At 49.8% G+C, this 56,007-nt stretch carries 63 protein-coding genes, 1 tRNA gene and 1 pseudogene (1 of these 65 only partly in view); 20 read left to right on the forward strand and 45 right to left on the reverse strand.

Annotated features, from left to right (window positions below; translation table 11 throughout):
* From H9I36_RS07835 to H9I36_RS07860, 6 genes are all read left to right on the forward strand, one after another.
* Positions 1-416: lipid II flippase MurJ (locus tag H9I36_RS07835; RefSeq protein WP_222864667.1), on the forward strand; the 416-nt coding region annotated here is incomplete at its 5' end.
* 31 nt (positions 417-447) lie between these two features.
* Positions 448-921 carry a COG2426 family protein gene (locus tag H9I36_RS07840; RefSeq protein WP_187384812.1) on the forward strand — a complete coding sequence of 158 codons (474 nt, stop codon included), beginning with the start codon at positions 448-450 and terminating at the stop codon, positions 919-921.
* A gap of 151 nt (positions 922-1,072) precedes the next feature.
* On the forward strand, positions 1,073-4,993 hold the full coding sequence (locus tag H9I36_RS07845; protein WP_187384813.1) for a fibronectin type III domain-containing protein: 3,921 nt from the start codon (positions 1,073-1,075) through the stop codon (positions 4,991-4,993).
* A gap of 4 nt (positions 4,994-4,997) precedes the next feature.
* The gene (locus tag H9I36_RS07850) at positions 4,998-7,259 is read left to right on the forward strand and encodes a fibronectin type III domain-containing protein (RefSeq protein ID WP_187384814.1); all 2,262 of its coding nucleotides are present in this window, start codon (positions 4,998-5,000) and stop codon (positions 7,257-7,259) included.
* A gap of 19 nt (positions 7,260-7,278) precedes the next feature.
* The gene (locus tag H9I36_RS07855; RefSeq protein WP_187384815.1) at positions 7,279-7,629 is read left to right on the forward strand and encodes a hypothetical protein; all 351 of its coding nucleotides are present in this window, start codon (positions 7,279-7,281) and stop codon (positions 7,627-7,629) included.
* A gap of 7 nt (positions 7,630-7,636) precedes the next feature.
* Positions 7,637-8,560, forward strand: a complete 924-nt coding sequence (locus H9I36_RS07860; protein ID WP_187384816.1) for a hypothetical protein — start codon at positions 7,637-7,639, stop codon at positions 8,558-8,560.
* A gap of 329 nt (positions 8,561-8,889) precedes the next feature.
* Here the strand turns inward: H9I36_RS07860 and H9I36_RS07865 are convergent, their stop codons facing one another.
* The 33 genes from H9I36_RS07865 to H9I36_RS08025 all read right to left on the reverse strand — a co-directional run bounded on the left by H9I36_RS07865 (position 8,890) and on the right by H9I36_RS08025 (position 29,574).
* Positions 8,890-9,141 (reverse strand): hypothetical protein, encoded by a 252-nt coding sequence (locus tag H9I36_RS07865; RefSeq protein ID WP_187384817.1) that lies wholly within the window; start codon positions 9,139-9,141, stop codon positions 8,890-8,892.
* Between the two features lie 284 nt (positions 9,142-9,425).
* Positions 9,426-9,932 carry a 50S ribosomal protein L17 gene (rplQ, locus tag H9I36_RS07870; RefSeq protein WP_187384818.1) on the reverse strand — a complete coding sequence of 169 codons (507 nt, stop codon included), beginning with the start codon at positions 9,930-9,932 and terminating at the stop codon, positions 9,426-9,428.
* Positions 9,922-10,971: a DNA-directed RNA polymerase subunit alpha gene (locus tag H9I36_RS07875; RefSeq protein WP_187384819.1), complete on the reverse strand. Its 1,050-nt coding sequence runs from the start codon at positions 10,969-10,971 to the stop codon at positions 9,922-9,924. The genes rplQ and H9I36_RS07875 overlap by 11 nt, the downstream gene beginning before the upstream one ends.
* Positions 10,972-10,980: 9 nt before the next feature.
* Positions 10,981-11,361: a 30S ribosomal protein S11 gene (gene rpsK / locus H9I36_RS07880; protein ID WP_187384820.1), complete on the reverse strand. Its 381-nt coding sequence runs from the start codon at positions 11,359-11,361 to the stop codon at positions 10,981-10,983.
* 110 nt (positions 11,362-11,471) lie between these two features.
* On the reverse strand, positions 11,472-11,840 hold the full coding sequence (gene rpsM, locus H9I36_RS07885) for a 30S ribosomal protein S13 (RefSeq protein WP_016520667.1): 369 nt from the start codon (positions 11,838-11,840) through the stop codon (positions 11,472-11,474).
* A gap of 11 nt (positions 11,841-11,851) precedes the next feature.
* The gene (rpmJ, locus tag H9I36_RS07890) at positions 11,852-11,965 is read right to left on the reverse strand and encodes a 50S ribosomal protein L36 (RefSeq protein WP_021331253.1); all 114 of its coding nucleotides are present in this window, start codon (positions 11,963-11,965) and stop codon (positions 11,852-11,854) included.
* A gap of 38 nt (positions 11,966-12,003) precedes the next feature.
* Positions 12,004-13,338 (reverse strand): preprotein translocase subunit SecY, encoded by a 1,335-nt coding sequence (secY, locus tag H9I36_RS07895; RefSeq protein ID WP_187384821.1) that lies wholly within the window; start codon positions 13,336-13,338, stop codon positions 12,004-12,006.
* Positions 13,339-13,353: 15 nt separating this feature from the next.
* Positions 13,354-13,908 (reverse strand): 50S ribosomal protein L15, encoded by a 555-nt coding sequence (gene rplO / locus H9I36_RS07900; protein ID WP_187384822.1) that lies wholly within the window; start codon positions 13,906-13,908, stop codon positions 13,354-13,356.
* A complete protein-coding gene (rpmD, locus tag H9I36_RS07905) occupies positions 13,908-14,093 on the reverse strand; it encodes a 50S ribosomal protein L30 (protein WP_180486846.1) in 186 nt (61 codons plus the stop codon). The genes rplO and rpmD overlap by 1 nt, the downstream gene beginning before the upstream one ends.
* Positions 14,094-14,096: 3 nt before the next feature.
* Positions 14,097-14,732, reverse strand: a complete 636-nt coding sequence (gene rpsE / locus H9I36_RS07910; RefSeq protein ID WP_187384823.1) for a 30S ribosomal protein S5 — start codon at positions 14,730-14,732, stop codon at positions 14,097-14,099.
* Positions 14,733-14,742: 10 nt separating this feature from the next.
* A complete protein-coding gene (gene rplR / locus H9I36_RS07915) occupies positions 14,743-15,105 on the reverse strand; it encodes a 50S ribosomal protein L18 (RefSeq protein WP_187384824.1) in 363 nt (120 codons plus the stop codon).
* 11 nt (positions 15,106-15,116) lie between these two features.
* Complete coding sequence (gene rplF, locus H9I36_RS07920) at positions 15,117-15,656, reverse strand: 50S ribosomal protein L6 (RefSeq protein ID WP_187384825.1); 540 nt, start codon at positions 15,654-15,656, stop codon at positions 15,117-15,119.
* A gap of 12 nt (positions 15,657-15,668) precedes the next feature.
* The gene (rpsH, locus tag H9I36_RS07925) at positions 15,669-16,067 is read right to left on the reverse strand and encodes a 30S ribosomal protein S8 (RefSeq protein WP_187384826.1); all 399 of its coding nucleotides are present in this window, start codon (positions 16,065-16,067) and stop codon (positions 15,669-15,671) included.
* Positions 16,068-16,082: 15 nt separating this feature from the next.
* Complete coding sequence (locus H9I36_RS07930; RefSeq protein WP_021331277.1) at positions 16,083-16,268, reverse strand: type Z 30S ribosomal protein S14; 186 nt, start codon at positions 16,266-16,268, stop codon at positions 16,083-16,085.
* Between the two features lie 10 nt (positions 16,269-16,278).
* Positions 16,279-16,830 carry a 50S ribosomal protein L5 gene (gene rplE, locus H9I36_RS07935; protein ID WP_180486850.1) on the reverse strand — a complete coding sequence of 184 codons (552 nt, stop codon included), beginning with the start codon at positions 16,828-16,830 and terminating at the stop codon, positions 16,279-16,281.
* Positions 16,830-17,147, reverse strand: a complete 318-nt coding sequence (rplX, locus tag H9I36_RS07940; RefSeq protein WP_180486851.1) for a 50S ribosomal protein L24 — start codon at positions 17,145-17,147, stop codon at positions 16,830-16,832. The genes rplE and rplX overlap by 1 nt, the downstream gene beginning before the upstream one ends.
* 12 nt (positions 17,148-17,159) lie before the next feature.
* Positions 17,160-17,528 (reverse strand): 50S ribosomal protein L14, encoded by a 369-nt coding sequence (gene rplN / locus H9I36_RS07945; RefSeq protein WP_016520678.1) that lies wholly within the window; start codon positions 17,526-17,528, stop codon positions 17,160-17,162.
* Positions 17,529-17,543: 15 nt separating this feature from the next.
* Complete coding sequence (gene rpsQ, locus H9I36_RS07950; protein ID WP_021331239.1) at positions 17,544-17,819, reverse strand: 30S ribosomal protein S17; 276 nt, start codon at positions 17,817-17,819, stop codon at positions 17,544-17,546.
* A 10-nt stretch (positions 17,820-17,829) separates the two neighbouring features.
* On the reverse strand, positions 17,830-18,054 hold the full coding sequence (gene rpmC / locus H9I36_RS07955; protein ID WP_187384827.1) for a 50S ribosomal protein L29: 225 nt from the start codon (positions 18,052-18,054) through the stop codon (positions 17,830-17,832).
* A 12-nt stretch (positions 18,055-18,066) separates the two neighbouring features.
* Positions 18,067-18,486 carry a 50S ribosomal protein L16 gene (rplP, locus tag H9I36_RS07960; protein ID WP_187384828.1) on the reverse strand — a complete coding sequence of 140 codons (420 nt, stop codon included), beginning with the start codon at positions 18,484-18,486 and terminating at the stop codon, positions 18,067-18,069.
* Between the two features lie 3 nt (positions 18,487-18,489).
* A complete protein-coding gene (rpsC, locus tag H9I36_RS07965; RefSeq protein ID WP_187384829.1) occupies positions 18,490-19,215 on the reverse strand; it encodes a 30S ribosomal protein S3 in 726 nt (241 codons plus the stop codon).
* Between the two features lies 1 nt (position 19,216).
* Positions 19,217-19,573, reverse strand: coding sequence for a 50S ribosomal protein L22 (gene rplV / locus H9I36_RS07970; RefSeq protein ID WP_187384830.1), 357 nt, complete (start codon positions 19,571-19,573; stop codon positions 19,217-19,219).
* Between the two features lie 11 nt (positions 19,574-19,584).
* Positions 19,585-19,902, reverse strand: a complete 318-nt coding sequence (gene rpsS / locus H9I36_RS07975) for a 30S ribosomal protein S19 (RefSeq protein ID WP_187384831.1) — start codon at positions 19,900-19,902, stop codon at positions 19,585-19,587.
* A gap of 17 nt (positions 19,903-19,919) precedes the next feature.
* Complete coding sequence (gene rplB / locus H9I36_RS07980; RefSeq protein ID WP_187384832.1) at positions 19,920-20,744, reverse strand: 50S ribosomal protein L2; 825 nt, start codon at positions 20,742-20,744, stop codon at positions 19,920-19,922.
* A 27-nt stretch (positions 20,745-20,771) separates the two neighbouring features.
* On the reverse strand, positions 20,772-21,056 hold the full coding sequence (locus H9I36_RS07985) for a 50S ribosomal protein L23 (RefSeq protein WP_187384833.1): 285 nt from the start codon (positions 21,054-21,056) through the stop codon (positions 20,772-20,774).
* A complete protein-coding gene (gene rplD, locus H9I36_RS07990) occupies positions 21,056-21,697 on the reverse strand; it encodes a 50S ribosomal protein L4 (RefSeq protein ID WP_187384834.1) in 642 nt (213 codons plus the stop codon). Before rplD ends, H9I36_RS07985 begins: the two co-directional genes overlap by 1 nt.
* Positions 21,698-21,716: 19 nt before the next feature.
* A complete protein-coding gene (rplC, locus tag H9I36_RS07995; protein WP_187384835.1) occupies positions 21,717-22,337 on the reverse strand; it encodes a 50S ribosomal protein L3 in 621 nt (206 codons plus the stop codon).
* 150 nt (positions 22,338-22,487) lie between these two features.
* Complete coding sequence (gene rpsJ / locus H9I36_RS08000; protein ID WP_021331258.1) at positions 22,488-22,796, reverse strand: 30S ribosomal protein S10; 309 nt, start codon at positions 22,794-22,796, stop codon at positions 22,488-22,490.
* A 54-nt stretch (positions 22,797-22,850) separates the two neighbouring features.
* A complete protein-coding gene (gene tuf / locus H9I36_RS08005) occupies positions 22,851-24,047 on the reverse strand; it encodes an elongation factor Tu (RefSeq protein WP_187384836.1) in 1,197 nt (398 codons plus the stop codon).
* A gap of 554 nt (positions 24,048-24,601) precedes the next feature.
* Positions 24,602-25,207: a hypothetical protein gene (locus tag H9I36_RS08010; protein ID WP_187384909.1), complete on the reverse strand. Its 606-nt coding sequence runs from the start codon at positions 25,205-25,207 to the stop codon at positions 24,602-24,604.
* Positions 25,208-25,240: 33 nt separating this feature from the next.
* A complete protein-coding gene (locus H9I36_RS08015) occupies positions 25,241-28,006 on the reverse strand; it encodes a valine--tRNA ligase (protein ID WP_187384837.1) in 2,766 nt (921 codons plus the stop codon).
* Between the two features lie 181 nt (positions 28,007-28,187).
* Entirely contained in the window at positions 28,188-28,502 is a 315-nt protein-coding gene (locus H9I36_RS08020) for a BrnA antitoxin family protein (protein ID WP_021330037.1), read from the reverse strand.
* A gap of 253 nt (positions 28,503-28,755) precedes the next feature.
* The gene (locus H9I36_RS08025; protein WP_255422705.1) at positions 28,756-29,574 is read right to left on the reverse strand and encodes a glucosaminidase domain-containing protein; all 819 of its coding nucleotides are present in this window, start codon (positions 29,572-29,574) and stop codon (positions 28,756-28,758) included.
* Positions 29,575-29,612: 38 nt separating this feature from the next.
* Between H9I36_RS08025 and radC the strand changes: the two genes are divergently transcribed.
* Complete coding sequence (radC, locus tag H9I36_RS08030) at positions 29,613-30,281, forward strand: RadC family protein (RefSeq protein WP_187384838.1); 669 nt, start codon at positions 29,613-29,615, stop codon at positions 30,279-30,281.
* A 127-nt stretch (positions 30,282-30,408) separates the two neighbouring features.
* Complete coding sequence (locus tag H9I36_RS08035) at positions 30,409-31,656, forward strand: S1C family serine protease (RefSeq protein ID WP_187384839.1); 1,248 nt, start codon at positions 30,409-30,411, stop codon at positions 31,654-31,656.
* 90 nt (positions 31,657-31,746) lie between these two features.
* On the opposite strand, the gene H9I36_RS08040 is transcribed toward H9I36_RS08035, so the two are convergent.
* Both H9I36_RS08040 and H9I36_RS08045 read right to left on the reverse strand, forming a co-directional pair.
* The gene (locus H9I36_RS08040) at positions 31,747-32,172 is read right to left on the reverse strand and encodes a type II toxin-antitoxin system VapC family toxin (RefSeq protein WP_187384840.1); all 426 of its coding nucleotides are present in this window, start codon (positions 32,170-32,172) and stop codon (positions 31,747-31,749) included.
* Entirely contained in the window at positions 32,169-32,447 is a 279-nt protein-coding gene (locus tag H9I36_RS08045; RefSeq protein WP_187384841.1) for a type II toxin-antitoxin system Phd/YefM family antitoxin, read from the reverse strand. Before H9I36_RS08045 ends, H9I36_RS08040 begins: the two co-directional genes overlap by 4 nt.
* Positions 32,448-32,615: 168 nt before the next feature.
* On the opposite strand from H9I36_RS08045, the gene uvrB reads away from it, so the two are divergent.
* Entirely contained in the window at positions 32,616-34,613 is a 1,998-nt protein-coding gene (uvrB, locus tag H9I36_RS08050) for an excinuclease ABC subunit UvrB (protein WP_187384842.1), read from the forward strand.
* A gap of 153 nt (positions 34,614-34,766) precedes the next feature.
* Here uvrB and H9I36_RS08055 read toward each other — a convergent pair whose 3' ends face one another.
* Both H9I36_RS08055 and H9I36_RS08060 read right to left on the reverse strand, forming a co-directional pair.
* Positions 34,767-35,189 (reverse strand): bacteriohemerythrin, encoded by a 423-nt coding sequence (locus tag H9I36_RS08055; RefSeq protein ID WP_187384843.1) that lies wholly within the window; start codon positions 35,187-35,189, stop codon positions 34,767-34,769.
* A gap of 203 nt (positions 35,190-35,392) precedes the next feature.
* Complete coding sequence (locus H9I36_RS08060; protein ID WP_187384844.1) at positions 35,393-36,304, reverse strand: fructosamine kinase family protein; 912 nt, start codon at positions 36,302-36,304, stop codon at positions 35,393-35,395.
* A 182-nt stretch (positions 36,305-36,486) separates the two neighbouring features.
* Between H9I36_RS08060 and nrdD the strand changes: the two genes are divergently transcribed.
* The 4 genes from nrdD to H9I36_RS08080 all read left to right on the forward strand — a co-directional run bounded on the left by nrdD (position 36,487) and on the right by H9I36_RS08080 (position 40,568).
* Positions 36,487-38,649, forward strand: a complete 2,163-nt coding sequence (gene nrdD / locus H9I36_RS08065; RefSeq protein ID WP_187384845.1) for an anaerobic ribonucleoside-triphosphate reductase — start codon at positions 36,487-36,489, stop codon at positions 38,647-38,649.
* Positions 38,649-39,143, forward strand: a complete 495-nt coding sequence (gene nrdG, locus H9I36_RS08070) for an anaerobic ribonucleoside-triphosphate reductase activating protein (RefSeq protein WP_187384846.1) — start codon at positions 38,649-38,651, stop codon at positions 39,141-39,143. Before nrdD ends, nrdG begins: the two co-directional genes overlap by 1 nt.
* 173 nt (positions 39,144-39,316) lie before the next feature.
* The gene (locus H9I36_RS08075) at positions 39,317-40,144 is read left to right on the forward strand and encodes an ATP-binding protein (protein WP_187384847.1); all 828 of its coding nucleotides are present in this window, start codon (positions 39,317-39,319) and stop codon (positions 40,142-40,144) included.
* 55 nt (positions 40,145-40,199) lie between these two features.
* Positions 40,200-40,568 (forward strand): DUF488 domain-containing protein, encoded by a 369-nt coding sequence (locus H9I36_RS08080; RefSeq protein ID WP_187384848.1) that lies wholly within the window; start codon positions 40,200-40,202, stop codon positions 40,566-40,568.
* A gap of 108 nt (positions 40,569-40,676) precedes the next feature.
* On the opposite strand, the gene H9I36_RS08085 is transcribed toward H9I36_RS08080, so the two are convergent.
* Together H9I36_RS08085 and H9I36_RS08090 are read right to left on the reverse strand one after the other, a co-directional pair.
* Entirely contained in the window at positions 40,677-42,068 is a 1,392-nt protein-coding gene (locus H9I36_RS08085) for a GntP family permease (protein WP_187384849.1), read from the reverse strand.
* 463 nt (positions 42,069-42,531) lie between these two features.
* Positions 42,532-42,605, reverse strand: a tRNA-Arg gene (locus H9I36_RS08090).
* 112 nt (positions 42,606-42,717) lie between these two features.
* On the opposite strand from H9I36_RS08090, the gene H9I36_RS08095 reads away from it, so the two are divergent.
* The 3 genes and pseudogenes from H9I36_RS08095 to H9I36_RS12930 all read left to right on the forward strand — a co-directional run bounded on the left by H9I36_RS08095 (position 42,718) and on the right by H9I36_RS12930 (position 44,266).
* The gene (locus tag H9I36_RS08095) at positions 42,718-43,503 is read left to right on the forward strand and encodes a protein-ADP-ribose hydrolase (protein WP_187384850.1); all 786 of its coding nucleotides are present in this window, start codon (positions 42,718-42,720) and stop codon (positions 43,501-43,503) included.
* Positions 43,504-43,518: 15 nt separating this feature from the next.
* A pseudogene (locus tag H9I36_RS08100) lies at positions 43,519-43,770 on the forward strand (2-thiouracil desulfurase family protein); the annotation flags it as partial.
* Positions 43,771-43,855: 85 nt separating this feature from the next.
* On the forward strand, positions 43,856-44,266 hold the full coding sequence (locus H9I36_RS12930; protein ID WP_255422706.1) for a hypothetical protein: 411 nt from the start codon (positions 43,856-43,858) through the stop codon (positions 44,264-44,266).
* Positions 44,267-44,500: 234 nt separating this feature from the next.
* On the opposite strand, the gene H9I36_RS08110 is transcribed toward H9I36_RS12930, so the two are convergent.
* Both H9I36_RS08110 and H9I36_RS08115 read right to left on the reverse strand, forming a co-directional pair.
* Positions 44,501-44,866, reverse strand: coding sequence for a TIGR02328 family protein (locus tag H9I36_RS08110; protein WP_187384851.1), 366 nt, complete (start codon positions 44,864-44,866; stop codon positions 44,501-44,503).
* Complete coding sequence (locus H9I36_RS08115; RefSeq protein ID WP_187384852.1) at positions 44,802-45,254, reverse strand: YbgA family protein; 453 nt, start codon at positions 45,252-45,254, stop codon at positions 44,802-44,804. Before H9I36_RS08115 ends, H9I36_RS08110 begins: the two co-directional genes overlap by 65 nt.
* A 599-nt stretch (positions 45,255-45,853) precedes the next feature.
* On the opposite strand from H9I36_RS08115, the gene H9I36_RS08120 reads away from it, so the two are divergent.
* Positions 45,854-46,414, forward strand: a complete 561-nt coding sequence (locus tag H9I36_RS08120) for a GNAT family N-acetyltransferase (RefSeq protein ID WP_187384853.1) — start codon at positions 45,854-45,856, stop codon at positions 46,412-46,414.
* Positions 46,408-46,845: a GNAT family N-acetyltransferase gene (locus tag H9I36_RS08125; protein WP_187384854.1), complete on the forward strand. Its 438-nt coding sequence runs from the start codon at positions 46,408-46,410 to the stop codon at positions 46,843-46,845. The genes H9I36_RS08120 and H9I36_RS08125 overlap by 7 nt, the downstream gene beginning before the upstream one ends.
* Before the next feature lie 619 nt (positions 46,846-47,464).
* On the opposite strand, the gene tsaD is transcribed toward H9I36_RS08125, so the two are convergent.
* The 3 genes from tsaD to H9I36_RS08140 form a co-directional block, all read right to left on the reverse strand.
* Positions 47,465-48,493 carry a tRNA (adenosine(37)-N6)-threonylcarbamoyltransferase complex transferase subunit TsaD gene (gene tsaD / locus H9I36_RS08130; protein WP_187384855.1) on the reverse strand — a complete coding sequence of 343 codons (1,029 nt, stop codon included), beginning with the start codon at positions 48,491-48,493 and terminating at the stop codon, positions 47,465-47,467.
* A gap of 149 nt (positions 48,494-48,642) precedes the next feature.
* Positions 48,643-49,998: a divergent polysaccharide deacetylase family protein gene (locus H9I36_RS08135; RefSeq protein WP_187384856.1), complete on the reverse strand. Its 1,356-nt coding sequence runs from the start codon at positions 49,996-49,998 to the stop codon at positions 48,643-48,645.
* 261 nt (positions 49,999-50,259) lie between these two features.
* A complete protein-coding gene (locus tag H9I36_RS08140) occupies positions 50,260-51,102 on the reverse strand; it encodes a sigma-70 family RNA polymerase sigma factor (protein ID WP_187384911.1) in 843 nt (280 codons plus the stop codon).
* A 374-nt stretch (positions 51,103-51,476) separates the two neighbouring features.
* Between H9I36_RS08140 and thrH the strand changes: the two genes are divergently transcribed.
* Positions 51,477-52,082, forward strand: a complete 606-nt coding sequence (thrH, locus tag H9I36_RS08145; RefSeq protein ID WP_187384857.1) for a bifunctional phosphoserine phosphatase/homoserine phosphotransferase ThrH — start codon at positions 51,477-51,479, stop codon at positions 52,080-52,082.
* Positions 52,083-52,087: 5 nt separating this feature from the next.
* On the opposite strand, the gene H9I36_RS08150 is transcribed toward thrH, so the two are convergent.
* A complete protein-coding gene (locus tag H9I36_RS08150) occupies positions 52,088-54,193 on the reverse strand; it encodes a DUF4954 family protein (protein WP_187384858.1) in 2,106 nt (701 codons plus the stop codon).
* A gap of 104 nt (positions 54,194-54,297) precedes the next feature.
* Between H9I36_RS08150 and H9I36_RS08155 the strand changes: the two genes are divergently transcribed.
* Positions 54,298-56,007, forward strand: the 5' portion of a protein-coding gene (locus H9I36_RS08155) for an insulinase family protein (RefSeq protein WP_187384859.1). The gene runs 1,155 nt beyond the window's last position; only the first 1,710 of its 2,865 coding nucleotides appear in the window; the start codon lies at positions 54,298-54,300; its stop codon lies beyond the right edge, outside the window.

Below are 56,007 nucleotides of genomic sequence, written 5' to 3' on the forward strand. Positions count from 1 at the left end.
CGGGTATTTTCAACTTCGCCGTCAATATAGCGCTCGCTTCTCTTTTCGTCGCTCGCATGAAAGGAGCGGGCATCGCGCTCGCCCTTTCGATCGCAAGTTTTGCGAATACCGTTTTTTTATGCGCCGCTCTTCCGCGCTTGCGCTCCGTCGATACCAAAAAGATTATTAAATCGTCGGTATTATATGAATTGAAAATAATAATTTTTTCACTCGTCGCCGCTCTTCCCGTCTATATCGTGCGTCCGCGCCTCGTATCTTTTTTTGCAGGACACGGTCGCATCATTTCCGACGGAGGCGTCGTCGCCGTTTCTACGCTCCTCTTCGCCGCCGTCGGCGTCGTCCTCCTTTTTTTCACGCGGGATGAAATCGCAAAACTCTGTGCGGAAAAATTCTTAAAGCGACGGCCGCCGCTTTAAGCGAGCGGCAAAATACGCTATACTTACGCCTATGATTTCGCATTACCTGTGGATTTTTTTTATTGCAATGGTGCCGCTCATCGAACTGCGCGGCGCGATCCCCGTTTCGCAGGCATTTACGCCGCCCTTGCCGCTTTTGCAGTCATATATCGTCTGTATCGCAGGCAATATGCTCCCCGTGCCGGTCATCTATCTCTTTGCGAGAAAATTTCTCGAGTGGGGTGCGGACAAAAAAATCATCGGAAATATCTGTACGTTTTTTCTTATAAAAGGAGAAAAGGCGGGTAAAAAGCTTGAGGCAAAAGCGGGTCGGGGACTTTTTGTCGCGCTCATGCTCTTCGTCGGCATACCGCTTCCCGGCACCGGCGCATGGACGGGTACGCTCGCTGCGAGCGTCCTCGATATGGATTTTAAAGAAACCGTACTCGCCGTTACGCTCGGAGTACTAATAGCGGGGCTCATCATGGCGCTCGTAAGCTTCGGCGTGTTCGGCGTTATTCGGTAAGCGCATATCGATACCCGAAAACATACATTTTCGATATTTGCCCTAAAAACACTTGAAAAAAACAACTTGAAGAAACTTGAAGAAACTTGAAAAAACAATTGGAAAATATAATAAAATATGTTATCATATATAGATTTAGAAGAGAATCTATATGGCAATACAATTTAAGTCTTATTTGAAAATTTTGCTACTTGTTGCTTCGACCGGTATTTTTTTATCATGTACAGAACTCGTCACCGCACCGACAATGCAGGCAGACGGTTTGCTGCGCAGTGGAACAAACGATACGATCGCAGCTCCGCAAAATCTTTCTGCAACACAGGGCGAAAAGCGCACCATCACACTGAGCTGGACGGAAGTACATAAAGCCGTGCGTTACTATGTGTATGCCTCTCCGACGCCATTCGGTACTTTTCCGAAAGTCGGAGAAACATCCACACGTTTGTATACCTATGACGCTATGCCCGGCGTGACGCGGTATTTTAAAGTAACGGCCGTATCCTACGCAGGTACGGAATCGAAACCGAGCTTAACTGTTTCCGGAACAACGCTCGCACAACCCGTCATCAACGATATACAGCAAACCGAAAATACTGACAGCGTAACGATCTCTTGGTATATGGAAAATACCGATGCCTATTGCGACGCACTGCAATATACGATTACGTGCCGAGGCAATTCCGATGTTATACGGACGGAAACGATTGCGGGCGGAGCAAACGGAATATCCGCACCGACGTCGTATACGTTTACAAATCTGAAGCAAAATACAAAATACAAATACACGGTCGAAGCGTTTTTAAAAACCGCACAGGAAGCCGTTGAAACAAGCGATGCGGTCGATGCGGAAACGGCTGCTTCGTTAAAACCGAGCGCACCGGATAATATGCATGCGACGGGCGGCGTTCTTACAAATATGATTTCGCTGTCGTTTACGCTTCCTGAAAAAGCGAATGTCAAACAGACGACGGATATGGGTACGGGCGGTCAACAGGCAATCTACAGCAAATATCCGCTGTATTTCAAAATCGCACGGCGTATCGCAGCCGGTGATACCGGCACGGAATATTCATGGATGCCGCTGGAAGAAAAAATTTATTATTCTCCGTCAGAGACAGATAAATGGACAAACACGGAACCGACTTCCCTTGAAGCATATAATGCGGCATATACGGAAGGTGCTACCGTCACGTATATCGATACATCGGATCTTGTGCGCGGCATAAAATACGAATATAAAATCCAATCGTATATCTATAAAAAAAATACGACGGCATCTTCATCATCTTCATTTGCGGTAGGTTGGGAAGCTGCCGTTCCGCTGTTCGAATTATCGAATATTACGTCCGTTCCCGATAACGAACCGCATCCGACAAAGAACATCAAAACATCGGTGCGATTTAAAGCGGCTTGGACGTCGCACGATAAAGAAAGCGATTACGTATTTATCGTCAAAGAAGATCACAACGATATTGCCGATAATTACAGCGGCTCAAAATATATGCTGTATGAATCCCTCGCAAGCCTAAACGACGCCGTGCTTACGTATGACACCCAAGATGCGGCAAGCACAAACTGCGGGTACTATACGTATACGATGTATATCGTTTCAAAAACTTTTCCTCACGGCGCCGATGAACTTGAAACCGCGGTACACAATGCGCTCGATTCCGCTCCGGCGCAAAGAAGCGCTCTTGTTACATCGGAAATCGATTTACCGAAAGCGTCTATCACAGTCGATGACGGATACAGGGACAAAGCGGTAATTTCATGGAATTACGACAGCCAAACGGACTATACGCTTAAGCGCTATACCGCCGACAAAAACGGATACAAAATCGAAGGCACGCTCAAAGAAACCGATAACGCGGCACTCGGTACAACGGGCAGCTACATCGATACCACGCTTGAAAACGGAAAAGCATATATCTATGTGCTGTGTGCAAAATACAAGACGGGCACGATTACCATTCTATCCGATCCCACGACTGCGTATACGCTCGGCGTTCCCTTCGTAACGTTCGATGCCGATTCTCCGGCATACAGTGCGATCACGATTTCATGGAAACCGGTACAAAAAGCGGATATCTATACCGTCACGTTGACCTGCGGCAGTATAACGGTAACGGGCACGCTCGAAAAAAATACGACGGGGTCTTCATATACGGCGTCCGAACACACTTCGTATACGATAGGCGAAACCGGTCAAATCATCTACACGATCGGTAAACCTGCAGGATATGACGACGCACAGATTTCGGGAAAACCTTTTACCTGTACGGTATCGGCTTCAAACAGTAAAGCCGCAGCAGCGTCGGCTCCGATACAAGTGCGTACGCTTGGGCCTGCCGAAACGAATGTAACGGCAACCCTTGCACAATCCGCCGATCGAATCACAGCAACATGGAATACGGTGCAAGGTGCGGCAGGCTATTTCGTACTGCGCGACCGATGCGATATTTTAAATGACAAGATTCTTTCAAGCGACGTATATTTCGTACCGGCAACTCCGACCGGCAGTACAAATGAAATACAAGCGAATAAAGAAATCATCTCCGGTGCAAGCGCCGTCATAACCGGCAATACAATCACGCTGACCGACACCTATACGGCATCTCCGGCAACGGGTATGACCGTTTGGCAAGACAATCAGGATAAACTCGCGTGGGGATACCCGTATCGCTATACCGTATTCCCCGCGAAAAGCGCAAACGATGCCTACGACGTTTCAGCCGTTTCGGAAAACGGAAAGCGTACACAGGTAACAATACGCGATGTCGTCTATCAAAACGTCGATAAGATTTTTGCTGCCGGTTCCACGCTCGGCTGCGGCTTTGCAGTCACCGCGACAAAATCCGAAAGCCCCGATTCCGTTACGATTGTATGGCAAAAGCCGTACGGAATAACGACGCAGGAACCGAAACTGTGGCGAAAACGCATGACGGGAAGCGGGGCGCAATGGGAAAAAACGACGGAACTTGTCGATGCGCACGGCAACTTTGTCGTCGCTCCGACGGGAAACGAACGTACCGTTCCGTACGGCTATGCCGTCGTCTACAGCGACGAAGCGCCGCACGCCACATACCTCACATCTCTTTCCGTTTCCGATCCGAAAAGTCCGTCGGAACCGCTCAACAAGGGCTATGCATTTGCGATCACGTGTACCGCGAATAACATAAAAAACGGTGCCGCAGCGGGATTCGGAGAACGGATCGGGTGGACGCTGTGGAATTACGACGAACGCGCTGTCGGACCCGATCAGGGAAAAACGTATGAGCTGTACATCAAAAACAGCGACTATAATGCGAACTGGAATAAAATCGCAACGGTTTCGCAAGACGGAAGCGTTACCCTGAACAATAAATCGGAGTACGCGGTGACGATCACGCCGTCAAACGAAAGTTTGAGCATTATCCCCGTACTGACAAACGACACGCATTCGGGCTTGCTGCAAGTGCTGCGTGACTATAAGCATTATGCAAAGATGGAAATAACGCGGACTCTTTCGGACGGAACACACATCATCGCATCGTATTCGGACGGAGACCCGTTCGCATACCGTGAAATCACACCGAAAGAATTCGCCCTCGTTTCGGCGCTGTCGCTCGCTACGGCGATGTACCGCGACATGGAAAATGAAACGACGCAGTTTCTCGAATACAGCAAAGAAGGCAAGTGGGGGACGAGAAGGATCTTTTATTTTAATAAAAATAAGGGGCCGTTTTTCCAAACGATATCGGGAACGCTGCGCTGTTATGCCAGCACTACCGGTCCCAAAATGCCGAAAAAATACGGACACTACGACACAAATGATATGGGTGATATGCCAAGTTGGCTCGGCGGCAAAGTAGATCCCGACCCCTGTACGCTGACGCTCGCATCGCAGAGCATATACACGGGCTCGGCGACGATTACGTCTATGGAGAACGAAGGCGGAAGCTATACCGTTAAATACCGTTCGGAAGAAAACGGTAAAAATTTCAGAGAATTCGTTTCGTCGATATTCAGCTACGGCAACCTTACGTCTCCGGAAAACTATGATTGGTCTGCAACGGAAAATAAATGGAAATAATACTATGAAACATACGGTACCTGTTCGATTATATATTGTACTGGCCGCGCTTGCGTTCGGCTTTACGTCGTGTCATCAGTTTTTTCAAGGCAAAATAGACATGACGCAAAAGGACAGGAGCGCAGCGTTGACGGATATTTTATCGGATACCGAACCGATTACGCAGCTCGATAAACCGGCGCAGATTTTCGTTTCGCACGGCAAAAACGCGGATGCGGTAAAGATTCACATAGCATGGAGCGCGGTAACGGGAGCGGCATCGTATCGGCTTGAACGAGCCGTTGTACAAGCAAAAGAAAACGGTACTTTTCCACTCCCTGATGAAAGCGAATTTGAAATCATCAAAGCGTCCGGAACGAACCCGATAACATCGAGTTATATAACGGGAACATCCTATACCGATGTCATTCTCAATTCCGAAAGTGCAAAATATTCGGATAAAGAATATACCTACGGCTTCTTTTACCGTGTAAGCGCGGAAAATGCGTACAAAAAATACGATCCGAGCGCGTTTACCCAGTCTGCACAAGCCGGAACCTTGCTTGCACCGCCCCGCTCCCCTCGTGCGAGTCTCGGCGATTCGGAAAATTACATCATGTTGACATGGGAAAAAAGCGAGAGCATCTCATATTACAAGATCTACCGGAGCGAAAACCGAGACGGAACAAACAGTTTGTATCTCGATAGGGTTGCGGCAAATCAAAACCAATACAAAGATATGATTCCCCCTCCCCAACAGGGAAAAGAATATTTTTATACCGTTTACGCACAAAACGCAGCCGGAAATATAAGTGTGGCAAGCGCACCGGCACTCGGCTTTACACTCATGGCGGGTGCACCTTCGAAAATTCAAAACGTGCGCGTTACGGACGGTCGGGGCACTGCCGTAGATCACATCACCGTTACATGGGATCCCTCAAGCGGTACCGATATCTCATACGCGGTATACCGCACGAGTTCCGTCGACAGCGCGTACTTACTGTGCAGCAACACCGTAACGCAGACATCCTATACCGATACCCAATCGTTGAAGCCGAACGTGTACTACTATTATCAAGTGCAGGCTGTCAAAACGGTTGTCAACAGCGACGGAACGACGACTGTTACAAAAGGGCCGTTTTCGGCATCGTCGCCGACGGATGCACAGCCCGCAGAAGCGTATCTGCTCAGTCCTCCTGCATCGCTCGAAGTGGCGAAAGTGCGCGGATCGAATCCTGCAAAAGTACTGTTTAAATTTCCGGCAGCGCTCGGCTCGTCCGAGTGTCTTACCAATTCGCACATATATAACGATTACAATACCTATACGTATCGCTTGTTCGGCGGCACGACGCCCGATACCGTCAGCACGGAAATATCGGTATCTATGCCGGCGGCGATAAACGGCTATTACGAAGTGGAAGCGGCTCCCGGCAGTCATAAATTCTTTACGGTCGTAACGGTAAACGGAACGCAACAAAGCGCAGCGAGCACGGTAGCGGCTCCCGCCCCTTACGAAGCAAAAGACGTAACGGCGACACAGCATAAAGCCATACCGGGTCTTACCGACAGTGCCGCCGACGCAAACTCTTCCGGTGTCTATCCCGTACGGATCACGTGGAGTGCATCCGATGAAGGAGCCGACGGCGGTTATTATATATATCGTTCGACACAAAAGACAAACGGCTTCAGGAGGATTACGGAAACGCCGGTAACGGAATTGTCTTATATCGATAAAAACGATACGGCAAAGACGGGAACCTATTACTATTATAAAGTGCTCTCGCTCAACAGTCTGCTGCAAGGGATAAATTTTACGGAGGCGGCATGCGGATACGGTGCGCTCACCTATGATCAATATTTTAGGGAATACAACAAAACGATAAAACGTTCACACCAAAAGCTTACATTGATGCACAAATCAGGAACGAGCGCGCTCGGAAGTGAAACGGTACAGGGCGATATCGGAGGCGAAGTGCGATATAAGGCGGAAATGAGCGGTTTCGGTGCGCGCATAACGATGTACTACAACGGCTACTGCGACTATTACATAAGCGGCAGTGTACAACTCGGCATTTATTTTACACTTACCGGAAATACGAACACAAGCGCAAACATGAGCGCCAACGGAAGCATGGACGGAACGGTCACCTGTACGGGTATGTATCCCGGTACGATCGTATACGACAATATCCAAATAAAAGGCGGCAATGCCGCCGGGGGCAATTACCTTGTAAAGCCTGAAGGGTTCCCTGCTGCAAACGTAAGCTATGCGATCGGCCTTGAATAATCACAAAGAGGTATAAAAAATGAAACATTACAAAAAATTATTATTTTTTTCGATTATCTGCTGCATCCTGTTTGTCATACTGTCGTGCTATACGCCTTCGCCGTTGTATGGAACATGGGCGGATAACAAAGGAAACAGAATAACTTTTGTAAACGACGGATCGTATTCCGCATCGATTATCGACCAGACGGGACAAAAAACGCTGTATGAGGGGTCGTGGACGGTTCTCGATAACGTACTTATTTTGACAAAAAATTCCGGCGGAACGATTGATACCGAATGGGATATTCGCGGCTCAATGTTGTATCTCAACTGGGTAGATAACAATAATGAAACCCAGGCATTGACGCTCTTTCATATTTCAAAATAGGAAAGCTATGAAAAAATATTTATTTCTAATGATGATTATTCCGCTTTTATCGCTGTCTCCGCTTTTCTCTGCAGAACAAGCGGAGATACAGCAGGAGGATTCGGTCGAATTAAACCCGAAAACGAAATTTCCTGCGATCAAAGAAAAGCCGTTTATCGTTTTTAACGAAGGCGTAACGGTATCGCAGATAACGCGCCTCATAAAACAGGACAAGTACAACAGAAGCAATTTCGTATGGCAAAATTATCTTGTCGGATTGTATTGTGAAATGCAAACCGAAAATATAAAACCCGTTGACAGTCTGCTCCGTATAGCCGTGTATTACCCGTTCAAGCATACTTTCAACGGCATGGATCAAAAAGCGACTCAGCCGATTTTGTATGCATTCGATGTATACTACGGACCGTTTTTTCAAACGGATATGTGGAAATACGTCTATATCAATTTTTCATTCGGCCCGCATTTTTTATATGAGCTGTCGGATGAATATCATCATATACAGCTCGGAGGCGCCGTCCTTCTCGGCTTGGAATTGCCTCTCTTAAAACGATGGACTGTCATCAATAACGGACTCTTCGCCGTCGATTACGGTAATATCGGTTCAAACCGTGTAATCGCACCCTATGATTTTGTTTGGCAATATCAGCTTGAACTCGGCTGCAGGTACAGTAAACGAAAACAAAATAAATATACGTACATTCACAAACTCGATAAAAAAGCGGCAAGCACAGAAAAAGTGCAAGATCAGCAGGCGGAAAACGACGGCTCCCTCATGCAAAAAACGGATCAAGGGACATCGGAGCAAACAGAAAACGCATCGGAAAAAGATCCGAAACCCGAAAACGACGCGGTGCACTCAAATGATAACCTACGGAAATCGGAAAATGTTGAAGCGCCGCATCCAGAAAGCTCCGAGCCTGCAATAGAATAACGTGACAGACGTATTATCAATTTTCCGTTGAATAATTATATTTTGAAAGTAATTTCCAAATAAGAGTATGCTTTCGGCGAGAACTTCGTTAGTTGCAATCAGATCGTTCGGTTTCGCATTACTGATAAGTTTGCCCTGCAAACTTACAGTTAAAAACGCCGCAGCCTTTCAGCGGCGCTTTTAAATCTTCCTTAAAATATGGCATTGCAGAAAATATCAATTTTCGAAAATGCCGCATTCGTGCGCAAAAGCGCACACGTACATCCGCGAGTTTTCTTTTGAAAACTCGAAGTTAAAAGCACCGCGCCATCTGTGCGGTGCTTTTACTTTCAACTTTCCGCAGGCGTTTCTGCAGGAGCAGCTTCCGCTGCAGGAGCGGCTGCAACCGGCTCTTTTGCCGGAGCTTCTCTGCGCGCTTTGTTTTTCATCGCCGCATTGCAGAATTTGCACACTTTCACTTTTTGTCCGTCGATTTCAACTTCATACAGAACTTTGATACCGGTTTTATGACAGACGGGGCACTCGTCTCTGCCGCGCGACGGCAAAGAGCGCAAACCCGTTCCTCGATGATTTTTAGACATACATACTCCCATAAAAACTTTTGCAGGATGTTTCAACATCCGAAAAAGTTTTTAGTCGTGCGCGCGCCTCGCAACGAGCGCGTAGGCGCGAAGTTTCGAGCGGCGCACATGTCGAATAGTCGAGTTTGCAACGCAAACTCGAAATACGAAACAACGGCGATATTTTAGACGGCGTTTCGTATCATCTCCCATAACGTTTACGGAAAACGTCGGTTTTCATAAACGCTTTAAGGCACTGTCCGAAAAGTAAGCGGCTTTTAAGACAGTCCCCCTTTTTATCGATATTATTTTTTCGAGTCGGCTTTATCGGTTTTTGCCGATTTTTTTGTGCCGTCCGATTTCTTTTCCGTGCTCTTTTTTTCGCCCGCGTTCTTTTTCTCCGCCGACTTCGCCGCTTTTTTTTCGGCTTTTTCCTCTTCGCTCGACGTATCGAGTTTATAATCGACGAGTTCGAGTATGACGACATCGGCGGCATCGCCGCAGCGGAAACCGAGTTTTAAAATACGCGTATAACCGCCGGCGCGTTCTTTCATGCGCGGTCCGATCTCCGTAAAAAGCTTATTCAAGATTTTTTCATCGGAAATAAACTTTGCCGCCTCTCGGCGATTGTGCACGGAATCCTCTTTTGCGCGCGTAATCAGTTTTTCCGCAGATCTGCGCACTTCTTTCGCTTTCGACTGCGTCGTCGTAATGCGTTCGAATCGAAAAAGAGACGTTACCATATTCCGCGACATAGCTCTGCGATGTGCAGGCGTTCGTGAAAGCGGATTAAATCCCATCTTATGATTCATCTGTTTCTTCCTTCTTAGTGATATTCAAATTCTTCAGATGACTGTAATCGGTCATGCCGAGCGACAAACCCCATTCCTGAAGCTTTTCTACAATTTCCGTGAGACTCTTTTTGCCGAAGTTGCGCGTCTTCGTAATATCGTCTTCCGTCTTTTTCGTCAGCTCGCCGATCGTGCGGATATTCGCATTTTTCAAGCAGTTCGACGAACGCACCGAAAGCTCAAGCTCGTCGACGGGAGTGTTGAGGATTTCGCGGATCCGCTTATCGCCCTCATCGCCGTCATCCCCTCCGGAAAGCGCAGTATCGTCAAAATTGATAAAAATTCTAAAATGCTCTTCGGCGATTTTAGCCGCTTCGGCGAGCGCGTCTTCGGGAGAAATCGTTCCGTCCGTCCAGATTTCGAGCACGAGCTTGTCGTAATCGTTTCTCTGTCCGACGCGGCACGGTTCGATCGCATATTTTACTTTGACGATCGGCGTAAAGATCGCATCCATCGGGATCGTACCGACGATTTCGATATAATGTTCGTTTACTTCGGCAGGAACATAGCCTCTGCCCAAATCGACTTGGATTTCGATATCGACTCGCGCGCCGTCCGTCATCGTAAAGATGAGCGCGTCTTTCGTCATGATTTCAAGTTCGCCCTCTTTGGCAAAGTCGTCGCTTTTGACCGTGCCGGGCCCTTTGAACTCATACAAAATCGTATCTTGCTCCGTATCGCCGGGCAATCGCAAACGCATCTGTTTTAAGCTGTTGATAACTTCCAACGTGTCTTCCGCGATATTCGGAATCGCTTCGAATTCGCTTGAAATGACATGAGGAACACCTTCGGCATCGTACGACGTAATCCTAACGGAAGTAACCGCATAGCCCTGAATCGAAGAGAGCAGGACGCGCCGGAGCGTATTGCCGATCGTCGTCCCGAATCCCGTTTCAAACGGGTACGCCGTAAACTTTCCGTAATTCGGATTCGTTTCGAGCGGGGTGTAAGTAATGCCTTTCGGTTTTTTAAAACCTTTGAGCAGATTTTTGCGAGCCATCTGAACTCCTTACATACTGCGTGTTTTGCGCGGGCGGCATCCGTTATGGGGAATCGGCGTAACGTCGGAAATCGATTTTACTTTAAGTCCCATGTTGCCGATGGAGCGGATCGCGTTTTCACGTCCCATTCCCGGTCCCTTGACATACACGTGGACTTCGCGCAAGCCGTAGCTCGCGGCTTTTTGAATAGCGGATTCCGCAACCGACTGCGCGGCAAACGGAGTCGATTTTTTCGCTCCGCGGAAGCCGAGCCCGCCGGAAGACGCCCATGCAATCGTATTGCCCTGCAAGTCGGTAATCGTAACGATCGTATTATTGAATGTAGCTTGAATGTATACGTTGCCTTCGTATACGCTCTTTTTTTCTTTTCGCTTTTTAACCGTAGCCATTGTATCTCCCAAAAACGCCGCATCGGACGGCGCCGTATCTTTTGCCGCAAAACGCATCCGCTCCTTTTACGCCGCAAATACACGGACGGAGCGGGTATGCACAAAACCGCTTACGCCTTTTTCTTGTTGGCGACCGTCTTCTTTTTACCTTTGCGCGTGCGCGCATTCGTGCGCGTGCGCTGTCCGCGTACCGGAAGACCGCGTCTGTGGCGCAGCCCGCGATAGCAGCCGATATCCATAAGGCGCTTTAAGTTCAAACCGATTTCCGTGCGGAGGCGGCCTTCGACTTTGTAATTTTTGTCGATCGCTTCGCGCACGCGGGCAAGCTCTTCTTCCGTAAGGTCGTTTGCCAATTTTTGCGGATCTACTTTAGCTTTTTCGCAGATATCGCGCGCCGCGGGGCGGCCGATACCGTAAATATACGTCAACGCAATGCTTATGTGTTTGTTCGGGATATCCACACCCTCAATTCGAGCCATACAGTTTCTCCTTAGCCCTGTCTCTGCTTATGCTTCGGGTTCGTGCAAATGATGCGGATGATGCCGCCCCGTTTGATAACCTTGCAATTTGCACAGATCGGTTTTACACTGGTTCGTACTTTCATACTGTTCTCCCATGCAATGTTTCCGCTATACGCAAAGCCTAGAGGCTCCGCGACCTGATTCTGCCCTTCGTCGTCAATCCGTCGTGATGGTGCATTTTGAGAAGGGCTTCAACCTGACTCATCGTATCCAAATCAACACCGACCATAATGATCAACGACGTTCCGCCCATCAACATTGCGATGGACTGCGGAAATTTGAAAATCGTTTGAATAAAGGTCGGCAATATCGCGATAACGCACAAAAAGATCGCGCCGGGCAATATGAGCCGATTCAATATCCGCTGCAGATATTCTTCCGTTTTATCCGTCCGCACGCCGGGAATGGAGCCTCCGTTTTCCCTGATGTTTTTTGCAATTTCCGTGGGGTTCAGCGTTACCTGAGTGTAGAAGTATGCAAAAAAGACGATGAGGATGACGAGCAGAATATTATACGATACTCCGTTCGGCGTGAGGAACGACGCGAGGCGCGCCACCCACCGTGCGGAATTCTGATTGCTTCCGAACATTTGAATAAGCTGGATCGGGAACGTCAAAAGCGAAGACGCGAAAATGAGCGGGATGACGTTCGACGGATTGATCTTAAACGGGATATACGTGTTTTGTCCGCCGTACATTTTCCGTCCGACGACGCGCTTGGCATAGTGTACGGGTATTTTCCGTTCGCCCGACTCTTCGTATACGACGAGCGCGATGATACCGATAAACATGACAAGCACGATGATCGCAAACACAAACTGTACGTCGCCTGCAACGATTTTCCGGCCGAGTTCCACGACCGCGCTCGGAAGACGCGCAACGATACCCGCAAAGATCATCATCGAAATGCCGTTGCCGATACCGCGCGACGTAATTTGGTCTCCGAGCCAAATCGTCACCATGGAGCCTGTCGTAACCGTTATCATCGCAAGCATACGGAACGCGATCCTGTTTTCAATAACGATTGAATTCGGAATGCTCGACGCGTAAACCGTCACCGCATAAGACTGGAGCAGGCACACGAAAATCGTGCCGACCCGCGTCCACATCGCGATTTTACGCTGACCGCCGTCTTCTTCGGCGACGCGCTTCAACGACGGAAAGATGATCACCGCAAGCTGCATGATGATCTGCGTCGAAATATACGGCATAACGCCGAGCATGAAAATAGAAAAATTCGAAAAAGCGCCGCCGACGAAAAAGTCCATATAACTCGCAAACGCGTTTTTGTTTTGGCGTGCGAGCTCATCAAAGTAGGACAGGAGCACGTTCGCGTCGATACCCGGTATCGTCAGGACGCTTCCCATGCGGAAAACGGCCAAAATCAACAGGGTAAAGAGCAGACGGCTGCGGAGCTCTTTGATTTTAAACATATTCACGATAGAATTGCCTGCCATGACGTAAACTCCGCGTTATTTTTTCTTGTCGCCGGCAGGTTTTGCCGCCGCTTCTTTTTTCGCGTCTCGCACTTTCGCGTACGCCGCATTCCGCTCTTTTCTGTTTTGTCCGACGGCTGCCTGAACTGTCCCACCCGCCTTTTCGATCTTCTCTTTTGCGGACGCGGAAATCTTATCGACCGTTACCGAAAGCTTTTTCGTTACGTCTCCGTCGCCGAGAATTTTGATCTTCGCATTGCGCTTCGACGGAATGAGTCCCTTCGCAACGAGGGAAGCGCGGTCGACGGTTTCTCCGTCTGCGAACTTCGCTTCGAGATCCGAAACGTTGAAATAGAGCACGTCTTCTTTAAAACGCGCGTTCGAAAATCCGCGCTGCGCGACACGGCGGAAAAGCGGCATCTGACCGCCTTCGAATCCGATGTAGGGATTACCGCCACCCGAACGCGATTGCTGACCTTTATTGCCTTTTCCCGCCGTCGTTCCGAGTCCCGATGAGGAACCGCGTCCGACGCGCTTGGGCTTTTTATTTGCGCCTTCCGGTGCGTGAAGTACGGGATTGTAATCCGACATTATTTCGCCTCCTCGACTGCAAGAAGGTGAGAACATCTTGCAATCATTCCGCGAATTGAAGCGTTATCGTCGTGCACGACCGACGAATTGAGTTTCCCCAGACCGAGCGAGCGCACGGTCGCTTTTACATCCGACTTCTGTCTGATCGTGCTTTTTTTAAGCGTAATCTTGAGTTTACCTGCCATAGATTAACCCCACAACTCGTCGAGCGTTTTGCCCCTGCCCGCAGCGATGGCCTTTGCATTGAACAAGTGTTCGATCGCATTGAACGTCGCGCGCACGACATTGACGGAAGCGCTCGCGCCGAGCGATTTTGAAATGATATCCGTCGCTCCCGCCGCGTCCATAATCGCGCGAACCGCCCCTCCGGCAATGATGCCGGTACCCGGACAGGCCGGTTTGATAAGCACTTCGGAGCTTTTATATTTGCCGATCATCTCATGCGGAATCGTTCCGTTTTTTACCGGCACGACGATGAGATTCCGCTTTGCGCGGTCGATACTCTTTTTGATGGCTTCGGTTACGTCGTTCGCCTTTCCGAACCCGTAGCCGACGCGTCCTTTTTTATCGCCGACGACCGTGAGCGCCGCAAATGAAAAGCGGCGACCGCCCTTTACGACTTTTGCCGTACGATTCAGCATGACGAGCTTTTCGACGAATTCTTTGTCTTCTTCGCTTCTGCGCTCGCCGCGGTCTCTGCCCCTGCCCCGCCTCTCTCGTCCGCCTTCGCGGGCGTTTTCTCTGGAAGCTTCCGCGCGGGGCGTATCCTTCGGATCGGGTGCAGCTTTAACTTCTTTTACTTCTTTATTTTCCTGCTCTGCCATACATACTCCCTTAGAATACGATCCCCGCTTTGCGGGCTCCGTCGGCAAGTGCTTTGACGACGCCGTGATAGAGATAACCGTTGCGGTCGAACACGACAGTCGTAATCTGTTTATCTTTCAAACGCGCGCCGAGCGCTTCGCCGAGCTTTGCGGCATCGGCAACGGTCGGTTTCAAATTCGCAAATTCCTTTTCGAGCGTCGAAATACATGCGAGCGTTTTGCCTGCATCGTCGTCGACGATCTGCACCGACAGATTTTTATTGCTCCGCGTCACCGTCATGCGGGGGCGGGAAGCCGTGCCCGATACCGTTTTACGGATGTGAAATTTTCTGTGCAGACGGCGTCTGTTTTTATCGTCCATCTTTTTAATCATAACACTTCACCTTATTTTACGCCGGTTTTGCCGACTTTGCGTCTGATGACTTCGGTTTCATAGCGGATACCTTTGCCCTTATAGGGTTCGGGCTTGCGCAAACTGCGGATCTCCGCGCAAAACTGACCGACTTGCTGTTTGCTGATACCCGATACCGTAACTTTGCCGTTCGCATCGGCCGCAACCGTAAGTCCGTCGGGGATCAGCGCGATAAAATCGTTCGAATAGCCGAGGTTCATCACCAGTTCTTTGCCTTTGACTTCGGCACGAAAACCGACGCCCGTGATGATGAGCGATTTCGAAAAACCGGCCGTTACTCCGATCACCATATCTTTGATAAGGCTGCGGTACAAACCGTGATCCGCATTCGCCTGCTTCGAAGCGTTGTTCGGAGTAACGTGAATGTTTCCGTCTTCAAACGAAACTTTGACATTTTTTCCGTAGTGCTGATGCAGCTCGCCTTTCGGCCCCTTTACGGAAATCGAATCGGGGTTTACCGTTACCGTGACGCCCGCCGGAACAGCGACGGGAAGTTTACCGAGTTTTGACATAGCTTTCTCCCCTTACCATACCGTACAGATCAATTCACCGCCGACCATCTTTTCGGTCGCCTTTTTTCCGGTCGTCACGCCCGTCGACGTCGAAACGATGAGCGTTCCGTAGCCGTTGTACACGCGCGGCAAATCTTTAAAACCCGAATACACGCGGCGTCCGGGCGTCGAAATCTTTTTCATCCCGTGAATGACCGAATTGTTTTGACCGTCGTATTTCAAAAAGATGCGGATGATGTTTTTTCCGTCTTCCTGAACCTTTTTAAAGTTTTTGATATACCCTTCGGTTTTCAAAATCTTGACGATTTCCAGCTTCAGCTTCGAAGTCGGAACGTCGACTTTTTCGTGGCGGACAGCAACCGCATTCCGAACCTTGGTGAGCATATCTGCAACCGGATCTGATGCACTCATTTTACACTCCTGCCGCTACCAACTCGATTTCGTGACGCCCGGAAGCAGGCCTTCACTTGCCAATTTACGGAAGCACAAACGGCACATTTTAAATTTCCGTAAATATCCACGCGGACGCCCGCAAATCTGACAGCGGTTGTATTCCCGTGTCGGATATTTTTGCTTGCGGGCAGCTTTAATAACCATCGATTTTTTAGCCATAGGTCCTCACTTATTTCCGGAACGGCATATTGAACTTGGCAAGCAAAGCGCGGGCTTCGTTGTCCGTCTTTGCACTCGTTACGATCGCGATATTCATGCCGGAGATCCGCGCGATTTTATCGAAATCGATTTCCGGAAAAATAATCTGTTCCGTAATGCCGAGAGAAAAATTCCCGTGTCCGTCAAATCCCGTCGATTTGATGCCGCGGAAATCCTTTACGCGCGGAAGCGCAACGTTGACAAGGCGGTCCAAAAATTCATACATCATTGTTCCGCGCAGCGTTACCCGTGCGCCCACTTCATTGCCCTCACGAAGTTTGAAATTGGCTATGCTTTTGCGAGCCTTTGTCTTGACCGCGTGCTGTCCCGTAATCTGAGCCAGATCTTCGACAGCGGCATCAAGAAGTTTCTTGTTGGTGAGAGCTTCGCCCACGCCCATGCTCACGACAATCTTTTTGATTGCGGGAACCTGCATCGGCGTCGTATAGCCGAACTCTTTTATGAGAGCGGGAGCGATAGTTTCCTTGTAGACTTTCTTAAGCCGAGGTACGTAATTGTCCATTACAGTGTTTCTCCACATTTACGGCAGACACGAACTTTTTTATCGCCGTCAATTTTATAACCGATCTTTACCGGGCGTCCGCATTTTTTGCACACGACGCCGACGTTCGAAATGTGCAGCGGCGCTTCGACTTCAACGATGCCGCCCTGATCCTGCTGGCTTCTCCGCTTCATCGCTTTTTTCACGATATTGACGCCGGAGACGATCACTTTGTCTTTTTTCGGAATGATGCGCACGACCGAGCCGCGTTTTCCCTTATCTTTGCCGGCAAGCACTTCTACGTTGTCGTTCTTTTTAATTTTGAATTTCTTCTGCATACGAAATGCTCCTTACAATACTTCCGGCGCAAGCGAAACGATTTTCATAAAATCCATATCGCGCAGTTCGCGGGCGACCGGTCCGAACACGCGTTTGCCTTTCGGATTTTTATTGTCGTCGACGATGACGCACGCGTTGTCGTCGAAACGGATATAGGTTCCGTCCGGACGGCGGTATTCTTTGGACTGGCGCACGATAACGGCTTTTTCGACCGCACCCTTTTTGATCGTCGACGTCGGGATCGCGTCTTTGACGGCTACGACGATGATGTCGCCGATGCCGGCATAGCGACGATGCGTGCCGCCGAGAACCTTAATACACTGAACCATTTTTGCACCGGAGTTATCCGCAACGGTAAGCATGGACTGCATTTGAATCATACTGTTGCTCCTGCGTTATTTTGCACGTTCGATAATTTCGACAAGCCGCCAGCGCTTGTGCCGGCTGAGCGGTCTGCACTCCACGATGCGCACGGTGTCTCCGATATGAGCGTCGTTTTTTTCATCGTGAGCCATATACTTCTTTGTCCGTTTAACGTATTTTTTATAAAGCCTGTCCATCTTCCTTGTCGTAACGGAAACGACGATCGATTTTTCCATTTTATCGCTCGTCACGAGACCGACAAACGAATGGTGATTCGGCTTTTTTACCTGAACAGTCTGCTCTTCCACGGTTCAGCTCCTATTTGTTTGCTTCGGCAGATTTTTGCGCCGCAGGGCTTTTCTGCCGGATGAACGTATTTAAGCGGGCGATTTCGCGGCGCATCGTACGTTTTTGAAGCGGATTATCTACATGGGAGATTACCATCTTAAAACGTAAATCCATGTATTCTTTTTTCATCTTGTCGCGTTTTGCAACGAGTTCTTCATAAGACAGTTCTTTATCTTTGATATTTTTATCGGCCATCTTATCCTCCCGTTACGCCGTAACCGGCTTGTACGCGATTTTCGTCAAAATAGGCAGTTTGCTTTGCGCAAGTTCGAGCGCGCGGTGAGCCTGCTTTACGTCGACACCGCCGATTTCGAATAAAATCATACCCGGCTTGATAACCGCAGCCCAGAATTCGGGCGCACCTTTTCCCTTACCCATGCGGACTTCAGCCGGCTTTTTTGAAATAGGCTTGTCGGGGAATACGCGGATCCACACTTTACCTTTGCGGCTGAGTTCGCGGTTGATCGCGACACGGCACGCTTCGATAACCGTCGCTTTGAGCCACGTCGGCTCGGTCGCGACGAGCGCTATGTCGCCGAAATCTATATGATTGTTGCGCGTTGCGTTTCCTTTTTCTCTACCGCGCTGCACTTTACGGTGCAATACTCTTTTCGGACTGAGCGGCATACCTTAACTCCTTGCCTGTTTTTCGGACTGCGCCGGAGCGCGTTCGCGGCGGCCTTTGCGCACAAGCTGGCCGGCATCTTCGTTCTGTTCGACGCCGTAATTCATACCGTTGTACACCCAAACTTTGACACCGATTTTGCCGTACGTCGTCTGCGCTTCATACGTGCCGTAGTCGATATCGGCTCTCAGCGTGTGAAGCGGGACGCGTCCTTCTTTGTGCTCTTCGGTACGCTTCATGTCCGCGCCTCCGAGACGACCGGCGAGACGGATCTTGATGCCCTGAGCGCCGGCGCGTACCGCGTTGTTGATCGCCTGCTTTAAAGCCCTGCGGTACGAACCGTGACCTGCAAGCTGGCGGCCGACGTTTTCGGCTATAAGCCTCGCGTTCAAATCGGCACGCTTGATCTCTTTGATTTTGATCTGCACCTTTTTCGGTTCAAGCTGCTTTTGAATCTGCGCGCTGATCGTTTCGATCGTTGCACCTTTGACGCCGATGATGACACCGGGACGCGCCGTATGGATCACGATCGTCACACGCTGCGGATGGCGGATGATTTCGACTTCCGCAATGTCGGCGTTTTTGCATTCCGGAAGATTTGCAATCATCTTGCGGATTTTCAAATCTTCGAGGACGAGACCCGCATATTCGCGGGGATCCGCATACCAGCGAGACTGCCATGTTTTGTTTACGCCGAGGCGCAAACCGATAGGATTAACTTTCTGACCCACTTTATTTTCCCGCCTTTTCGTCAACGACGACAGTAATATGACACATACGCTTTAAAAGCTGATCTGCGCGGCCACGTGCTCGGAACCAAATCCGCTTGAGCCGCGGGCCTTCGTCGATTTTGATTTCTTTGACGTACAGCATATCTTCATCAAGCTTGCTGTTCGCGTTGAGCGCGTTCGACACGGCCGACTTGAGCGTTTTGCCGATGAGGCGCGCGCCTTTTTGCGGCATGTTTTCAAGAATGACCGCAGCTTCGGAACAGCGCTTTTGATTTATCACACGGGCGACGGGACGAACCTTCGTCGGCGATGCGAAAAGAAATTTCGATACAGCTCTATATCCTTTGTTTTCAGCCATAGTTTCCACCTTTATTTAGCGGCAGGCGCAGGAGCCGCCTTCGGTGCGGCCGCCTTTGCAGCGGACTTATCGGATCCGCCGTGCGCGCGGAACACGCGGGTAGGAGAAAATTCTCCGAGCTTATGCCCGACGAGGTTTTCCGTGATATACACGGGAATCCACGACTTGCCGTTGTACACGGAAATCGTATTTCCGACCATTTCAGGGATGATCGTCGAACAGCGGGAATAGGTCTTTATCATCTTCCTGTCCGATTCTTTGTTCATCGCCTGCACTTTTTTATAGAGGCTCTTTTCGACGAAAGGGCCTTTTTTAACCGATCTTGACACTGTCAGCTCCTCCGCACTTACTTCTTACGGCGCGAAATAATAAATTTGCTCGACGTCTTCCGCTTATTGCGGGTTTTATAGCCTTTGCACGGCTGTCCCCACGGAGTAACGGGATTGCGTCCCTTTCCGGCGCCTTCACCGCCGCCGAGCGGGTGATCGACAGGGTTCATCGCCATACCGCGAACCGTCGGGCGGACGCCCATCCAGCGTCTGCGGCCTGCTTTGCCGAGCCGCACATTCATGTGATCTTCGTTTCCGACAACGCCGACCGTCGCATAGCACTTACTGTTGATTCTGCGCATTTCGCTCGACGGCAAGCGGATAATGACGTACTCGCCTTCATTGCCGGCGATCATCGCGCTCGTACCCGCCGAACGCGCGAGCTGTCCGCCGCGGCCGAGCTGCAGTTCGATATTGTGCACCGTAAAACCGACGGGAATGAGACCGAGCGGCAGTGCGTTACCGACCGTCGGAGAGGCGTTTTCGCCGGCCATAATCTTCTGTCCGACCTGCAAACCCTTCGGCGCGATGATATAGCGCTTGTCGCCGTCGGCATAATACACGAGCGCGATATTTGCGCTGCGGTTCGGATCGTATTCGATCGTCTTTACCGTACCGGGAATACCGTGTTTATTGCGTTTAAAATCGATGTCTCGATACTTCCGTTTGTGCCCGCCGCCCTGATGGCGCACGGAAATCCGTCCGCCGCCTCCGCGGCCCGCATGAGACACCATACCTGACGTAAGTGTTTTTTCGGGTTTCTTTGCCGTCAAGTGATCTCGCACCAAGTCCACGCGTCCGCGCGTACCCGGCGTTATCGGCTTAAATATCTTAAGAGCCATTGTAAATCCCCTTAATCCTTAAAAAGCTCACACGCCTTCAAACACCTGGATCTTTTCACCAGGAGCGACGCGCACAATCGCTTTTTTATACGAAGCGGTCATACCGGGAATACCCCGAGTACGCCGCATCTTTCCGCCAATATTCATCGTCGTGCAGCCGATAACCTTTACATTAAAGAGCTTTCGAACGGCGTCTTTGATCTGTATTTTGCTCGCATCTTTGTGAACGATGAAAACGTATTTATCCTGCTCACGCAGCATATTCGCCTTTTCCGAAATAACCGGCCTGATAAGAATATCCGTGATATCCATTATTCAGCCTCCTTTTCTTTCGCCGCGTAGAACGAAGAAAGATTTTTTACCGCGCTTTCAAGGGCGATGATCTTCCGCCCGTAAAACAGGGCGTGCGCGCTCAAGCGGTTGTACGACAAAAACTGCAGCGACGGGATATTGCGTGCGGCCTGTTTGATTTTCGCATCGTCATCTTTCAGAATAAGCACCGTGCGCTCGCCTTTGGTAAAGTTGTCGAGAATCTTTACCAGATCTTTCGTTTTGCCGCTGTCGATCGTAAAATCTTCGACGACGGTAAAGCGGTCGCTCTGCGCCTGCATACTCAAAATCGATTTCATCGCCAGGCGTTTTTCTTTTTTCGGTATCGCATAGCTGAAATCGCGCGGTTTCGGTCCGAAAATCGTACCGCCGCCTGCAAGGAGCGGAGATTTTTTATCACCTCGGCGGGCGTGTCCCGTACCCTTTTGTTTATACGGCTTCGCATTGCTGCCGTGCACTTCGGAACGACCTTTTGTACAAGCGGTTCCGACGCGCCTGTTTGCCAATTCATTCGTGACGGCATAGTAAATGACGTCTTCATTTACCGGAAGACCGAATACGGCGTCGTCAAGCGAAATCGTACGCAGCTCTTTACCGTCGACCGAAAAGACTTTCTTTTCCATAATGAGTCACCTTCCGTCGTTATTTTTTTACCGCGGACTTGACGATCAGCGTGCAGTCTTTATTCCCGGGGACGGCCCCGCGAACCATAATCACTTTCAGATCCGCATCGGTTTTGACGATCTGCAGATTTTGAATCGTAACCTTTTTAAAACCCATGCGACCGGGCATTTTAATATTCTTGAACGTATGACCCGGAGTCGTCGACTGTCCGGTGCCGCCGGCTTCGCGGTGAAATTTCGAACCGTGAGAAGCGCGTCCGCCGTGAAAGCCCCAGCGTTTCATAACGCCCTGAAAGCCCTTACCCTTCGACGTCGACGTAACGTCGAGAAAGCGGATACCGTCGAACAGTTCCATGCCGATTTGATCGCCGACTTTCACTTCTTTTTCGAAATCGCGGAATTCTTTCAATGTCCGCTTCGGCGCAATGTTTTCCGCAAATTGATTTTTATACGCTTTCGTCACTCTCGATTCTTTTACATCGTCAATTCCGAGGACGACGGCATCGTAGCCGTTGCGCTCTTTTGTTCTCGTAGCGATGACGGTATTGGGATCGATGCGGATCACGGTTACCGGGATAAGGTTTCCGCTTTCATCGAATACCTGCGTCATCCCCACTTTTTTTGCAATCAGACCTTTCATTCTGATACTCCTGTAAAATTTGCAAAACCTGCGCGGCATTCCGTGCCGGCTTTGCCGTAAAACGTTTGCCTGAAAGCGCGGACGCTTCGGCTCGGCCGTCATCCCGGATCCTCGGGAGCGTACCGTATACAGCGGATTTCCGAACGGAAATCACTGTTTTACTTTTACTTCAACACCGGCAGGCAGTTCCAGCTTCATAAGCGAGTCCATCACGTCCGAAGTCGGATTCAATATGTCGATAAGGCGTTTGTGCGTGCGCATCTCAAACTGTTCGCGCGATTTTTTATTCACGTGCGGCGAACGGAGCACCGTTATCTTATTGATCTTTGTCGGAAGCGGAATCGGCCCAGAAACTTGAGCACCCGCTTTCTGAACAGTCTGCACGATGGCTTTTGCACTCTGATCGATCACTTCCACATCGTACGCATGGAGCGTGACGCGAATCTTACCACTTGCCATTATTCCTCCAATCGATGCGAACGGCGCTGCAAAGAGCGCCGCCCGTTTCGAAAACTACTCGATAATCTTCGTAACCTGTCCCGATGCGATCGTGTGACCGCCTTCGCGGATAGCAAGCTTCAGACCTTCATCCATAGCGATCGGATGGATGAGTTCGCCGATGATCTTGACATTGTCGCCCGGCTTTACCATCTGAACGTTCGCTTCGAGTTCGATCGTTCCGGTGATATCCGTCGTGCGGAAATAGAACTGCGGGCGATAGCCGGAGAAGAACGGTTTTTTGCGGCCGCCTTCGGCTTCCGTAAGGACGTAGATCTGCGCTTCGAATTTCGTGTGCGGGTGGATGGAACCCGGCTTTGCAAGGACCTGACCGCGCTCGACGTCTTTCTTTTCGATACCGCGGAGGAGGATACCGACATTGTCGCCGGCCATACCCTGATCGAGGGTCTTTTGGAACATTTCGATACCCGTAACCGTCGACTTCTGCGTCGGGCGGATACCGACGATTTCAACTTCGTCGTTCATATTGACGACACCGCGTTCGATACGACCCGTTACAACCGTACCGCGTCCGGTGATCGTAAAGATATCTTCGAGCGGCATGAGGAAGGGCTTGTCTTCGTCGCGAACGGGATCGTCGAACCACGTATCCATAGCCGTGAGCAGCTCTTCGATGCACTTCGTGTTTTCGGGATCTTCGGGCTGATTCAAGGCTTTAAATGCCGAACCTTTGATGATCGGCGTATCGGCGGAAAAGCCGTATTTTGCAATCGTGTCCTTGACATCTTCGACCGCCATTTCGGTCATATCGGCAGCTTCAGCGGCATCGAACTGATCGCATTTATTGAGGAAAACGATGATCTTCGGAACGCCGACCTGACGGGCAAGCAGCAAGTGCTCTTTCGTCTGGGGCATACAGCCGTCCGGAGCGGAAACGACGAGGATGGAACCGTCCATCTGTGCCGCACCGGTGATCATGTTTTTGATATAGTCGGCGTGTCCCGGACAGTCGATGTGCGCATAGTGGCGCTTATCGGACTGGTACTCAAGGTGACGGGTATTGATTGTGATACCGCGGGCCTTTTCTTCAGGAGCATTGTCGATTTCGTCATACTTGAGCGCGTGGTCACCGAATTTTCTTGCACAATATTGGGTGATAGCAGCCGACAGCGTAGTCTTACCATGGTCTACGTGACCGATGGTTCCAACGTTCATGTGGGGTTTAGTTCTGACGAACTTTTCCTTTGCCATGATTTTCTCCTTGCCGGATTTCCTAGTCCGACATTGCATAATGGTATGTGTTGCACTTTAAGCCAGAACGGGACAATTTCCAACAGAAAACGCCGCATTCGCATACACATTGTTATTTTTGAGAATGATATGATGAACGTAATTTGACGGACAAGAATTTGTATTCATACGAAATGTTCCATACTTTCGGAACATTCTTGGCCGACACCACCGATCATCATCAAACTCGCTTTGACAACTGGTTTGGCATCTTCGAGCCTCAGTCCGTTAGGACCGGTCAAAACCCCGAAATGCTTCTATAATAAACTTCCGTTGCCGACGGCAGCAGAATCCGCACTCAGGGCCGTATCCGCCTGAAAACCGAAATCGGTTGACTTTACAGGGATACCGGAGCTCGCTCCGATCGACTCTCAAAGAACCCTTTTACGCGCAAAAATGACGCGTTCTGTAGTTATACAGTATTTGCAAAAAAGATGCAAGAGGGAAACGAAAAAATTCCAAATTGTTGACAATATCGAGAAAAAATACTTTTTCATGTTGAAGATCCGGAAAAGCTATCCCTGCCGCATGTCTTTTTTTCGATCGATATAGCCGCTTTCTTCGAGGTAGCGACGGCGGGAGATAATGAGACCGATGAGTTCCTGATACATATTGTAGTCGACTTCGAGCGCGATCGGCAAAATAAAAAATTCGGTTTCGTCGCAGTACCGCTCGATAAACGCGGGATCGGTGACGAAGCCGAGACTTATCATATTGCTGATCCTGTCGGCGCATTTTAATATTTTCGCTTTTTGGCTTCCGCTTTGGATGATGGTACGAAGGTAATCGCTTTTCGGCTCTCCTTCTTTTCGCGTCACTTCGAGGACGAGCTTGTATACTTTCCGCCCGTCTTCGTCGATATCGATTATCAAATTCGGATCGAAGCCGGGCACGTCTTCAATGACGTCGTGGATGCACGACGCTTTCAAAAGCACCGCGTCGATATAGCCGTAGTCGATGAGTATGCTCATCGTGTCGAGCTGATGGCGGAACATATTGCCGCCGGCATGGCGGGCTTTGCCGATGAGTACCGTCGCAAGCTGCATGTACGGCGCGAGATAGATGTTTTTCAGCTGGAGCATGGATTTGTTGTCCATTCTACCCGAGCGGTCGACGTGCATTTTGTACTTCAATCGTTTCATCGGCTCCGCCTCTTACAAGCTTTGCATATACGACGCAAGTTTTTCTATGCGGCGCCTGTTTTCTTCGAGCTTCGCCTTTTCCGCTTCGACGAGTTCTTTCGCAGCGTGCTCCGCGAATTTGCCCGAAAGCTTCGCTTCCGAACGGGCGGCGATCGCTTCGGCTTCGGCTTTTTCTTTTTGGAAGCGAGAGGCGAGCTGCGTTTTGTCGATGCTTTCGTCTATGAGTAAAAAGGCTTCGGCCCCCGGTACGACGGTACCGATCGAAGAGGCGGGCTTTTCGGCGACAAAATCGATGTGCGCGATTCCCGCAAGCAGCATGATGATGTCGGATTTTTCAGCACAGACTTCCGCAGCGCTGCCCTTTTCGATCATAAGCGCAAGGCGTATCTTCGAAGCGGGGTCGATGCCGCACTCGGCGCGGAGCGCGCGAACGCCTTTTATGAGTTCGCGAAGCACATTGAAACGCCGCGTCACGCTTTCATCGACGCGAGCATCGCTTGCTTCGGGAAAGGGAGCAGCGATGAGCATACCGTCGTATGTGCTCGTCGAAAGGATTTTATTCGCACCTGCGAGTTTTCTATTTTTAACAATTTCGGCAAGCGGAAGTTTTGCGTAGATCTCTTCGGTCACAAAGGGGAGGAAGGGATGGAGGAGGCGGATATTCTCTTCGAGCACGTTGAGCAAAACCGAAACCGCTCTGTCTTTTTCCGCATCGCTTCCGTTTTTAAATGAAAGCTTTGTCGCTTCCACGTACCAGTCGCAGTATTCGTTCCAAAAATATTCGTAGAGCGAAGAAGCCGCATCGTTGTAGCGGTAGCTTTCAAGCGCTTCGCGCTCCGCTCGCACGCACTTGTCGAGCTCCGTGTAAATCCACCTGTCGAGTTCGGTTAAATCTTCGTCGCGCACCGGAACGAGATTCCGCCCTTCGAGATTTCCGAGTATATAGCGGCTCGCGTTCCACACTTTGTTCGCAAAACGGCTTCCGAGCTTAAACGATTCCCTGTCGATTAAAACGTCCTGCCCCTGCGCGCACATAAAGCCGAGCGTAAATTTGAACGCGTCGCTTCCGTACATATCGACGATCTCAAGCGGGTCGATTCCGTTGCCGAGCGACTTGCTCATCTTTCGGCCCTGCCTGTCGCGCACGAGCCCGTGAATGTAGATGTCGTGAAACGGCGCTTTGCCCGTAAATTCGATGCCCGCCATAATCATGCGGCTCACCCAAAAGAAGATGATGTCGTAGGCGGTGACGAGCGCGCTCGTCGGGTAAAACTTTGCCGAATCGTCGGTCTCCTCCGGCCAGCCGAGCGTGCTGAACGGCCACAGCCATGAAGAAAACCACGTGTCGAGTACGTCGGGATCCTGTTCGAGTTCGGTCGACGAACACTTCGGACAGACGTGCACGTCTTCGCGCGAAACGATCGTCTCCCCGCATTTTTTGCAATACCACACCGGAATACGGTGCCCCCACCACAGCTGACGGCTGATGCACCAGTCGCGGATATTTTCGAGCCATACTTTATACGTGTTTTCCCATTTGCGCGGGAAAAATTCGATATCGCCGTTTTTCCACGCACGAAGCGCTTTTTGTGCAAGCGGCTGCATTTTGACAAACCACTGATCGCTTAAATACGGTTCGACGACGGTATTGCAGCGATAGCAATGTCCGACCGCGTGCGTAATCTTTTCTTCACCCTTGAATAAATTTTGCGCTTTCAAATCTTCGATGATCAGAGCCCGCGCTTTTGCACAGGAAAGCCCGCGGTATCGTTCGGGGCAGTTATCGTTCAGCGTACCGTCGGGATTCAATATATTGATAATGTCGAGATCGTTTCGCTTTCCGACCAGCCAGTCGTTCGGATCGTGCGCCGGCGTAATCTTTACCATACCGGTGCCGAAGTCTTTATCGACATACGCGTCGGCGATGAGCGGAATGACGCGGTCGGTACACGGCAGTTTTAATTTTTTTCCGACGATACCCTTATAGCGCTCGTCGGAAGGATTTACGGCGACGGCCGTATCGCCGAGCAGCGTTTCAGGCCGCGTCGTCGCTATTTCGATTTTCGTCGAACCGTCGGGTGCGGGTCCGTCGGCGTATTCGTAATAGATGTGATACATCGCACCGGCCGTATCCGTGTGTTCGACTTCGTCATCCGCAAGCGCGGTACCGCAGCGGGGACACCAGTTGACAAGATAATGTCCGCGATAGATGAGTCCGCGTTCATAAAGCGTTACGAACACGTCGCGCACCGCGCGAGAAAGTCCTTCGTCCATCGTAAAGCGCTCGCGATCCCAATCGGTGCTGTTGCCGAGCTTCCGCTGCTGTTTGACGATCGTCGCATGGTGGTCGTCTTTTACCGCCCATGTGCGCTCGAGAAATTTTTCGCGGCCTATGTCGCCGCGCGATTTGCCTTCTTTTTTCAGCGCGCGTTCGACGACGTTTTGCGTCGCGATACCCGCGTGATCGGTGCCCGTCACCCACAACGTGTTGTCGCCTTTCATACGGTGATAGCGCACGACGATGTCCTGCAGCGTATTGTTCAGCCCGTGCCCGACGTGCAAAACACCGGTCACGTTCGGAGGAGGAATGACGACTGAAAACGTCGCGGCTTTTATCTCGTCGGGAGATTTGCCCGCCGTACGTTTTTCGTATTCGGCGTGAACGGGAGAGGCGGGATCGGACGCGGGTTTAAACCAATTGCCCTCTTCCCATGCTTTGTATATGCGGTCTTCAAAATCTTTCGGGTTATACGCTTTTTCAAGCTCTATCGCTTTCATAAAAAAGCATTATCGCACATAATGCAAAAATAATCAAACAAAATAAAACTCCGATAATAAAATCATTGTACATAATATACACCGAATAAGTCGATAACGCTTACAACTCCGTCGATCGACTTCGGCATTGCGGATAAGAATCGCTAAAGGTGAGTTTTTAGAAATATCTTCGTGTAGTTTTCTACATCTGAGAAATAGGGCAATTATTGAGCCTTGCCCAGCGTATTACATTATTCAGTCTCGCCTGATAGCCTTTTCCCGCTTGTTTTAGCCATGCAAGATTATCATTGTCAATTTTTGTGTGAATGTCCGTCTTAGGCATTTTCAAAGATTGAATATAATAAAAGCCGCCGTTTGCAGTCGGTTTACTCGGCGGTATATCCGAAAAGTCTATTTCGCTGTCAGGTGTTTTATCCATCTCTTCAAGGATTGCCCGTTCTTTATCCGTCAGCGGTGGAAAATCAATAACCTTGTATTCTCTTTGCATTTTCTTCATACAGTAAGCAACGGATCATTGAATATACGGCTTGCAAATTCAAAACTAAGCCCCTTATGCTTTATTTTATTGTATTCATTCTTTGCCGTATCCCATACAAAAGTATCAAGATAGACAAAATCCGTATTCCGTTCCACATCTTTATAGTACATCATATATGTACATAAATCAATAGAAATTTATGGCTATACCGTTATATCCGTTCTCGATACGTCCGACGCGCTGCTCGATGCGCATACAAACGGCCGATATCCTACTTCCGCTCCATACGAGAAAGGAGCGCGTCGAGCTTTTCGCCGTATTTTTTATCGGACGCCCACGTCCCTGCAAGCTCGAAAACCGTCGGTGCTTTGCCGCGCGGAGAGACGAATTTAGCGCGCTTATCGACGACGGGATTGACGAGTTCGTCGGTATCTCCGTAGGCATTCAAATGCTGGATATGCGCGCGCACGCCGAGCAGTATCGTCGGAAAACGGTCGGGAGCCGCTCCGCTTCCGGTCGCCCCGAGTCCGCAGTAATTGTGCATGTCTTCGGTAACCGCTCCGCCGAATTTCAAAAATCCCGTTTCGAGGCACATCTGCGCGAAGGCGACGTCGGAATTTATCCCTTCGTCGTGTGCTTCCGAAATATAACACTGCGCAATATAGAGGGCATCCTCTTTGCGTATCGCGGGGTTATGAGAGCGTAAAAACGATGCGAGTTCCGTCGCTGAAAAAACACCTTCGCCCGTAAGGCTTCGCGATGCTGCAGGTTTTTCAAACGAAAGCGTCGCACACGAAACGAAAATCGCAGCACAGGCACACGGCAGTGCGATGCGGCGAAATAAAGTCGATTTCGGCGGACGCCCTCCGTTTTTTTCGGCCTTTTTTATTCCCGACAGTATTTTTTCCAATCTTGTCATATCGATATTTTCGGCACCGCGTCCCTTCTTCGTGAGCGTCCCGATACAAACGGCAGCGATGAGTCCGACATACGAATACCGCGCAAACGAGGGCGGTAAAACTCCGATGCGCGCATACCGCGCACGTGCATACGAACAAACGCACAATTTTATCGTAAAAACTTCGAGCAAAAACTCCGAAATCGCAACATTTTTTCGATTATTAAGTGATGAACTATCAGCAAAACGCAAAACCGGACGTACGCGAACAGGTTTTAAAACACGGATTTTCATATCCGAGCGATGAGGAACTTGTCATGCTCATACTCGGAAGCGGCACAAAAAAATCGCCCGTGCGCCGCCTCGCGCGCAGCGTCGTCGAAGCGCTGTACGAATCGAACGACAAAAACATCGTGCCGGATCTTTTGGCGATCAAAGGCATGGGAACGGGAAAAAGCCTCGCCGTAGCGGCCGCGATCGAACTCGGACGCAGACGAAACGCGCACCTGCATTCGGTCATCACGCAGCCGAAAGATGTCGTGCCCTTTGTGAAAAATTATTCGGTGATGCCGAAAGAGCATTTTCTGTGCATAACGCTCAACGGCGGACACGAAATCATAAAGATACGCGTCGTAAGCGTCGGTACGATCAATCGAACGATCGTCCATCCGCGAGAAATCTTTTCGGAAGCGCTCGTCGAAAATGCAGCGGCGATGATCGTATGCCACAATCATCCGTCGGGCAGCTGCGCACCGAGCAGAGAAGATATCGAAACGACGAAGACGCTCATAGAAGCGTCGAAAATCATCGGCATCACGCTGCTCGACCACATCATCCTCGACCGTGATTCGTATTTCAGTTTTCTCGAACACGATCTGCTCTTTACGCCCGTAGAATAACGACCGAGCGCATTCAGCGGCTGCGATAAAGCGTGCGATTAATCCGAATACGGCACGGCTTCTACCGGCGCCGGAATTCGGCATCTTCGATTTGACGCATCGCTTTTAAATCGATATCATTATCGATATGAAGCTTTATTCGAAAACGCAATTCATACGTGCAATCGCCGCGGCAGTCGTAATCACCGCAGCGACAGCGGTTTTTATCGATAGAAACATCGGCTCATTTGCGTCGTTCGCGGGCATCGGGGAAGCTGCGGTGCAGCCTGCCGAAACGCAGCGCGATTTTGAAAATCAAAAGGCCGCCGAAAGCTATCCGGTTTTCGAACAAAGCGCCGCCCTCCCGCTGCGTCCCGTTGCGGATGCATCCCGTTTTACGGAAGACGAACAGCAGAATATCAACGTCTACGACCGGTGCGCCGAATCGGTCGTAAACATAAGCACGAAGATCGCCGGCGTAAACTGGTTTCTCGAACCGATAGTCGAAGACGGCGGAACCGGCAGCGGCTCCATCATCGACAAGCGCGGATACATCGTCACTAACGTGCACGTCATTCAAAATGCATCGGAAATCTACGTGTCGCTTTCAGACGGCACACAGTACGAAGCGGAGATCGTCGGACAGGACAGCGAAAGCGATTTGGCGGTTATTAAATTCACGCCGCCTGCAGGTACGGTTTTAAAAACGATTTCATTCGGAGATTCGAGCAAAGTCAAAATCGGACAAAAAGTCATCGCGATCGGAAACCCGTTCGGACTCGACCGTACGATGACGACGGGAATCGTTTCGGGACTCGCCCGTCCCGTGCGGAACAACAACAACAGGATCATCCGCAACATGATTCAAACCGATGCCGCAATCAATCCGGGAAATTCGGGCGGTCCGCTTTTGGATACTGCAGGGCGCATGGTCGGTATCAACACGATGATCGTATCGTCTTCGGGAAGCTCTGCCGGCGTCGGCTTTGCGATCCCTGCGGAAACCGCGGTGCGCGTCGTTTCCGATTTGATACGTTACGGGCGCGTAAACCGCGGCATCGTGCAGATGTCGATCGTACAGCTGAACCGGACGATCGTACAGTACGCGGGTCTCGACGTATCGGCGGGCGTACTCGTTTCGGAAGTGACGAAAAACGGAAACGCGGACAACGCCGGTATACGAGGCGGCACGCAGCGGGCAAACTACGGCCGCTCGATAATCTTCCTCGGCGGCGACATCGTAACGAAGATCGACGACATCGCGATAGCCTCCCTCGCCGATTATTTTTCCGCGCTCGAAGACAAGCGTCCCGGAGATACGGTTTCGATGACGATCCGCCGCAATCGCAGAGATTTGACGATAAACGTAACGCTCGCTCCGCCGCAGCAAAATTAATCACCCCCCCCGACGCAAGCGTCGGGGTATTAAACCCTCCGCACGAATAATTTGAACGGCGGGTTTTGAAAGCATATCGGCTGATTGATTTTACCGAATCCAATCTTCGATTTTCAGCATACTGATTTTACAGAGTGCCGCGAAATCCCGCTCATTGTGTGTTACGAGGATCATATTGTTTGCTACGGCTGTCGCCGCAATCTGCGTATCCGCATAAGAGCTCGGCGTACCCGCCGCATCGCAGCGCGCCAAAAGTTCTCCGCAAATGCCGGCGGCAAGCGCATCGTAGGGAATGACATCCATATTTGATCTGAGGTTTTCAATCGCATCTGCAACGATGTGTCGCCTCTTGCCTTCGGGCATTTTTTCCAATCCGTATATTAATTCCTGCCAAACGACGGCGGGGATCGCACAGCGTGTTTCGTTTGCGTAGTACCGTTCCAATATATGTTCATTAGGAATTTTCTTTGCAAATTCGGAAATAACATTCGTATCCAATAAGTATATCGCTTTCATTTTTCCGACCAAAGTTTTTGAGCTTTCTTAGGATCAGGCATCTCTCGCGATCTGACATAGGGCAAGCCCTCATCGAGCAAGCTGTCCTCGTGAGCTTTTCTCCATTCGGAAAGCCAATTTTGCCGCCGAATATGTCGTTCACGGTATGCTTCATAGCTGATGATGACGGCCACCGGCTTATCGCGGCGGGTAAGCTCGACGCTTTCCCCCGCTTCCGCCATCTTTATGAGAGCTGAAAAATTGTTTCTCGCATCGTAGATCGACGATCTGCACATACGCACAGTATACGGCGATCCTGGCTATTTGTCAATAAAATTGGCTATATCGATTTACCATACTGCCGACCGGCACTTTATCAACTTTTTAAATAGAGCTCGGAAAATCGATTTCCCCGAAAGGCAGACCCTTTTGCCTTTTACCGCACGGTACGGTATATTTACGGTATGCGCAAATTTCACGTAGTGTCTCCGTACGAACCGGCGGGCGACCAAAAACAGGCGATCGACGCGCTCGCCGAAGGTTTTTTACGCGGCGACAAGTACCAGACGCTCAAAGGCGTAACCGGAAGCGGCAAAACTTTTACGATGGCGAAAATCATCGAACGAGTGCAGCGTCCGACGCTCATCATCAGCCACAATAAAACTCTTTCGGCGCAGCTGTATCGCGAGTTTAAAAGTTTTTTCCCCGACAACGCCGTCGAATATTTCGTTTCGTACTACGATTACTATCAGCCGGAAGCATACGTGCCCGCACGGGATTTGTATATAGAAAAAGACGCGTCGATAAACGATGAAATCGACCGGATGCGCTTGGCTGCGACGTACAGCCTTATGGAGCGGCGCGACGTCGTCGTCGTTGCAACGGTGTCGTGCATCTACGGCCTCGGTATGCCGGACTTATACAAAGAGATGCGCGTACACATCGAAAAGGGAGAATCGCGCACTACACATACGATCGCAGAAGAACTTATCGCGCTGCAGTACAAGCGCAACGACGCCGTATTGGAGCGGGGCAATTTCAGAATCCGCGGCGACGTCATGGAAATCTTTCCGGCATACATGGAAACGGACGAAGCGTATAAAATCGAATTCGATTGGGATGAAGTCGCAAAGATAAAACGCTTCAACGTGATGACGGGAAAGACGATCGAAGATTTGGACGAAACGGTCATCTATCCCGCACGTCACTTTGTCGTACCGCACGAACTGCTTGTCGCCGCAACTGAGCGCATACAAAGGGAACTCGACGCTCGCCTCGCCGAACTTGAAGCGCAAAAAAAGCCGCTCGAATACGAACGCCTCAAAACGCGCACGACGTACGATATCGAAATGATGAAAGAGATGGGCTACTGTCCGGGCATCGAAAACTATTCCGCACCGATCACGGGACGAAAAACGGGAGAGCCGCCTGCGACGCTCCTCCACTATTTTCCCGATGATTTTTTGTGCATGCTCGACGAAGCGCACGTCACCGTCCCGCAGCTCGGCGCGATGTACGAAGGAGATCGGAGCCGAAAACAAAACCTCGTCGATTTCGGTTTCCGCCTGCCGAGCGCGCTCGATAATCGCCCGCTCAAGTTTGCCGAATTTTCCGCAAAGCTCAACCAAGTCATCTACGTGAGCGCAACACCGCGAAAAGAAGAAGTAAAACAGAGCACACAAGTCGTCGAACAGCTCATCAGACCCACCGGCCTCCTCGACCCGATCGTCGAAGTGCGGCCGAGCGAAGGTCAGATGGAAGACATCTACAACGAAATCAAAAAGCGCATTGCAAAAAACGAACGCAGCCTCGTTCTGACGCTGACAAAAAAGATGGCAGAAGATCTGACCGATTATCTGCTCGGTCTTTCGCTCAAAGTAAAATACATCCACTCCGAAGTCGAAACCTTCGAGCGCGTCGAATTATTAAAAGGGCTGCGTGCGGGAGAGTTCGACGTGCTCATCGGCATCAACCTTTTGCGCGAAGGGATCGATTTGCCGGAAGTGTCGTTTATCGCGATCCTCGATGCGGATAAAATCGGATTTTTGAGATCGGCGACGAGCTTGATCCAAATCATCGGTCGGGCGGCGCGGAATGCGGATGGAACCGTCGTCATGTATGCGGACAGGATGAGCGATGCGATGCAGGAAGCGGTAAACGAAACGAAACACCGGCGCGAAATTCAGGAAGCGTACAACAAAGAACACGGCATTACGCCGAAAACGATCGCAAAAGCGGTCGAAGATATTTTAGTGCACGAAGAAAAAGAAGCCGAAGAAACGGCGGCCGTCGAACTGGCCGTCCTCAAAAAAAGCGCGAACCTCTTTGTGCCTTCGCAGCGCAAAAAGCTTATCGCCGCTCTGAAAAAAGAAATGGCGGAAGCCGCCGACCGTCTCGAATACGAAAAGGCCGCCGTCATCCGCGATCAAATACGCGATATCGAAAATCAATACGGAACATAAAAAAAAACGCCGAACGCGAATCGATCGGCAGCAATTTTAATCAACGACCCCGACGCAACCTCGCAGCGAAACTTCAAGCGGCGTCGGAGTATTACACCCTCCGCACGAATAAAAAAGTCCGAAACGGAAACGGCCGCGTTCCGCTGCGCTTTGCTATTGTTCCAATTTTTGCGAAACGAATTTACCCCAAATGCGGTCGGCGCGCGCGATGTGCATCAAAACCCAGTTTACGATAAAAGAATAAAATTTGAGCGCATCATCCTGAGTACCGCCGTCGAGTTTGCGGACCTGTATTTCGACTTCCCGCACAAACGCGTCATGCGCAACCTTATGCGTACTCGTCGCGGGATAACCGTATTTTGCCATAAATTTTTCTTCTTCGGTAAAGTGGTAAACGGTGTAATCGGTCAATGATTTAAGCACTTTCGACATCTTCAGTTTATAATCTTCGGGAGATCCTTCCACTGCATCATAGAGCTCGTTTGCAATAGCGAGCAGCCGCTTATGTTGACCGTCTATCTCCGGTATATTCAAAAGATAGGAATCGTCCCACTGAACCTTTGCAACCTTTTCCATAACATACTCCCATATTCTTTTTGTACGAAGCGTACGCTTTCAAAACATTGTATCCGCACAAAAAAATTATTAATTTCAATATCTTTTAAGACCGCACTCACCGTAAGCAAAGCGACTCCGGCGAAGATGAGCCGATAATGACAACTCCATGACCGGCTTTTATCATAACTGCATTTTCAAATCATGTCAAATATGTTTGCATATCAACTATATTCGTTTACGATGTCGCATACGGCAGTAAAATATGCCCTGCCGAAGAGATTCAAATGATTTACTATATGATAAAGATTGTACAAATCGCGCCGCTCTTTCCAGCCGGCTTCAAGAGCATAGGCTTCGTTATACGCGTCGTAAAATATGCGCGGAAACCCGCCGAAAAGTTCAGTCATCGCGATATCCGCTTCCCGATTTCCGCAATAGCATGCGGGATCGATAAGAACGGCTTTGCCGCCGGAAGCGCACATAAGGTTTCCGCTCCACAAGTCGCCGTGCAAAAGAGAAGGAGCTTCCGGCTCTGCGATAAAGTTTTCCATGCGTTCGAGCAGTTTAATAATTTTTCCGTTCATCGCCGTATCGAAATACCCGGAAGCTTTTTTAAACTGAGGCGCGAGGCGGCATTCACGAAAAAAATCGACCCACGAATCGGACGGCGCATTTATCTGTTCGGCCGCTCCGATAAAATTGTTTTCAATAAAACCGAATTTTTTACCGGAAGAAAAAGAAGCGCAGTCCGCCCGGTGCATAGCTGCAAGAGAGCGGGCGAACGTTTTCCAATACGCATCGTCTTTTTCACCGGGATCGATATAGTCGAGGAGTAAAAAGGAATAGCCTACATGCTCTCCGTCGTCCGTACCCGCGCCCAAAACGTGCGGAACGGCGATCGTCCCCGTCGATGCGATCGCAAAAAGACCTGCCGCTTCGGCGCTAAAAAAAGCGGCGTTTTCTTTTGCGTTCGCTTTCATAAAAATACGCTTACCGTCTGAAAGGATGAGCGCGTACGCTTTGTTTATGTCGCCGCCTGAAAGCCGATCGGTGTGCGAAATCGAAATGCCGTGCCCGAAGATATCCGTGAGCGCGTGCGCGAGCGACGTATACTGTAAAAACGCTTCGGCCATAGCTCGAGTATAGCAAAAATCGATTTTTTTTAATATATGTGCTGTTTTTTATATTTCGCTTGACTAAAAACGCTATATCTGGTAGTTTTATTATCAACGGGCGCTATATATAGCGCTAAAATTATATCGATATTAATTTTATATCGATTTCACCGAAAATATCAGGAAAATAAGGGGAATATATGAAAATCATAAAGCGAAGCGGTGCGGAAGTTCCGTTCGACCGATCGAAGATAACGGTTGCGATTTCAAAAGCAAACGAACAGGTGCCGGAAACCGAGCGCCTCACGCAAGCGCAGATCGATTCCGTCGCCGACGACATCGAAATCGAATGTGCGAGAGGCGGGCACGCGCTCGACGTCGAAACGATTCAGGACCGCGTCGAAAACGGTATCATGAGGTGCGGCGCATACAATGTTGCGAAAACCTATATCACGTACCGCTACCGCCATGCGCTCATGAGAAAAGCGAACACGACGGACGCGCAGATTTTAAGCTTGCTCGACGAAAACAACGAAGAAGTCAAACAGGAAAACTCAAATAAAAATCCGACAGTCGTCAGCGTCCAGCGCGACTATATGGCCGGAGAAGTGAGCAAAGACATCACGAGGCGATTTTTGCTCGACGAAGATATCGCAAAAGCGCACGCCGAAGGCATCATCCACTTTCACGACGCCGACTATTTTGCGCAGCACATGCATAACTGCGATCTCGTCAATCTCGAAGACATGCTGCAAAACGGCACGGTCATCAGCAATACGAAAATCGACCGGCCGCATTCGTTTTCAACTGCGTGCAATATCGCGACGCAAATCATCGCTCAAGTTGCAAGCTGTCAGTACGGCGGCCAGAGCATTTCGCTTGCACACCTCGCGCCCTTTGTAGACGTGAGCCGCAAAAAAATCGAAAAAGAAACGAAAGAGATGATCGCAACGACGAAGCTTTCCGTAACGGATGAGCAATTTTCATACATCGTCGAAAACCGCCTGCGCGATGAAATAAAGCGGGGCGTGCAAACGATTCAATACCAAGTGATTACGCTGATGACGACGAACGGACAGGCGCCCTTCGTCACGGTCTTTATGTATTTGAACGAAGCGAAAAGCGCGCAGGAAAAATCGGATTTGGCGCTCATCATCGAAGAAACGCTCAAGCAGCGCTATCAGGGCGTCAAAAACGAAGCTGGTGCGTGGATCACGCCCGCCTTCCCGAAACTCATTTACGTGCTCGAAGACGACAACGTCGAGCGTAATTCGAAATATTATTATCTCACCGAGCTTGCGGCGAAGTGTTCGGCCAGGCGTCTCGTGCCCGATTATATTTCCGAAAAGAAAATGCTCGAACTCAAAGAGGGCAACTGCTATCCGTGCATGGGCTGCCGCTCTTTTCTCACGGTTTATCGCGACGAAAACGGCAAGCCGAAATTCTACGGCCGCTTTAACCAAGGCGTGGTTACGCTGAACCTCGTCGACGTCGCCTGCTCTTCGGGCGGCGATACGGAAAAATTTTGGCGCATTATGGACGAACGGCTTGAGTTGTGCCGCCGCGCGCTCATGATCCGCCACAAGAGGCTTCTCGGAACGAAAAGCGATGCGGCTCCGATTCTGTGGCAAAACGGAGCGATCGCGCGCCTGGCAAAGGGTGAAAAAATCGATAAGCTTTTGTTCGACGGCTATTCGACGATTTCGCTCGGATACGCGGGACTCTGCGAATGCGTGCGCTATATGACAGGAAAATCGCACACCGATCCCGAAGCGACGCCCTTTGCACTGGAAATCATGCACCGCTTAAACGACGCGTGCGCCGAATGGAAAAAAGAAACGACGATCGCCTTTTCGCTGTACGGCACGCCGCTTGAAAGCACGACGTATAAATTCGCCAAGTGTTTAAAACAGCGCTTCGGCATCATCCCCGGCGTTACCGATAAAAACTATATCACCAACAGCTACCACGTGCACGTCACCGAGCCGATAGACGCGTTTGCAAAACTGACATTCGAATCGCAGTTCCAAGAGCTTTCTCCCGGAGGTGCGGTCAGCTATGTCGAAGTGCCGAACATGGAAAATAATATGGAAGCGGTTATGACGCTTTTAAAACATATCTACAACAATATCATGTACGCCGAACTCAATACGAAAAGCGATTTTTGCCAAAGCTGCGGCTTTACCGGCGAAATTCATATCGCTTCCGATACCGACGGCAAGCTCGTGTGGGAATGCCCTGCCTGCGGCAACCGCGATCAGGCGAAGATGAACGTAGCGCGCCGTACCTGCGGCTATATCGGCACGCAGTACTGGAATCAGGGACGCACGCAGGAAATAAAAGAGCGCGTGCTGCACTTATAATGTACTACGGCGCCATAAAAAAAACGGATGTGACCGACGGAGAAGGAGTACGCGTTTCGCTCTTCGTCTCCGGCTGCCGCAACTGCTGCAAGGGATGCTTTCAAAAAGAAACATGGGATTTCCTCTACGGCAAGGAATTTACAAAGGAAACCGAAGATGAAATCCTCTGCGCCCTCGAACCCGATTATATCGCGGGTCTTACCGTGCTCGGAGGAGAGCCCTTCGAAGAAGAAAACCAGCGGGATATCCTCCCCTTTTTGCGCCGCGTCAAAAAAGCCTTTCCGCACAAAACGATATGGTGCTACACGGGCTACGTGTATGAAGCGGATTTGCTTTCCGGCGGACGGAAACACTGCGAAGCGACGGACGAAATGCTCTCCCTCATCGACGTGCTCATCGACGGACCTTTTATCGAAGAAGAGCGGGACATAACGCTCGCGTTCCGAGGCTCACGGAACCAGCGCATCCTGTATTTGAAAAACCGCAGCGAGTAAATTGCCGTCCGCATATTTTTAGGCCGAATGTCGCGTTTTTCAAAATGCGTTGTTTTTCCAACGTATTCATTCTTTAAAAAGCGGTATAATTTAACAAGATTGAATTATACCGATAAAACAACGTTCGCTCAAAAACGCTTGTTAATTAACACGGAAACTTTTACGGAAAAATTATGAAACGGCAAATCATTCATATCGATCGGGAAAAATGTAACGGCTGCGGCGCCTGCGTGACCGCATGTCATGAAGGCGCTATCGCCATGGTAGACGGAAAAGCGCAGCTCATCCGCGACGATTACTGCGACGGCATGGGAGACTGTCTCCCCGAATGCCCGACGGGGGCTATCACTTTTGAAGAGAGGGAAGCTGCAGCCTACGATGAAAAAGCGGTCGAACTTCACAAAGCCTCTCGCGCCGCCCTTCACGCGCGGCAGAGCGAGCGCAGCCCTGCAGGAAGCTTTCATCGCTCAGGAGGCTGTCCCGGATCCGCTTTGCGCACCTTCGATCGCAGCGCCGCATCTCCCCTGCATGAGCACCGTCCGACTGCCTGTCCGGGTTCCGCACTCCGAGCGTTTGATCGGGAAAGCGCCGACGCTTCGCCCTCCCCTGCTTTTCAAGCGATGCACGTCCTCTCATCGCAGCTTCGGCAGTGGCCGGTGCAGATCAAACTCGCCCCGCTCCGCGCTCCGTATTTCGACGGCGCGCATCTTTTGATCGCGGCGGACTGTACCGCTTACGCATACGGAAATTTTCACAACGATTTTATCAAAGGTAAAACGACGCTCATCGGCTGTCCGAAACTCGACGAAGGCGACTACACGGAAAAGCTCGCTGCGATTATCGGCGAAAACGATATCAAAAGCCTCACCGTCGTCCGCATGGAAGTGCCCTGCTGCGGCGGCATCGAAAACGCTGCGGTAAACGCGTTGAAAGCGAGCGGAAAATTTATTCCGTGGCGGGTCGTCACCGTTTCATGCGACGGCCGTATTTTGGACGAATAAAAATAAGTGCGGTGTTATTGCGGAACTTGAGCGATAAAAGTATGATATGGTAACTATGAAAGGAAAATTGCTTATCAAAAGAGTATATCTTCCCGCATCGGACGATGACGGAGAGCGCTGTCTCGTAGACCGCCTGTGGCCGCGAGGATTAAAAAAGGAAAACGTCGCCATCGACGGTTGGCTCAAAGACATCGCACCGTCGAACGAAATTCGAAAAGATTTCAATCACGAACCGGAAAAATTTCCGATGTTTCGTGCCGCATACAAAAAAGAACTTTCAAAAAACGAGGAAGCAAAACAATTTGCAGCCGAATGCGCCGAAAAGCTCAAAACGAAAAATGTAACGCTCCTCTACGGCGCCAAGGATGCCGAACACAATAACGCCGTCGTGCTCCGCGATTGGATTTTACAAAAGATAGGATAGCGGTTCCCTAAAATCAATGAGCACCGCTAAAGCGTAATCGATTGTTAGCGGTGCCCGGATTGTGCAATAAGACGGGAGAGCGCTGCTTTGCGCTTCTCCCGTTTTTTATCAGTGCAGGAAAAGAGACAGAATGAATATTTCAACGACGCCTGCGATACCGAGTACGAGCGTACCGAGTGTCTGCGTCCTATAACCGCGCTCGGGCGACATCGCGCCGAAGTTCGTGACGACCCAAAAATACGAATCGTTCGCGTGACTTACGGTCATGGCACCGGCGCCGATCGCCATACACGCGAGAGCCGCCCGCACCGGAGAATCGAGACCGAGTACCGGAAGCAGCGGAGCGATGATGCCCGCCGAAGTTACGAGCGCGACGGTCGAAGAGCCTTGAGCCGTTTTCAAAATCGCCGAGAGTATAAACGGGAAGAGGATGCCCATCGTCTGGAGCACCGTCGCGTGCATTTTGATATAGTTCACCATATCGGAAGACGCGATAACTTTTCCGAGAACGCCGCCGGCAGCCGTGATAAACAGGATCGGACCGGTCACTTTGAGCGTTTCTTCGACGATAGCGTAAAAATCCTTTATTTTATCGGCGAGCTTGAGCTGGAGCACTGCAAAGGCGGTACCCACGCCGAGCGCGATAACCGGAGTTCCGAGAAATTTAACAACATCGATTCCGAAGCCTTGCATCTTTGCCATCGAGACAACGGATGACGCCGCCATGAGGAGAACGGGAACGACTATCGGCGCGAGCGCATTAAAGCCGTTCGGAAGTTTTTTAAATTCGGCGACGAGCTGTTCGTAGCTTTTCGTCACCTGTCCCGCATCGGCTTCATCATCCGCGCGTACGCGGGCACCGATGTATTTTGCAAAAAAATAACCTGCGATGAGCGGCAAAATAGAACAGAGCGCGCCCATGCCCATAACGAGCAAAAGGTTATCGCCGATACCGAGCGTATTCGCAGCGGCGATCGGGCCCGGCGTCGGCGGGATAAATACGTGCGAAATATACAAACCGAACGAAAGCCCCGTCGTCATTGCGACGGAAGAAGCGGCGGTTCTGTTGACGAGCGCTTTGCGGATGGGGTTTAAGATAACGAAACCCGAGTCGCAGAATACGGGAATGGAAACAACCCAACCCATGAGCTCTATGGCGAGAACGGGATGATTTTTCCCGACGAGATGAATGATCATATCGGCGAGTTTCAAAGCAGCGCCTGTTTTTTCGAGTATCGAACCGATGAGCGCACCGAGGATGATGACGATACCGATGCTCGTAAACGTGCCGGCAAAGCCCGCTCCGATGACGTTTGCAAGTCCCTGCACCGTTTTTCCGTCGGCGGTTTTCACGTTGACGAGCGGAATGCCGGCGATCAAGCCGAGCAGCAGTGAAATGCACATGATCGAAATAAAGGGGTGAATTTTAAATTTTGAGATCGCAAACACCATGACGATGATCGCAATGACAAAAACAAAAATAAACGGTAAGCCTGTCATATATAATGACCTCCCATAAAAACTTTTGCAGGAAATAGCAATTTCCGAAAAAGTTTTTAGCCGTGCGCGTGCGCGCACACGTTCAATAGTCGAGTTTGCAAAATAAAGCGTATCGTATTCATGCGATTTTTATCGAAACGGCACGTATACACGTCTTCTGCAAACATCCGCGCAAACTCGAGATAAGAACGCTGCGATTTCGAGCAATGCGCAGAAATCGCGAGTGTCTCCCATATATAGAAAAACGCTTCAGCGTTTTTCGTCTCCGGACTTTAGTGTCGGCGATATTTCAGACGACACTTTTTATCATGCCTCCTTTTTTTGTCAATTATAGTAGCACGGGTCTTTCATTTTTGCAAGATTTTTTTTACGGAATGTCCATATCGAAGTTGTACGGGATAAGAACGATACGCGCACACGTCTGAAACAAAAAGCGATGCCGCAGCTTTTGTGCGCCTCAGATTGACGCATGGCGGACTCGAACCGCCTACCTACTGCTTAGAAGGCAGTTGCTCTATCCAGATGAGCTAAAGCGCCGTAAGGCTTATACTACAGTAAACGCGGGATTCTTGCAAGTTCAAGATATCGATTTTTGAGACAGCTCTTTCATTTTTCGGTATAATCAATCGGATCATGAAGAGGAATTTCTATGACGCAAAATGAACGGCGCATTTTTTTAATCGAATATCTTTTAAAGGAAAATCCCGGCTATCACGATGTACAGATACCGGACGATGAGAATGAACAAAAACGCCTGCTCCGCTCCCTCATGAATGTCCGTCCGCCCGAGCCTGCAAGCGAAGGATTTTTGCGCATACAGGACGAGTATTTACAGGAAGCAGGTCGAGAGCGCGGCATTACCGACTTTGCCGATTTAAGACCGGTTACCGGACAAGGCGGCGGGAATATGTACCTCTGGCAAGGGGACATCACGACGCTCAAAGTAGACGCGATTGTAAACGCGGCAAACAGCGGCATGACCGGATGCTGGCAGCCCTGCCACGCATGCATCGACAACTGCATCCACACATTCTCAGGCATTCAGCTGCGCGCCGTGTGCGCCGACATTATGCAAAAACAGGGGCACGAAGAGCCGACGGGAAGCGCAAAAATCACTCCTGCATTCAATTTGCCGTGCAAGTATGTGATCCATACCGTAGGGCCTATCGTGCAGGGGCGATTGCAAAAAAAACACGAAGAGCAGCTCGCGTCCTGCTACCGTTCCTGCCTTGAGCTTGCCGAGCAACATAAAGTGCGGAGTATCGCTTTTTGCTGCATTTCCACCGGGGTCTTTATGTTTCCGAATGAAAGAGCGGCGGAAATTGCGGCGGAAACCGTCCGAAAATACTTCGAGCAAACCGAAAGCGGGATGAAAGTTGTTTTTGACGTATTCAACGACGAAGATTTTGCAATTTACAGCGAAATTTTATCATAAGTAGATGCGGAATTCAGAAAAGGAGCACAAATCGCCCTGAAAAAGATTCGCGACCGGAAAATTGAACTTGTAATTCTTCAGGCGCGAAGCCCCTCTTGCGGTGTAAATATGATATATGACGGCTCTTTTTCAGGAAAACTGATTTCGGGACAAGGAGTTTTTGCAAAACTTCTTAAAGAAAACAATATTAATGTGATAGATGTTGGAAAATTATCACATGTGAGCAGGCGGCATTTTAAGGATGTTTACAAAAAAAATTATGAATAGAGAAAAGAATGGAAAATCAGACCTCTAAGCAAAACCGAAACTATTTTTTAATCTCAGTGATGTTCCTTATCGGTATTTTGTATATATGGGGATTCGGATTGGATTTTTATATTTCGGCCTCAAACTGCAGTTTACAAATTCCTTGCAGGAAACCGTAAATCAACATCGTACTCTACTGATGATTATAGATGAATTGCTTATGCTTTCAACTATCCTTTGCGGAAGCAGTTTTTATAATGTGCGCAAGGTATATTCTCAAAATAAAAATATACTGATCGGATTTTTAACGACAAGCTTTATACTAATGTTAACAGCATGGCTGCTGATAATGTTTGAAACCGGAAGACTTGTATATCCTGTCAACGGTCTGCCTGTTGTTACGGGTGACACGCTCCGAACGACTTTAGCCGAAATTTACGCCGCTTGGCATTTATGCGATATCTTGCCGGGACTGTTTATAATTTTCTGGTCGGGATTATTATCCCATTCTCTTTAGAAATACAGCGGGATAACGATTGGACTATTGCAAATGATCTGTACTTATTTCGGACAAAGCATAAAGCCGATCCCTTTGTTCATTGCTATTATATTATCAACAATTTGGCTTTTAAAACAAAGTATTTCAATCGTTAACGATCTTAGAGAGAAAAATTTATGACAGAAAAAAAGATTAATTCACGCAGAGGGAGCTTTTATTAAGCAAACCCGCAGGATACGGTATAGCCGCCGTTTACTTCAGCGTAATTCCCTTGCCCTCTAAATTTTTGACGCACTCAAGATGATAGCGTTCATCGTGTTCGGCGTACACGGGCTTTCGTACTTCAACGACCTCCAAGTTGTCGTACGGCGGGCATGTTTTACCGCGGTAGTTTTTATCCAACCACTCGGGACTCACTTTGTAGCCTCGCCGCTGCATCTCTTCCATAACGAGCCGGTGGTACCGATAGAGCAAATACGGTGAATAGTTAAACACATAGTTGACCGTTGCGTGCGGCCTGCCCCAGCCGTTTCCGCGCAGGGCACAGCACTCCCTATGTTGCCCCAACAACTGCTGACGCGGGAGTTTGTTGATCATATCTTGATGCCAAAGTCTCATCTTGTTCTCCGAATAATAGATGCGATTGCTGCAAATAGTTGTTAGGGTAGACTGCAAAGAGCTTGCGAACAGCGCCCAACAAAATTTCCTGTTCCGACTGACCGCTGCGATATTGCTCCAAACAATACATAAACTCCGCCTTTTCATCCCGAGTAGCCTGCTTCTTAAAATATCCCCAGATATGCTGAAACGCGTTGCAGACTTGTCCTCGATTCTCCGGTAAAGTGCGCGCCTGATCAATGAGAGTCAACACATGCCGCACTTGTGCATTCTCCCGCTTTAAATACTCGCGAATCTCGTTATAAATAGTGCCGGACTTGCTGAGAACGAGATACTTATGTGCTGCCCAAAGTTTCTGACATTCTTTTAATTGATTTGATTCTCTCATACCGTTTCTTTAAATCTCGAACAAATTCGCCCAAGGTCAATTTTTCGAGATGCCCTATCACTTATTCGAAAACCCCTAAAAATATTTTTTAATTGACCCAACGATTATACAAAAAAATATAAGTATTGAGAATATAGGCAATCCGACGTTGATCTGCCGACTGATAGAAAATGTATCGTAAAACCGATATACTATTTATAAATAAGAAGAGATAAAAATTTGCATAACGGAGATATAAAATGCAAACAGTACAGACGGAAATCGGCAGAGTATATGCGGATAAGGAGAAGTAAGAGTGTCCCTTGCTTATCTTGATCAGCAGGCAACTTTAACTTGGATTCATAATAATATCAACTCATTCGGCGGATTTCAGCGACGCAAATGCTTTGGAAAATCTTTTTGTGCTGATCCGCATCCGGGCAAAATTCGTTGCGGATATTGAAATTCATTCGGAAACGGAAAATCTGAAAATCCGCGACATTACATTTGAAACCTTGGAATTTTCCGGTAAAGTTTCAAACTGCTTTTTTACAAATACCGGCGGCCACACCGAACTTGATACCGATTTGAATCTTCAAGCATGCCGGAGGAGGAGCCGAATGATTTTGGAAACAAAAAGATTGACGCTTCGTCCGTGGAGGGAATCGGATGCAAAAGATCTCTTCCGATACGCAAGTCATCCCGACGTGGGGCCGACAGCCGGATGGGCTGTCCATACGAGTGTTGAAAACAGCAGAACCGTCATCAGTAATATCCTCTCCGTACCGGAGTCATACGCGGTCGTACTCAAAGAGACGGGACAGCCTGTAGGCAGTGTCGCCTTAATGATCGGCAAGTTAAGCAATATCGGCCTTCCCGATACGGAAGGTGAAATAGGGTTTTGGATCGGCGTACCGTATTGGGGACAAGGACTTATTCCGGAGGCGGTTCGCGAGCTGATGCTGCACGGCTTCGAAGATTTGAAACTCGAAAAACTGTGGTGCGGATATTTTGACGGAAACGATAAATCGAAACGGGCGCAGGAAAAATGCGGCTTCCGATATCATCATACGAAAGAAAACGTTCCCTGTGCTTTAAAAGGGATTCTGCGGACGACGCACTTTACCTGCATATCGAAAGAAGCGTGGTTGTTACAGGATCATGGTAAGTGCGTATGGTAAGAGAAGCGGTTAAAGAAGATTTACATGAATTATTGGGTTTGTATCTGTTTTTACATGAAACCGATATTCCGGAAAACTCGAAGCATTTGGAAAATACATGGAAAACGATTATTGAAGATGAGAACCATCATATTATTGTCAACGAAATAAACGGCAAAATAATTTCATCCTGCGTGTGTGTTATCATTCCGAATTTAACAAGAAACATACGCCCGTATGCGTTTATTGAAAACGTAGTTACTCATACGGATTTTCGCGGCAAAGGGTACGCAAGCGAATGTTTGAATTATGCCAAAGCGATTGCAATAAAAAATAACTGCTATAAGATGATGCTTTTAACCGGCACAAAAAATAAAAATACATTGAACGTCTATAGAAACGCAGGGTACAACAGTGAAGATAAAACCGCATTTATACAATGGCTTGAGTAATACGCTCTATTTTAATTCCCTTGCCTTCTAAATTTTTGACGCACGCAAGATAATAGCGTTCATCGTGTTCGGCGTACACGGGTTTCCCCACTTCAACGGTCTCTAAGTTGGCATACGGCGGACATGTTTTGCTCGATAATCTTTCGTATTATGTGTTCGATACATTTTCGATTTTATCAAATAAACGATATACAATATAAAAAAAGCCGCCGTATAAATCGGCAAACATCTCTTTTTCAGATATATTGAAGAGTCGGTATAAAATTGATAAATTTTCATCAGCACCGAACCCTGATACGGTCCGTTCATCGCTATGAAAACCATTTGCATTATTGTCAATAACAAGCAAATTAAAAACGCATTCCTTGCATAGATGCAATTTTTTTTTGCCTTTTGTCTTTTTCTGCGGATACTTTGCCGCTTTGCGGAGGAGCTTTTATCGTGATCGTCCATTCGTTTTTTCTCCCCGCTTTGCGGAACATAGGCTCTCAGTGTGAACCGTTACCAAAGAATTAATTATTAATATTACAGAAATAATTTTCAATGTTTTTTCAAGCATATTGTTTCTGCATATTGTTCCTACATTTTCCCCCACCTCGCGCATCCATTGCCCTAACCGCTATCGCCTCCGCACCTGTTCCAATCCGCGCTTGAACTGAGGAATGCGCGCCGAAGCTGTAGTGTTGAGCGGACTCGTATCACCGCGCTGCAAAAAATGATAGGCGACGCCTGCGATCATCGCGCCGTTGTCGCCGCAGAGTTTAAGCGGCGGAAATATGCACGTGATGTCGCGCCTCTCGGCGAGGAGCGCGCGCAAGTGCGAATTGGCGGCGACTCCTCCGCCTGCGACGACGGTCGTAAGACCCGTGTCTTCCACCGCACGGAAAAGGCGCGATGTGAGCGTACGGCACGCAACATCCTGAAACGACGCGCACATATTTTCCGTCGTCGGCTCGAAGCCTTCGTTCAAAAAGAGATCGCGCTGATGGATGACGGCGGTTTTCAATCCGCTGAACGAAACGTCGTAGCGGTGTTCGCTTTCGTCGAGTTTGGGAACGGGAAAGGAAAATGCGCGCGCATCTCCCTCTTTCGAAAGTTTATCGATAATGACGCCGCCGGGATAGCCGAGGTCGTAAAACTTGGCGACCTTATCGAAAGCTTCGCCGACCGAATCGTCGACTGTCGTACCGAGCACTTCGATATCGTCGAATCCGTGTACTTTGCAGATGATGCTGTGACCGCCTGAAACGAGAAGACCGAGATACGGGTAGGCGATATCGTTTGCGAGGTGCGCCGCGTAGAGGTGACCGAGCATGTGGTTGACCGCGATAAAGGGTTTTCCCGCCGCCCATGCGAGCGTTTTGCCGTAAGTCAAACCGACGAGGAGAGAGCCCATCAACCCCGGACGGTTCGTCGCAGAAACCGCATCGATGTCGCCGAGCGAAAGGCCGGCTTCTTTGAACGCCTGCTTTACGACGGGCAAAATCCATTCGGCGTGCTTTCTGCTCGCGATTTCGGGGACGACGCCTTTGTATATTTCGTGAAACGGGATCTGCGTCGCAACGACGTTGCTTAAAATAACGCGGCCGTCTTCGACGATCGCCGCCGCCGTTTCATCGCATGAAGATTCGATACCGAGAACTTTCATAGCTTCTCCAAAAGATTATCAATCGGCAATTTCAAGAAATCGCGATTTTTTAAATCATTCAAATTATTAATTAATAATTTAATAAATTATCAATATACCGCATTGCAAACGCCACACGACCGCAGACCGATAAAAACACGACCGCACAACTACGGGCGGATAAGCGCGCCGGAATTGCTCACCGTCGTAAACGCATATCCCTTGTTTTTCAGTACGGGGTAAAATTCGATCAATATGCCCGGCAAAATATCCGCCGACCATATATGCCCTATCATGATCGCAGCGCCGTTCGCATTCGCAATGCCGATGCCGCGCATGAGTTCGCGGATGATTTTTTCGCGGTCTTTGGTATTGTCGAGAAACACGTTCCGCGAATAGTAGGGTATACCGAGCGCCATAGCCGCCTGCGGTACGCGCGTTTGACTCGTCGTTCGCGAATCGAGAAAAAAGACGCCGCTCTCCTTTGCCGCAATCATCGCAGCTCCGATTTTCATTTCGTCTTCGCTGATGAGAGAGCCTTCATGATTATTGATTCCGGCGACAGGCCCGATTTCGGCGATATTTTCTTTTATAAGCGCTTCGATCGAAGACGTCTGCATATCCGCCGTAACCGCGCCGGGACCGGGATTGACGTTCAAGTTTACCGCCTGCATGGGCTGGTGCAGCATCACTTCGTTGCCCGACGCGCGCACTTTGTCGGCGCACGCTTTCGAATGCGCGAGCTTCGGCAAAACGGACACGGTGATCGGAAAGGGGAGCGAAATGAATTTTTCAAGCTGCGAAAGGCTTTGACCCGCATCGTCGAATACGAAAACGAGCTTCGCGCCGTTTACCGCCTGCGGAATGTCGGGAAGAGGCGAGGCAGGTACTGCGGGAGACAGGGGCACGGAAGACGACGGCTTTACCGACGAAAGCGGTTTTACGGATGGGGGATTTGCCGGCTGCCCCTTGGGCGAGGAAGACGAGGGCTTTGCGCTGCCGGAGGATTTATTGTCCGCGCTTCGGCGAATCTGCGCTTCAGGTACGCGCTCCCCCTCGGTTGAAGCTCCCGCTGCTGCATTTTTTTTCGGCACATCGCTCGATTGCGTTTCCCGCCCTGAGCTTTGCCGCACGTCGAGATTTTTTGCACTTTGTACGGCGTCGGAGCTCTCAACTTTTCGGCTCGACGAAGAGCGCGAACTTTGCTGCGGATCCTTCGAACTTTGCAGATCGGCATTTTGCCGACTCTCCGCTCGGCCCGACGCATCACCTGCACTGTCCGCGTTTTGTGAGGCGATCTGATTTTCGACGGCGGTGTTTTTCGGATTCCGTCCCGAATTGACGATGAGGACTGCAAAGCACAAAGCGACGATTACGACGCACAGGATCGCCGTCTGCACGGAGGAAAATACGATTTTATGTTTTTTGTCCGCTCTCCGCCCCGATGCGGGTTTTATCCGCGTTGACGGTTTTGCGGAAGATCGAGAAGCTGTTTTCCGCCCGCGCGTGCGTCCGTTTTGTGCCATAAGGCGTATTCTATCACGGATCGCAGATTTTGAAAACGGCGATGATCCCGGTCGAAGAATCGATCAAAAAAAGTTTTCCGCTACTGTCGCACAGTACTATGAATAAAACGCAAAATTCCGTCCGGCTGTGCGATAGCTGTGCGGCAACGTCGATCGCTTACCGCCTCCTCCCCACGAATAAAAAAAGCCGCCGCAAAGCACCCGTATCGCTCTGCAGCGGCTATCACTCTCTCTTTCTCCGATGTTCTCTATGCGGTATGGTTATGCCGTCAGCGTCTCCTCTTCCGCTTCACCGAAAGCGCTCGCGTTTTCTTTTATAAAACGCAGGGCGCGTATTTCGGCTTTGCGTACGGTTTCCGAAGATACGCCGAGCAGCTCGCTCGTTTCAAATAATGTCCGCTGTCCCATGCCGTCGAAATCGTAACGGCAGCACATGACGCTGCCCTCTTCTTTCGGGAGCGTATCGATGAACGCGCGGACTTCCTGTTTTAATATCCTGCCGATCGCAGTCTCCTCGGGTCCCGCGCTCGTATCGGGTATACTATGGCCAAAAGCGGCTTCGTCGTATTCGCCGGACGGAGCGTCGAGGCTTATGACGTTCCACGGCATGACGGCGATATCGCGCACGGCTTTTTCTTCGACGTTCAAAACGCGTGCAATGTCGGCATCGGACGGCGCAAAACCGTTTTTTGAAAAAAGCTCCGAGCGCGCTTCGTTTACTTTTCGAAGCAAATCGATTTTATTATCGGGGATATAGATATCCGTCGATTTTGTGTGCACGTAGCGCTGCATATATTGCAGAATCCACGGGTACGCGTACGTCGAAAAACGCGTATGAAACGAAGTTTTGAATTTGGAAAGGGCGGTCATCAAGCCGATATTGCCTTCCTGTATCAAATCCATAAAGGGCGTATGCGAATCCGCAAAGCGTCCGGCAATGCTGATGACGAGGCGCAGGTTCGAATTGATAAAACGCTTTCGCGCGTCTTCGTCGCCTGCGGCAATCTTTTCCAACAGCGCTTTTTCTTCTTCCGCCGTAAGCAGGGGGTAGTTTTTGATTTCATTGAGATACAGAGCATAAACAGTATCAGTTTGTTTTTTCATACATGTGCTCCCATAAAAACCCGTTCATATCACCGAGCGGCCGCCCCTTCCCGACCGTCGGTATTCGCCTCTCTCCGATATGGTTTATCAAAAGCCGAACTCTCGATTATTTATTTGCAAATATCATGCCAAGTAATTTATTTTTTCGATATTTGATAATATGTTTAATTCTTTATAATACAATAAATTAAATACCGGCAATAAAGAAAACGATATTTTTCGATGAAAACAAAATAAGACACTGTATACTTTTTTATACTACGGCAATGTGCGGTAGGCTCAAGCTGTCTACTTTTGTGCACAGTAAAAGGCGCGTACCGGGCAGACCGAGCCACGCTCTTTCACAAAATAATCTTATGCGGTATAATCATCGTATGTTTATCACTTGTCTTGACCTTGAAGGCGTGCTCGTCCCCGAAATATGGATCGCGTTCAGCGAAGCGACCGGCATTCCCGAACTGCGGCGCACAACGCGCGACGAACCGAACTACGATACGCTCATGCGCTACCGGATCGATATCCTCGACAAACACAATCTCGGTTTGAACGAAATCCGCGAAACGATTAAAAAAATCGACCCGATGCCCGGTGCAAAAGATTTTCTCGACAAACTGCGTTCGTTTACGCAAGTGCTCATCTTGAGCGATACTTTCGAACAGTTTGCCGCTCCGCTTATGGAAAAGCTCGGTCGTCCGACGATTTTCTGCAATACGCTGGAATACGACGCAAGCGGAAAGATCACCGGTTACAAAATGCGCTGCCCCGAAAGCAAACTCGCAACGGTAAAAGCGCTGCAGTCTGTCGGTTTCGAAACGATCGCGGCGGGAGATTCGTTTAACGACCTCGCGATGATCAAGGCTTCCAAAGCGGGATTTTTATTCAAATCGACGGAGCAGATTATTAAGGATAATCCTTCTCTGCCGGCATACACCGAATACTCGGAGCTCCTCGCAGGCATTAAAAACGCGATGGGGCGCTGACGGTTTTAAACCGTGAATACGCGGCGCAATTTTTTATTAAAGCGCTCCGTGTCGTCTTTCAGCATCGTTAAAAAGTCATCTCTGTCTATCGTGCCGAGTACCGCGTCCATCTCTTCGCGGTTCCGGTACGTCATTTTTCGGTAGTAATCGGTATAATCCTTTTCACGCGACGACACCGACAATGCGTACATATCGTCGGAAACGGCGGCGACGCTTTCGACGAGGTTGCGGTACTGCTCCGCGCTGCATCGCTCAAAGGGAACGCCGTAGATGCATTCCAAAAGATAGAGCGCATAGCGCGTTTTGTCGGCGAGGTAGGAAGCCGCACACGCATCGTAAAAGGCGTGCACTTTTTCCCAACTCGCGATTTCCCCGCGCTTTACTTTTTCACGCAGCTCATCGATTTTTTCGAGCGGGATAATCTGTCCGCCCGCGTTGAGCCACCCGGTGTACAGCGGATGCCGCGCGATTTCCGCAAGGACGGCAGGCGAAACGGATGCGATGCCGTTTTCATCGCAGTATTCGATTATCGTTTTCGCGGAAAAATATTTAATAATTTTTCGGTATTGGTGATACGCATACGCCGGCCGAAATACCGTCGCGCCGTATCTTTTCTGGCACTGCGCGTCGGAAAGGGTAAAATCGGCGTCGGGATTTTTTTCAAAAAACGCTTTCGCTTCCGCGAGCCGTTCTTTCGCCGTCAAACGGACGATGCGGTCGAGCGCCGTCATAATCTCCTGCATCGTATCGGGAGCAAAGGGATCCGTTTCGATGTGCTGCACCGGCACGACCCGCTTATCGCGTTTTTTGAATTTGTAACGGTTTCGAACGAGGGCAAACATATCGTACATAAACCACCACGCCGGAAAAATGCGTATGCTCCGATCGCCGTTTTCCCCGAGCGCAACGAGCGAAAACGGATACGGGATATCGAGCTCGTATTGGTATGAGCCTTTTGCGATGAGGACGAACGACGCGAATCGGCTGTTGTGTTTAAAATCGCTCGAAAGAGAAGGCCAAAATCCGCGCGAAGCGATGAGCTCGCCGTCGGGACTGCGCGAATTGTGATTGCTGCCGATCGTCGCGCCCGATGCGATATTCGATTGTCCCATGATAGTCGATGCGATGAGGAAAGACGAATTGTGATGCTGCTCGTGAAACGGAAATATCAAATTATTAAGAATCTCGCAGCACGACACGGTCGAATTGTCTCCGAGCACCGAATTCAAAAGCCGCGCGCCGTATTTGAGCTGGCAGTTTTTGCCGATGACAAAGCGTACCGCAACCGCCTGATAAAAAACGCGGCTTCCGTATCCCATGATGCCGTTTACCATTTCGACGCCTTCGCCGATCTGCGACGGCTCCGCCTCCGAAGAGAGCACTGTGATGTTTTTCAATTTGAATGCGCCTTTGATGTACGCGCATTCTCCGATTTCCGCATCTTTTAAAAGCGTCGTATTTTTTATGACGGCATTATTTTTAATAATTCCGTGTGTCGCCTCGTCGCGGGACGAGCCCTGTTCCGTGAGCGCGACAAATCGCTTCATAAGAGAAGTGTCTTCACGATAGCGCGACCACAGATACGCATCGGCGGTAATCATGCTTTTAAACGGAAGCACTTCTCTGCCGCCGTTTTCGTTTGCGACTCCGATCCATATACGGTTTTCTTCAGGCTCACCTTTTTTTAAAATCCCTTCGCCGAATTTCGAATGCGGCGTACAGCTCATCTCCTGTATATTGAACAGCATGACGTTTTTTCCGAGCCGATAATTTTCAAAATATGCGACGTTCCGGATCGCATTGTCGTCGCCCGTCACGGCGTTTATTAATTTTGAATTATAGATACCCTCTTCAAGTTCGAGGTCGTGATACTTAAGCATTGCGCGCCTGAGCTTTCCCAAAACGATAAAACCGGAAAACGACGAATCGCGTATGAGAGAGGCATCGAAACATTCGGCATCAACGTAAAAATTTTGCCACGAAGAATCGTCCGACGTGTTATGATTTTTTTCGAGCGCTTCGATTTCTTCTTTCGTAAGACCCCGCTTTCCCGCCGTAAGCTCGGACGGAACGGAGAACGATCGCTTATCCGTATACGTTACCTGCACCATAATTGTTTTTATTGTATATATGTAGACGGCGCTTTGTCAAACCGTACACGGCACGTATCCCGACTATCCGTGTCAAAAAATATATTTTACGCTATACTGCTTTCATGACGTTTCGACGAATATTGCGCGCGCAGATTTATACTTTGCTCTTTGCTGTTTGCGTTTTTTCGGCTTTAGGCGATGAAGCAGGCATCCTCCGGGGCTTTGCCGAATACACGCTCCAAAACGGTATGCAAGTGTTCGTACTCGAGGACTTCGCCGCCGCCCCGATCAGAATCGAATACGCGGTAAAGGCGGGCACAAGAGAGCAGACGCCGAAAACGGCGGGATTTTTTCCGCTCTATACGCGGCTCTTTGCGGAAGCGGGCAAAGCTTCGTATCCCGAACAGGCGGACGATTGGATCCCCGACTCGGCAAAGATTTCATGCGATGCGGATGCGGCGCGCTGCGTCGTGACGATCGCGCCGGCGGAAATCGAAAAAGCGCTTTCCGAACTTGCGTACTGCGCGTTTTCCCCGGCGTTCAGCGATGCGAACATAGCGGCGCAGTTTACCGCGCTCAAAAGCGAAGTGATGAATTATTCGCTCAGCTCTGCGGGATTTATCAACGCAAGCATAGACGCGCGCATCTATGCTGCAGCCCCGTGGAAACGGGATTCGGGAGTTTATCCCGCGCTGTTTACGAAAACACCGCTCGCAGGTGTCCGTTCGATTCTCATGCATATAGCCCGATCTTACTATGTGCCGCAGAACAGCGCGCTCTTTATAAGCGGCGGCATACGAAAAGAAGCGGCGCTCAAAGCCGCGGAAAAGACATTCGGCGCATGGCCTGGAAGCGCCGCCCTTCCCTCACAGACAAAAACCGCTTCCGAAACCGCCGCGCACAAAACACAAAAGCGGAAATTCGTCATCAGCGACCCGCTCTTTTCATCCGACTTGACGCAGATCGTCGTGCAGTATACATCCCTTTCGGCGGCACAGGCAGATATGGCGGCACAAGCGTTCAACTTTCGCTCATCGTCGTTCAAATCGGCCGTACTGTCGCGCAAAGAACTCGGTATCCGTTCGTCAGATTATATCGATGCCGCCTCAACGCATAAAAACGGAGAAGTGCGGCTCGTCTTTCAATCGCTCTTCGAAAAATCGAAAACGTCTCCCGACAAACAGGCTGCCGCCTTTATCGCGTGCGTAAAAGATGCCCCTCGTTCTTTATCGAGCGCGGAACTCATGCGCGCACAGCAAAACCTCGCAGCCGAATATCGAATGCGCTTCGGTAATGCGGCATCCCTTATGAACGCGCTTTCCGAACAGTGGGCGTCCGATCGTACGGGGCAAAAAACGGAACCGCTCGTTTCGCAAATTTTCGGCGTTTGCGAAGATATCATCAATTTCGACGCCGCGGCATTCGAAGCCGACTATGCGAGCGAAGAGCCGTTCGTGTTCGTGCTCGTCAACAGCAGCGTCTACAAACGCTTTGCAAAAGCTTTTGCACATGCCGGCTATGAATCGGTAACGCAAAAAAACGGATCGTGGTACACGCAGGAATTGTACAAAAACATAACGAGCGAAAACATCGCCGAAGAAAAAGCGTCCGCTTTCTCCGACGACGTTTCGGCCGCGGCGTTTTACCGGGCGAAAAACCGTACGGCCTTTTCGTCGTTTACGCTCGCAAACGGCATCCCCGTCGTATGCAAACAAAACGCGTCTTCGCCGTCCGCCCTCGTCATGCTTTCCGTAAGCGGCGGAGAACTCGGTTCCGCATCGAACCCGGGCTTTTTTTCGCTCCTCATCTATGCGCTCGCCGACAATATCCAA

Origin of the sequence: Treponema sp. Marseille-Q4130, from assembly GCF_014334325.1 — a bacterium.
Classification (GTDB): Bacteria; Spirochaetota; Spirochaetia; order Treponematales; family Treponemataceae; genus Treponema_D.

What these genes read in the sequence shown, in the direction of transcription:
- H9I36_RS07840 (WP_187384812.1), top strand. Translation starts at nt 448, where the DNA reads ATGATTTCGCATTACCTGTGGATTTTTTTTATTGCAATGGTGCCGCTC.
- H9I36_RS07845 (WP_187384813.1), top strand. Translation starts at nt 1,073, where the DNA reads ATGGCAATACAATTTAAGTCTTATTTGAAAATTTTGCTACTTGTTGCT.
- H9I36_RS07850 (WP_187384814.1), top strand. Translation starts at nt 4,998, where the DNA reads ATGAAACATACGGTACCTGTTCGATTATATATTGTACTGGCCGCGCTT.
- H9I36_RS07855 (WP_187384815.1), top strand. Translation starts at nt 7,279, where the DNA reads ATGAAACATTACAAAAAATTATTATTTTTTTCGATTATCTGCTGCATC.
- H9I36_RS07860 (WP_187384816.1), top strand. Translation starts at nt 7,637, where the DNA reads ATGAAAAAATATTTATTTCTAATGATGATTATTCCGCTTTTATCGCTG.
- H9I36_RS07865 (WP_187384817.1), bottom strand. Translation starts at nt 9,141, where the DNA reads ATGTCTAAAAATCATCGAGGAACGGGTTTGCGCTCTTTGCCGTCGCGC.
- rplQ (WP_187384818.1), bottom strand. Translation starts at nt 9,932, where the DNA reads ATGAATCATAAGATGGGATTTAATCCGCTTTCACGAACGCCTGCACAT.
- H9I36_RS07875 (WP_187384819.1), bottom strand. Translation starts at nt 10,971, where the DNA reads ATGGCTCGCAAAAATCTGCTCAAAGGTTTTAAAAAACCGAAAGGCATT.
- rpsK (WP_187384820.1), bottom strand. Translation starts at nt 11,361, where the DNA reads ATGGCTACGGTTAAAAAGCGAAAAGAAAAAAAGAGCGTATACGAAGGC.
- rpsM (WP_016520667.1), bottom strand. Translation starts at nt 11,840, where the DNA reads ATGGCTCGAATTGAGGGTGTGGATATCCCGAACAAACACATAAGCATT.
- rpmJ (WP_021331253.1), bottom strand. Translation starts at nt 11,965, where the DNA reads ATGAAAGTACGAACCAGTGTAAAACCGATCTGTGCAAATTGCAAGGTT.
- secY (WP_187384821.1), bottom strand. Translation starts at nt 13,338, where the DNA reads ATGGCAGGCAATTCTATCGTGAATATGTTTAAAATCAAAGAGCTCCGC.
- rplO (WP_187384822.1), bottom strand. Translation starts at nt 13,908, where the DNA reads ATGTCGGATTACAATCCCGTACTTCACGCACCGGAAGGCGCAAATAAA.
- rpmD (WP_180486846.1), bottom strand. Translation starts at nt 14,093, where the DNA reads ATGGCAGGTAAACTCAAGATTACGCTTAAAAAAAGCACGATCAGACAG.
- rpsE (WP_187384823.1), bottom strand. Translation starts at nt 14,732, where the DNA reads ATGGCAGAGCAGGAAAATAAAGAAGTAAAAGAAGTTAAAGCTGCACCC.
- rplR (WP_187384824.1), bottom strand. Translation starts at nt 15,105, where the DNA reads ATGATTAAAAAGATGGACGATAAAAACAGACGCCGTCTGCACAGAAAA.
- rplF (WP_187384825.1), bottom strand. Translation starts at nt 15,656, where the DNA reads ATGTCAAAACTCGGTAAACTTCCCGTCGCTGTTCCGGCGGGCGTCACG.
- rpsH (WP_187384826.1), bottom strand. Translation starts at nt 16,067, where the DNA reads ATGAGTGCATCAGATCCGGTTGCAGATATGCTCACCAAGGTTCGGAAT.
- H9I36_RS07930 (WP_021331277.1), bottom strand. Translation starts at nt 16,268, where the DNA reads ATGGCTAAAAAATCGATGGTTATTAAAGCTGCCCGCAAGCAAAAATAT.
- rplE (WP_180486850.1), bottom strand. Translation starts at nt 16,830, where the DNA reads ATGGACAATTACGTACCTCGGCTTAAGAAAGTCTACAAGGAAACTATC.
- rplX (WP_180486851.1), bottom strand. Translation starts at nt 17,147, where the DNA reads ATGCAGAAGAAATTCAAAATTAAAAAGAACGACAACGTAGAAGTGCTT.
- rplN (WP_016520678.1), bottom strand. Translation starts at nt 17,528, where the DNA reads ATGATTCAAATGCAGTCCATGCTTACCGTTGCGGATAACTCCGGTGCA.
- rpmC (WP_187384827.1), bottom strand. Translation starts at nt 18,054, where the DNA reads ATGGCCGATAAAAATATCAAAGATAAAGAACTGTCTTATGAAGAACTC.
- rplP (WP_187384828.1), bottom strand. Translation starts at nt 18,486, where the DNA reads ATGCCGCTCAGTCCGAAAAGAGTATTGCACCGTAAAGTGCAGCGCGGT.
- rplV (WP_187384830.1), bottom strand. Translation starts at nt 19,573, where the DNA reads ATGGCTGAAAACAAAGGATATAGAGCTGTATCGAAATTTCTTTTCGCA.
- rplB (WP_187384832.1), bottom strand. Translation starts at nt 20,744, where the DNA reads ATGGCTCTTAAGATATTTAAGCCGATAACGCCGGGTACGCGCGGACGC.
- H9I36_RS07985 (WP_187384833.1), bottom strand. Translation starts at nt 21,056, where the DNA reads ATGGATATCACGGATATTCTTATCAGGCCGGTTATTTCGGAAAAGGCG.
- rplD (WP_187384834.1), bottom strand. Translation starts at nt 21,697, where the DNA reads ATGGAAAAGAAAGTCTTTTCGGTCGACGGTAAAGAGCTGCGTACGATT.
- rplC (WP_187384835.1), bottom strand. Translation starts at nt 22,337, where the DNA reads ATGAAAGGTCTGATTGCAAAAAAAGTGGGGATGACGCAGGTATTCGAT.
- rpsJ (WP_021331258.1), bottom strand. Translation starts at nt 22,796, where the DNA reads ATGGCAAGTGGTAAGATTCGCGTCACGCTCCATGCGTACGATGTGGAA.
- tuf (WP_187384836.1), bottom strand. Translation starts at nt 24,047, where the DNA reads ATGGCAAAGGAAAAGTTCGTCAGAACTAAACCCCACATGAACGTTGGA.
- H9I36_RS08010 (WP_187384909.1), bottom strand. Translation starts at nt 25,207, where the DNA reads ATGCACGTCGACCGCTCGGGTAGAATGGACAACAAATCCATGCTCCAG.
- H9I36_RS08015 (WP_187384837.1), bottom strand. Translation starts at nt 28,006, where the DNA reads ATGAAAGCGATAGAGCTTGAAAAAGCGTATAACCCGAAAGATTTTGAA.
- H9I36_RS08020 (WP_021330037.1), bottom strand. Translation starts at nt 28,502, where the DNA reads ATGAAGAAAATGCAAAGAGAATACAAGGTTATTGATTTTCCACCGCTG.
- radC (WP_187384838.1), top strand. Translation starts at nt 29,613, where the DNA reads ATGAACTATCAGCAAAACGCAAAACCGGACGTACGCGAACAGGTTTTA.
- H9I36_RS08035 (WP_187384839.1), top strand. Translation starts at nt 30,409, where the DNA reads ATGAAGCTTTATTCGAAAACGCAATTCATACGTGCAATCGCCGCGGCA.
- H9I36_RS08040 (WP_187384840.1), bottom strand. Translation starts at nt 32,172, where the DNA reads ATGAAAGCGATATACTTATTGGATACGAATGTTATTTCCGAATTTGCA.
- H9I36_RS08045 (WP_187384841.1), bottom strand. Translation starts at nt 32,447, where the DNA reads ATGTGCAGATCGTCGATCTACGATGCGAGAAACAATTTTTCAGCTCTC.
- uvrB (WP_187384842.1), top strand. Translation starts at nt 32,616, where the DNA reads ATGCGCAAATTTCACGTAGTGTCTCCGTACGAACCGGCGGGCGACCAA.
- H9I36_RS08055 (WP_187384843.1), bottom strand. Translation starts at nt 35,189, where the DNA reads ATGGAAAAGGTTGCAAAGGTTCAGTGGGACGATTCCTATCTTTTGAAT.
- H9I36_RS08060 (WP_187384844.1), bottom strand. Translation starts at nt 36,304, where the DNA reads ATGGCCGAAGCGTTTTTACAGTATACGTCGCTCGCGCACGCGCTCACG.
- nrdD (WP_187384845.1), top strand. Translation starts at nt 36,487, where the DNA reads ATGAAAATCATAAAGCGAAGCGGTGCGGAAGTTCCGTTCGACCGATCG.
- nrdG (WP_187384846.1), top strand. Translation starts at nt 38,649, where the DNA reads ATGTACTACGGCGCCATAAAAAAAACGGATGTGACCGACGGAGAAGGA.
- H9I36_RS08075 (WP_187384847.1), top strand. Translation starts at nt 39,317, where the DNA reads ATGAAACGGCAAATCATTCATATCGATCGGGAAAAATGTAACGGCTGC.
- H9I36_RS08080 (WP_187384848.1), top strand. Translation starts at nt 40,200, where the DNA reads ATGAAAGGAAAATTGCTTATCAAAAGAGTATATCTTCCCGCATCGGAC.
- H9I36_RS08085 (WP_187384849.1), bottom strand. Translation starts at nt 42,068, where the DNA reads ATGACAGGCTTACCGTTTATTTTTGTTTTTGTCATTGCGATCATCGTC.
- H9I36_RS08095 (WP_187384850.1), top strand. Translation starts at nt 42,718, where the DNA reads ATGACGCAAAATGAACGGCGCATTTTTTTAATCGAATATCTTTTAAAG.
- H9I36_RS12930 (WP_255422706.1), top strand. Translation starts at nt 43,856, where the DNA reads ATGGGGATTCGGATTGGATTTTTATATTTCGGCCTCAAACTGCAGTTT.
- H9I36_RS08110 (WP_187384851.1), bottom strand. Translation starts at nt 44,866, where the DNA reads ATGAGACTTTGGCATCAAGATATGATCAACAAACTCCCGCGTCAGCAG.
- H9I36_RS08115 (WP_187384852.1), bottom strand. Translation starts at nt 45,254, where the DNA reads ATGAGAGAATCAAATCAATTAAAAGAATGTCAGAAACTTTGGGCAGCA.
- H9I36_RS08120 (WP_187384853.1), top strand. Translation starts at nt 45,854, where the DNA reads ATGATTTTGGAAACAAAAAGATTGACGCTTCGTCCGTGGAGGGAATCG.
- H9I36_RS08125 (WP_187384854.1), top strand. Translation starts at nt 46,408, where the DNA reads ATGGTAAGAGAAGCGGTTAAAGAAGATTTACATGAATTATTGGGTTTG.
- tsaD (WP_187384855.1), bottom strand. Translation starts at nt 48,493, where the DNA reads ATGAAAGTTCTCGGTATCGAATCTTCATGCGATGAAACGGCGGCGGCG.
- H9I36_RS08135 (WP_187384856.1), bottom strand. Translation starts at nt 49,998, where the DNA reads ATGGCACAAAACGGACGCACGCGCGGGCGGAAAACAGCTTCTCGATCT.
- H9I36_RS08140 (WP_187384911.1), bottom strand. Translation starts at nt 51,102, where the DNA reads ATGAAAAAACAAACTGATACTGTTTATGCTCTGTATCTCAATGAAATC.
- thrH (WP_187384857.1), top strand. Translation starts at nt 51,477, where the DNA reads ATGTTTATCACTTGTCTTGACCTTGAAGGCGTGCTCGTCCCCGAAATA.
- H9I36_RS08150 (WP_187384858.1), bottom strand. Translation starts at nt 54,193, where the DNA reads ATGGTGCAGGTAACGTATACGGATAAGCGATCGTTCTCCGTTCCGTCC.